This window comes from Lyngbya sp. CCAP 1446/10 (assembly GCF_026130175.1).
Lineage (GTDB): Bacteria > Cyanobacteriota > Cyanobacteriia > Cyanobacteriales > Microcoleaceae > Microcoleus.
Genome location: NZ_JAIGNI010000028.1, coordinates 1 through 57,671 on the forward strand (window position 1 = coordinate 1; position 57,671 = coordinate 57,671).

Below are 57,671 nucleotides of genomic sequence, written 5' to 3' on the forward strand. Positions count from 1 at the left end.
CGCCGCTCTTTCTTTTTCCATATCTTTCTGTGGCATTTGTAAGTTATTCATTTTTTTATTGTCACAATCAATTATTGCATATAATTATATCATAATAAGTGTAGATAATGATTTAGGATTGCTATATTTCACGTTCGGATTAGTCATAATTAAAGCAAGGAAAATTGCCTGGAATGAGCTTAGGTTCAAAATGAAAACGCTTCGGTGGGCTACAAAGTCAACCGGTGCGCAGTGCACACCCTACAAACTAATGACTAATGACTAATGACTAATGACTACTTCTGATTCTTAATAATATCCTCCAACTTTTTACCAGCAGGAAGTTCAGTAAAAACCCGATCGCCCGCCTTAGCACCTTCCAAAATCTGAATCTTGTTACCAATAGTCGAACCCACAGTCACAGGCTTAAACTTCGGTTGCTGCTTCTCATCGGGAACTAGCACACCTGTTTGACCTTTATTCGTCACAATTGCCACCGTCGGGACAACCAAAGCATTGCTGAGCTTTTGACCGATAAATCTCAAATCAACATTCATTCCCGACTGTAAGAAATCCTTACCAGAGTCAATAATGGCGACGCGCACTTGAAACAAGGTCACATCTCGTTCCTTAACAGCTTCCGGCGCAATCAATTTAACGCGGCCTTTAAACACTTTATCGGGATAAGCATCAGCCACAATTTCAACTATTTGACCCGGTTTAATTTGACTGATATCTGCTTCCGGCACTTTCGCCAAAACTTCCACATCTCTAGCCAAAGCGACAATCGATGTCGAAGTTGCCGAAGTCGCTTCCGATGCCGAAGTTGCCGGAGTTACAAAAGCTCCTTCAATCGCGTATCTTTGGGTGATAATTCCCGCAAAAGGAGCGCGAACTTTTGTATCTTCTAACTGCACTTCTTGAAAGCGGACTTGAGCCTGAGCTTCTGCTAAATCAGCTTTAGCGGAAGCTATTTCTTCCGGGCGAGCCCCATTTTCTTGGACAGCTAATTGGCTTTTTGCTTCAGCAACTGCTGCTTGGGCTTTAGCAATTTCTTCGGGACGATTGCCGTTTTCAACTTGTGCTAATTTGCTTTTTGCTTCGGCAACTTCTGCCTCACCTTTAGCAATTCCTTCCGATCGCGTACCGTTTTGTAACTGCTTCAATGCTTGCTGCTCGACTTGCGCCGCAGCTTGCAATTGCTGAATTTGCGATTTCCGACTTTCTTGCAGTTGTTGGAGGCGTTTTTGGGATTCAGTTACTTTAGCTTGAGCAGTGCGATTTTCTTTGATTAATTCATCCAGTTTATCTTGAGCAAGAGCACCTTCTTGCACTAACGGGCGGTTACGTTCTACCCGCTTAGCTGTTAGTTCAGCTTGGGCTTGACTCGATACAATTTGCGTTTGTGCTTGGGCAATTTCTTGTTTGACACTGCCAGTTTGAGCATCTGCTAAACGGGCTTGAGCTTGGGCTAAACGAGCTCGCCCTTGGTTTACTTCTTCCACGCGGTTGCCGGCTCGGAGTTGCTGCAAGCCAGCTTGAGTTTGCTGTAAACGAGCTCTGGCTCCTGCAACTTCTTCCACGCGGCTGCCGGCTTGGAGTTGAGCGAGAGAGGCTTCGGCTTGATCTAAGCGCGCTCTGGCGCTGGCGATGTCTTCCGATCGATTCCCGGCTTCGATTTTGGCAAGTTTGGCTCGCACGCTGGCCTCGCGGGCTTTAGCTTGAGCCAGTTGAGCTTCTACATCGCGGCTTTCCATGCGGGCCACGATTTGTCCTGCTTGAACTTTATCGCCCTGTTCGACAAATAATTCTGCGATGCGGCCGGAGCCTTTGGGGCTGAGATTCACGCGCTGTACTGGCTGCACCGTGCCGCTAGAGGTGATCCGCACCGTGAGGTTTTGCGCTTCCACCGGCACTGTCATCGCCGCGATCGCATCTACTTTCGGTTGCGATTTACTATTTACTAAATATATGGTAGTCGGTACAGCTAGCAACCCGGCTGCAACCAACCCGATCGCCCACCGCTTCGACTTCGGCGCGGGCTTCTTCGGAGACAGACTTTGGGCGGGTTTTTTATCTGCAATTTTAGTCTCTGCTGTCTTGGTGTCTGCTTTCTGAGTATCATCCACCTTGACCTGAGCAGTGTCCTTTTTAGGGCTAACGATCATACCGACTCACCTAATTTAAATCTCAGGATTAACTTAAAAGTAAAATTTTTTCTGATGCTTGGCATCGTCTTTGAGACTCATCCGATCGGGTGATTTAAAAAAAGTTCCCCAACCAGCACCTATCAACAATTATAGCTAATCGTTGCAACTTATTAAAAAATGTTAAGTTTTTTCAGTCTAAAGATGTGGGCCCAAACTTTCGATCGCGCGAAACTCACTCTCTACGGAGGCTTTCTTCGGGCGGCGAAACCTACTAAAATAGGTTGTGAGTTGTTTGGGCGATCGCACTGTACGCGCCTAGAACCACACAATATTAAGACGCTGACTCTCATAAACCCGGTTTGTCGATCGCAAGGTGGTCAAATCCTGAATACATATCCGCCCTGTACCCACAACAGGTTAGAATATTTTTCAAATCCGTTAAAAATGGAAAATAAAAACAATGAATCGTCCTCAAAGCGTTACAGTTCTGGCAATCTTGCAGCTAATTAGCGGCATATTCAGTCTGCTTGACGGCTTGTTTATCTTACTTTTTGCAGGCATTTTTGGCGGTCTTGGTGCGGCTGTCGGCGGCGCAAAAGTTGGCACGGTCATCGGCGGTTTCATTGCAATCTTTGCTGCTATCGCTCTAATTATCGGAATTATTTCCTTAATCTTAACCTGGGGTTTGTTTCAACTGAAAAAATGGGCTTGGACTGGAACATTAATTATCCATGTCATCGCCGTCGTCACGCAAATTGCCAAAATGTTTGGTAGCGCAGGTGCAGCAGTCAATTTTCTATCTCTGGGTTTTGCCGTCGCTAGCATTTACTACCTGCTAAAGCCGGATGTTAAACAAGCATTTTCTGTTGAACTCCCCTTTTAATTAACGGTACTGAATTCTCGGATCAAAAAAAGCATAGGAAATATCAACCGCCAGATTAATTAGTACAAAAGTCACAGCAACAAAAATTACTCCACCTTGAACAATTGGGTAATCCCGCGCCAGAATACCGCTGTAAATCCAAGAACCAATTCCCGGCCAGGAGAAAATCGTTTCAGTCAGAATCGCGCCGCTTAAAAGCGTCCCAAACTGCAAACCAATAGTTGTGACGATCGGCAAAAACGCATTTTTTAAAGCGTGTCTCAAAATCACCCAAAATTCCGGCAAACCCTTAGCCCGCGCCGTGCGGATATAATCTTGCTGCATCACTTCCAGCATCGCCGAACGGGTGATGCGAGCTATAATAGCCAGCGGAATAGTCCCTAAAGTCAAGGCTGGGAGGATAAGATGGGCGATCGCATCCCGAAAAGCCGCCAAATCCCACCTCAGCAAAGAATCCAAAACATAAACACCAGTAATCGACTTAAAATTAAATCCCAAATCTACACTAATTCGCCCGCTAGGAGGCAGCCATTTCAGATAAACAGCAAACAAATAGATCGCCATCAATCCCAACCAATAGACGGGCAAAGATACGCCTATTAAGGAACCGCTCATCGTTAGATTATCGAGCCAGCTATTTTTGCGAACAGCAGCCAAAATTCCCGCCGGAATTCCGATAAAAACTGCCACCAACATCGCCGCCACCGACAGTTCAAAAGTAGCAGGCCAGCGAATTTTAATTTCATCAACTATCGGAATTCCGCTAATAATGCTATTTCCCAAGTCAAAGCGGAGCAAACTCCCTAAAAAAGCCAAATATTGCAAAGGTAAAGGCTGATTTAAACCCAACCTAGCTCTCAAAATTTCTACTTGTTCGGGAGTTCCCCGTTCTCCCAAAAGTACAGTCGCCGGGTCTCCCGGTATCAAATGCAAAAAAGCAAATACCAGCAGCGTGATTCCGAACAAAACTGGCAATATTCCCAGCAAACGTTTAAGAATATATTTAGCCATTTTTATAAGTAGTAATTCGCAACTGATGATATCGTATTTTGTCGCATTTTCATCTCCATTATTGTCTTCAACCCGCGCACCATCCGGGTTTTGTCTGTGTAGGCGCGGTTTCAACCGCCGTCTTATCTATGCAGGAATTCTCAAGACTTACTAACATCCTCAAAAGACTCAGATCCCAAAGGACTCGGAATCCAACCTTGAATATTCTTGCGTTTCCCTAAAAGTGGCTGCGAATGTACGATCGGCAAACGCACAGCTTCCCCATGCAAAATCTCGCTAACTTCTGCATAAATTTTCGCCCTAGCTGCTTTATCCCCACTCGCCCTCCCCCGATCCAAAAGTTCCAAAACTTTGGGATTTTTCCAATTTCCTAAATCCGCTGTGGAACCAGGCCCGAAGTGAGGATAATAAAAATTGTCTGGATCGCCATAATCTCCAGTCCAACCCATCATAAAAGCTTGAAATCCTGGAGGTTTTAGTCGATCGGCTAAATAAGCAGACCAATCCTTTGTTAGCAACTTTACCCGAATCCCGATCGCGCTCAAATCCGCCGCCAAAGCCTCAGCAATCGGCTTCGGCGTGGGAAAATAGGGACGGCTGACCGGCATATACCACAAATCCAAATCAAAACCGTTCGGATAACCGGCTTTCGCCAGGATTGCTTTAGCTTGCTGCGGGTTAAATTCGTAATCTTTAACTTTGTCAGACTGCGCCAAATTCACCGCCGGCGGAACAAATTGCGAGTCATATTTGCCAAGTTCTCCCCAGAAAGCCTTGACGATGGCTTGTTTGTTGATTGTTTGGGCGATCGCCCGCCGCACCTCCGGTTTCGACAAAGGCGCGTAACTCGGATTTAACGCTAAATAACCCACATTAAAAGAAGGTCGCAAAACAGTTTCTAAATTAGCATCCGCCTGCACTTCTTTCAATTGATCCGGCGTTAAATCCACAGTAAAATCAAGTTGACCGGCCCGCAATTGAGCCAGTCTCGCCGCCGGATCGTCAACAAAACGAAGTACCAACTGATTTACTTTCGGTGTTCCTGCTTTCCAATAATTGGGATTTTTTTCTAAAATAATGCGATCGCCCGATCGCCATTCCTTAAACACAAAAGGCCCCGTACCCACCGCCAGCGACCCCGGAGTACCGTATTTAGCACCCGCTTTTTTCACCGCCACCGGACTCGCAATCCCAAAATAACCCGACCCAATCGCTGAAGGAAAGGCAGCAAAAGGCCGATTTAACACAAACTTAATCGTAGACTTATCCACAACGGTAACATCCTTTACCAGGGAATCTTTATCGCCCTTAAATCCAGCAAAAAATTCTTTCCAAATTTGATAAGTTTTCCCCGAATCTCGATAACCTTGAGGATTTTTGGCATCCCACCAGCGATCGACATTAAACTTAACAGCATCCGCGTCAAAATCCGTGCCATCGTGAAACTTGACACCCGATCGCAATTTAAAAGTCCAAGTTTTGCCATCCGTCGAACTCGACCATTCAGTCGCCAGACTCGGTGCGAGTTCCACCGTTCCCGGTTTAAAATCAGTTAAGCGATTGTAGATTTGGTCGATCGCAATCACCGAATTACCATCAGTAATATTTCCCGGTTCCAGATTCACAGGCGGCCCGCCCGCACCGTAAACTAAAGCGCCCGGTGGAACCGCGGCGGGAGTTGTCGAAGTTGCAGAATTATTGCTAACCGTGTTTGAATTAGTGCTGCAATTCGAGAGAATTACAGCCATCCCAAAAACTAGAGCTAATAAAACTAAACGCCAAGATTTTAACAACCTCATTTCAATAGCTCCTGTTTAATAAAAAATTGTACTCATCTAAATAAATTTCTAATTTCCTCTTGCTCTATCCTCTGCGTCCTCTGCGTTCTCTGCGGTTCAATTAGTAAATTATATATTCAAATCAAATTTAATTAACAAAATATAACACACTGATTACCAATTACCCTTTACCATTACCAGAAAGAATTGGTTTAAAGCCGGAATCCTGATCGAGGAGAAATTAAAATCCGACTATTCATTACTCCAATCCTCGGACTTCCAGGTAGAGGTGGCTGTCAACTGAAAAGCTGTCAACTGTCAACTGAAAAGCTGTCAACTGAAAAAACAGACCTGATTATTGATCGCACCACCAGCCTACAACTCATAACTTTCTTCACCCATATTCCCCAATTCTCGCCTACCCATAAACTCTTCATCCTCTGCTTCCTCAACCGCCAAATCAAAACTTTCAACAACAAATGGCAAACCAGCAGCCATCAAACCGCGCTGAATGCGATCGGACGTTTCGTCAAACAAAACAAATAGCGGATGAACAGCCTCAGCTTCATCGCTGAAAATATGCTTATAGCGGTACGGCATCACCCACTCGTAACTTTTATCCAGCCAAACCTGGCACTGTCGCCAGCGGCCCAACAAATCAGAAAAATCTTCACCAGGGCGGTGAATAAAAACCAAAATTTCCACCCCAATTTTAACTTTCCACTCTGGATCGCACATCAAAATCACCAAATCGCAGGGCAAACAAACTGCCTGTCCGGGCGATATGCTAGTCCCCCCGCTTCCAGCATAGGAGACCCCCTCCCGCAAGCGCGCAATGGGCAATGGAATGGTAATTAAACTTTCGTTAGCGCGGCGAATACTCGGAATCATCTCCATGTACAGCCGATATTTTTTCAGCAGGGCGATCGCTGCCGAAAATTCGCTGTACTGGGCTAGTAAAGCCTCGTAATGTAATTGTTTGACAGACATTTTAAATCAATTAATAATTAATTAGTCAGTTGACAGTTGTTAGTTGACAGTTGACGGTTGACAGTTGATAGTTGTAATTGGCAACTTGTAATTGGCAACTTGTAATTGGCAATTAGTCATTAGTTGGAAACAATTGGTCATTGATTATTATTGAAAAATTAGCCAAAACCATATCACTGACTGAACATTATGAACAACTCAAACAAAGCCAATGACAACTGACAACTGACAACTGTCAACTGTCAACTAACAACTGTCAACTGACAACTGTCAACTGACAACTGTCAACTGACAACTGTCAACTGACAACTGTCAACTGTCAACTGACAACTGTCAACTGACAACTGATTTCTTACAGCTTCTGAAACACTGCGAACATCGGCAGATACATCGACAACAAAATCGAACCTACGATACCACCGACGACAACAATCATCAGAGGTTCTAGCATACTGGTAAGCCCTTTGACTGCTTCTTCAACTTCCGTTTCATAGAAAGCGCCAACTTTCATCAGCATCTTGTCAAGTTCCCCAGTCTCCTCACCAATTGCCATCATTTGAATTGCCAAAGACGGGAAAACTTGCTGTTCTTGCAAAGCAATACTGATCATGCCGCCACTTTGAATTTCCTGTCTGGCATATTCGATCGCATTCGATATCGCCTGATTCCCCGCCACATCTCGCACAATTTCCAAAGAATTGAGAATCGGCACGCCCGATCGCGTTAGCGACCCAAATATCACGCAAAACCGAGCCACAGCAGATTTTTCGATCAAATCCCCAAAAATCGGCAACTTCATCGCAATCCGATCAATTTGTAGGTGGCCCATTGGAGTTTTGTAGTACATATCAAAGGCAAATTTGAGCGCTATAATCACCCCAATAACAGTTATTTGTTGAATGGGAGGCCAAGCCGTACAAAATGCACTAATTCCCAACATAATCAGCGTAAAAGTTGGCAAATCTGCACCAATATCCTTAAATATTTTAGCAAAAGTTGGTAGCAAGAATATGGTCATTGCGAAAAAGATCACGATCGCGATAGAGAACACAGTCTTCGGATAAGACATCGCCGAATTAATTTCAGCCTCGGTCTTGTGATTTTTTTCCATCATCGACGCCAGACGATCTAGGGTTTCATCTAGCACACCGCCGACCTCTCCCGCCGCCACCATACTGATAAACAGTTGGTCAAAAACATCAGGAAACTTAGCCATCGCCTCTGCCAAGTTTATCCCCTCCTGCACGTCAGCATTCATGCTCCTGAGCGCTCGTTTCAACTTAGCATTAGAACACTGCTCGTGCAGCACGGAAAGGCATCTCACGATCGCCACCCCGGCATTAAACATAGCCGCAAACTGACGAGCAAAAATAGCCATATCCTTAACCGTAAGACTGGTAAGGTTATACTCAATTTGCTCCTGAATCGCACTGAAATCAAAACTACCTTTCGGTTTTTGACGGACAACGTTGGTAGCCATATATTGCCTCTGAAAATTTATTAAAAGTTAGTTGTCATCAGTCATCAATCATCAGTCATGAACTATTTTTGCGGACTCATGACTAATGACTGCTGACCGAATTAATGAGCCCCTCCCTTACCGCCACCACCAACAGGTGCCGGGCCGATCAAGCGTTCGAGTTCATCAGGCTTAGAAGCCTTGCCCATTCCCGATTCCCAAGTGATTTTACCGGTCTTGTAAAGTTCAGCTAGAGCCATTTCCATCGTCCTCATACCCAACTTCGCTCCCATTTGGATTTGGGAGTAAATCATTGGAGTTTTGCCCTCCCGGATCAAGTTAGCCATAGCTGGAGTATTCAGCATGATTTCCATAGCGCAGCAGCGGCCACCCCCAATTTTCATGACCAAATTTTGGCTGGCAATTCCCACCAAAGAGTTCGACACCTGGGCGCGAACCTGGGGTTGTTGAATGGGCGGGAACACGTCCAAAATCCGATCGACCGTTGCACCCGCAGAATTCGTGTGCAGCGTTCCCATGACCATGTGACCCGTTTCCGCAGCCGAAATTGCCAGACCGATCGTTTCCAAGTCGCGCATTTCCCCCACTAGAATCACGTCAGGATCTTCCCGTAGAGCAGCTCTCAGCGCATTAGAAAAGCTCTTAGTATCTTCGCCCTTTTGACGCTGGTGAAACAAACTCTTGATATTCGGAAACACATATTCGATCGGGTCTTCAACTGTCAGAATATGTTCTGACCGCGTCCGGTTGACCAGATCCAACAAAGCCGCCATCGTAGTAGTTTTCCCGGAACCCGTTTGTCCCGTCACCAACAGCATACCTCTGGGTCTCTCCGTCAGATCCCGCAAAACCTGCGGCACACCTAAAGCATCTGCGTTAGGAATCTTAGAAGCCAGAGCCCGCATACAAGCCGCCCAGCAACCCCGCTCCCGGTAGACATTCACCCGGAACCGAGCCAATCCCTTCACCCCGTAAGCGCAGTCGAGTTCCCACTCCATTTCCAAGTGCTTGCGCTGCATATTGTTGAGCATTTGGAAAATTAGGATCTGCACTTCCTCGGCAGCCAGAATGTCGCCGTATTGCGGCTGAGGAGTTAGTTTCCCGCTGACGCGGAAGAAGATAGGCGCGCCCGCCTGGATGTGTATGTCCGAACCCCCTTGCTCTACCAGGGACTCCAGTACGTCTTCAATCATCAGACCCATAGATACCTCTTCTTGATCGAGTTGATAGTTATTGACCAATCTAACTCAGATACATTTAACAGTTAGCAGTCAACCGTCAACTGTCAACCGTCAACTGTCAACTGTCAACTGTCAACTGTCAACTGCTCAATCAATCCAAAAAGCGCGGTGTCAAGCAATACGGACAATCCAGCATCTCCGGCTTCAATTCCGCCCGACAAGTTTTGCAGGTAAGTCCCTGCTTGCGTTTGGCTTTCAGTTCCGCCTCCAGCCCGGAGTCAGTAAACGTCACCCGCTCGACTTCTTCAAAGGTAGTCGCGCCTTCCCGCACCAACTGCAAGCTGTAAGCCAACAACGTTTTCATCCCTTCTTCTACTGCTGCTTCCTTAAGTTGCTCTGTGGGAGCCCCTTGAGTGATCAGAGTTTGAAGCCGCTCAGTATTTTTCAGGAACTCGTAAACCCCTACCCGTCCTTTGTAGCCTAAGCCGCCGCACTTGCGACAAAGTTGCTCGCGTTCTGCTAGTTCCTTCCTTTCCTCCACCGGTATGGTGTTGGCTTTGTTAACAGTCAGATCAATTTCTTGAGAAGCCGACAGACCATAGCGACCGAGTTCTTGAGCGGTAGGCTGGTAAGGAATGCAGCATTGGTCGCAAACGCGTCGCATCAGACGCTGAGCTAACACACCCAACAAAGCGGCCGACACCATGAATGGTTCTACGCCCATTTCGTCCAAACGGGCGATCGCCCCAGCCGCGTCATTCGTGTGCAGCGTAGTCAGCACTAAGTGTCCTGTCAAGGCAGCTTCCAGAGCTGTTTTGGCCGTTTCCCTGTCCCGGGTTTCTCCCACCAGAATCACGTCAGGATCTTGCCGCAAAAACGCCCGCAGCAGGTTGGAAAAACTCAAGTCTTTTTCCCGAATTACTTGACATTGGGTAATTCCTGGCAAAGCATATTCGATCGGGTCTTCCGCCGTACTGATATTAACTCCCGGATCATTCCGTTCCGCCAGAATCGAGTACAGAGAAGTTGACTTACCAGAACCCGTCGGCCCCGTCACCAAAATCAGTCCAAACGGACGGCTAGCAGTCTCTCGCACCAAAGCCAGAGTTTCTTGATCCGAGATCAACAAACCCAAACCCAACTGAGTGCTGGAACTGTCCAAAATCCGCAGCACGATTTTTTCTCCGTACCGCGAAGGCAAGCTGTTCACCCGGAAATCCACCGTGCGTCCCTCAAACATCCGGCGGATGCGACCATCTTGAGCTTGTCGGCGTTCGGCAATGTCTAGGTTGGCAATAATCTTGAAACGAGCCGTAATCGCTTGCACTACCTGCTTGGGAAACCGGAAATACTCTTGCAGCACCCCATCCTTCCGCATCCGTATCCGCATAAACTCTTCTTGAGGTTCTACGTGGATGTCAGACACCTTTTCCGACAAAGCTTTAGCCAAAATGATGTTGACAGCCTTAATTACCGGAGCCGCCCCAGCATCGTCTATGGTGTTCGCTAAGTCTTCTTGGTCGGAACTCACCTCTTCCAGCGAGAGTTCGCCAAAATCTCCGTCCCCTAACTCCAGCTTTCTCTGCTTTTCGGCTTCTGCTATTTTGGCTGCTACCTTAACTTGATCGTCTTGATAGGTCGAAGTTATGTCCTGATAGTCGTCTGGCGTAATCACCCGTCGCTGCAAAGCCAAGCCGTGAGGCTGTAAAATCCGCCGCAAATCTTCTATGGCGTTGAGGTTGTCGGGGTCTACCATTGCCACTAAAACCGCTGGAGGCTCAGTTTCAGTCTTCGCTACGGGTAAAAAACGACCTTGGTGACAAATGTCGATCGAAATTTTCAGCCCATCGAGCATAATTCCGAGTTGCTCGTTCGACATTTCGCTCATTTCTGGGTCATACGCTTCCACCCCGTAGACTATCTTCCGTTCAAACATCTGCTGCTTCTTGTAAAGCCGCAGCAATTCTGGGGGCAACTGCTGGCCGGTAAGTGCTTCTAATACCTCCGTCAACCGCTTGCCCGACTTCCGGCTTTCAATTTGAGCTTGATTCAGTTGGTCTCCGTTGACGTAACCCGACTGAATCATCTTGTTGAGAGCCGGAGTAAATTTGCTTACAGCAACTAGCGATGTGCTGGAGCGAAACCCCTGGGGTGTGTTAGTCATAAAAACACTCAATAGGTGGGAACTGAGAGGAAAACTAACGCGGGCTTTTAACCCCCGTCTTCTTTGCTTATGGATGAGCTATCATGTTCTGGCTCGATCCCTATATGTCAAGTGTAAGCTCGTAGTCTCCTCTAATTTTCGTCTACAAATTGACGAGACGTTGGAGGGAGTTGCGGATGCTTGAAATCAGATCTTCTTCGTTGAGTGCGATCGTTGCCTACTTAGCCGATCGACCTGCGAGATACTCTCGTTATAGCCTCATGGCACATCACTTGGGGATTTGCACCGTAGGGGTGTGTCGCCTTTCCACGATCGTTCTATATTCGCAAATTGTTTGGTCAAATTACAGTGCCCCTGCTGGCGCGGTGCATCACTAGGTTAAAGATCCGCTATGCGATCTTTGATGATCATAGCTTTGACTAAAGCGTCGATCGGTCTTTTGAGATATATTTTGATTAATTATGTGCGATCGCGCACAGCCCGATCGTCCAGCCGGAGTCCGAGCGCGCAGATTTTGAGCAGCTCTACTTTTGAGTCTGGAAATATTAATATAATTCTACGCTGGTGTCCTAACTGATTAGTAAGTCCGCAAGACCCGCTAATTTGTCTGATTTGAATTACCCAAAATCAAGACTTCAAGCGACTTTAGTATGAATTAAATCCTTGACGCTTGCATCAGAATCAGAGAGCATCTCAGTTTGATAAAAAGCATTTTTTAGAAGTGCGAGCCGGAAAGCTCTGCCGATATATTTAATCCCCAACAAGCAGCCAACCAAAGCTTTTTGCTGGCTCATACTATCGGTATAGATATAAACGACCATTTTAATATTTTATTGAAAGCTTTGAGGCATTCCTCCACAAAGGCAGGAAATATCCTCTGAATGAGATAGTGCCATAAACAGTAAATTCTAGTTTTCTAGATTTACCCGGTTAACTGTATCTGCTAGAATTGATAGGGTTCTGTCGCGCAGCTTTTATGATTGACGAGGAAAAACAGCAAGATCTAGATCCTAACTCAACTGGGGAAACCCCAGAGGGTTCGCCAATGGCAAGCGAAACTCCGCCGGCACCAGCAAACTCGAACGGATCTGCCGATTGGGAGCTCGAACTTGCTCAAGCTTATCAAAGCGCTCAGCCCGATCGCAAGAGAGCAAACGCATCCGGGGATACTGTTACAGGCAGTTCCACCAACAGCCCGACAGCAGACGCGGCTGAGTCGTGGCAGAGGGAACTAGCCTCTGTAACCGATGAAAAAGAGGCTTTAAAAACTCAGTTGCAAGCCACATCCGCTCAACTAGAAGACCTGAAAAATCAAAATCTCCGCCTAGCAGCAGATTTTGACAACTTCCGCAGGCGCACCCAAAAGGAAAAAGAAGAGTTAGATTTACAGGCAAGGTGTATCACGATCAAAGCCCTGTTGCCGGTGATCGACAATTTCGAGCGCGCTCGATCGCACATCAAGCCACAAAACGACGGTGAGATGAACATTCACAAAAGCTACCAAAGCGTTTACAAGCAAATGGTAGATGGCCTCAAACAAATCGGGGTTTCTCCGATGCGCCCCGAAGGTGAACAGTTTGATCCCAACCTCCACGAAGCTCTCCTCAGCGAGCCCACAGACGAACATGAGGAAGGCACAATCATCCAAGAACTAGAACGCGGGTACATTCTGGGCGATCGCGTCTTGCGGCACGCCAAAGTGAAAGTTGCAGCGCCTGGGATATCTGTGGTAGCCTCAGATGAAAATCCCGATAGTTCGGAAAGTTAATCGGGATACAAGCTACTGCATTCTGAGAAGTCACTGACCCCCGAAGAGAATTCGGGGGCCCCAAGGTGGCAGACTGACCAACTTCTTAATTCAGGACTAAAAGCAGGTCATTCAGTTGACAGTTGACAGTTGACCTGGGACAGCGACCTTTACCTAGAAGGAAGAGGATTGGAGTAATGAATAGTCTGATTTTAATTTCTCCCGATCAGGGTTCCGGCTTTAAACCAATTCTTTCTGGTCAGCGCTTTCTCAACAAATTCTGAAAAATGCTTTAACCCGTCCAAAAATGGGTACAAACCCCCGACTTAAGTCGTGGATGCTCCCAAAATTTTAGACCAAAGTTTAAGATCCCAGATTCATCTTTGGGAGTCAATCTAAAATCTAAAATCTAAAATCGACTTGCCCGTCTTTGATATTGGATTAAGATATCAAGTTGGTTTCCTAAAAATCTAGTCAGGTGATGCTTGTTAAAACAAGCTGAGTCGTTTTTGATCCCCCAATTTGTAGTTGGAAGTTTCCAAACATCCCACAAAGTTTTATGAGGCGCTATGGGAAAAATTATTGGAATTGACTTAGGCACGACCAACAGTTGTGTAGCTGTATTGGAGGGCGGTAAACCAGTCGTGATCGCCAATTCTGAGGGCGGCCGCACAACTCCGAGCATTGTAGGATTTGGCAAGGGGGGCGATCGCTTAGTCGGTCAACTAGCCAAGCGGCAAGCTGTAACTAATGCTGTAAATACTGTTTACAGTATCAAACGATTTATCGGGCGCAGGTGGGACGACACGGAAGAAGAACGATCCCGCACTCCCTATACCTGCATCAAAGGCAAAGACGACACCGTTAACGTCCAAATTCGGAACAAGGTTCACACCCCTCAAGAAATCTCGGCAATGGTACTCCAAAAGCTCAAGCAAGATGCTGAAGCTTATTTGGGACAAGCTGTTACCCAAGCCGTAATTACAGTGCCGGCATACTTCACAGATGCTCAGCGCCAAGCTACTAAAGACGCCGGTACGATCGCAGGTTTAGAAGTCCTGCGGATTGTCAATGAACCGACGGCGGCCGCCCTTTCCTACGGGCTGGACAAGCAAAATATCGAACAAAAAATCTTGGTCTTTGACCTCGGCGGTGGTACTTTCGACGTTTCGATCCTGCAACTGGGAGACGGAATTTTTGAAGTCAACGCCACCGCAGGTAACAACCATCTCGGAGGAGATGACTTTGACGACTGCATAGTTCAGTGGCTGGTAGAAGCTTTCCGAACTCAAGAAGGCAGTGACCTCTCAATAGACAAAATGGCCTTGCAGCGCCTCCGAGAAGCTGCGGAAAAGGCGAAAATTGAACTCTCTCTCTCGCAATCCACATCCATTAATTTGCCCTTCATCTCTTCTGATGAAAAAGGGCCGAAGCACTTGGAAATGGATCTCTCCAAGGCTCAGTTTGAAAAACTTGTCGGTCATTTGGTGCAGGCGACGATCGATCCGGTGACTCAAGCCCTCAAAGACGCAAGTCTTACCCCTAAAGATATAGACAGGATTATTTTAGTCGGAGGCTCAACCCGAATTCCGGCAGTTCAAGAGGCAATTAGCAAGTATTTTGGCGGCGCTTCTCCCGATAAATCGGTGAATCCCGACGAAGCTGTAGCCGTAGGCGCGGCAATTCAAGCCGGAGTGTTGGGCGGCGAAGTCAAAGATTTGCTGCTGCTAGACGTGACGCCACTTTCCCTGGGACTCGAAACCTTGGGCGGTGTGTTCACCAAAGTGATCGATCGCAATACAACTATCCCCACCAGTCGATCGCAAATGTACAGCACCGCCGCAGACGGACAAACCTCCGTAGAAATTCACGTCCTCCAAGGCGAGCGCGCATTAGTTAAAGACAACAAAAGTCTCGGCAAATTCCTGCTCAAAGGCATTCCCGCAGCCCCCCGTGGTGTACCTCAAATCGAAGTTACCTTTGAAATCGATGCCAACGGCATTCTCAAAGTTGCCGCAGAAGACAAGGGAACCGGCAAAGAACAAAGCATCCAAATCTCCAATACAGGAGGATTGACCGAAACCGAAGTCGAGCGAATGCGGCAAGAAGCCGAACTTTATGCCGACGAGGACATCAAGCGCGCTCAAGTCGTCGAACTCAAAAATCAAGCCGACACCCTGGTCTATAATTGTGGTGTCACTTTGAAAACCAACGCGCAATTGCTGGGCGACGACCTCAAAGCCGAAGCCGAAACAGCAACAGCAGCCTTGAAGGCGGCGATGGCTAACCCTGACATTACAGGCGAGGAACTCACGCCCGCAATCGAAGCTTTCAAGCAACTGCTATACTCCCTCGGGACAGCAGTCTACGAGCAAGCCCGCAGCGGGGTAGCCCCCTCTTCGGCAGAGCTTGAAAGCGAGATGATGTCAGAAATAGAAGAGGTTGCAGCTACCGAAGACAGCATTTTGCTGACAGAAGAGCTGCTGGTGGCGATCAAACCTCCACCACCAGCTCCATCACCAGCTCCATCACCAGCTCCGTCACCAGCGCAACCAAAGGCGCAAGTAAAGCGGGAACCAAAACCGGAACCAAAACCGGAACCAAAACCGGAACCAAAGTCAAAGCGACAGCCAAATCCACAGTCAGAACCAAAACCGAAGGTTCCAGAACCTGAAGTTGATGATATGAATCCTTTCCTTTAGATCTGAAAAGATAAAAATTAAAAGTTAAAAATGATTATTTTTGATTTTTAATTTGGTAACTTCAGGAAAGGTCGCCCGTTTCTTTTTCGTACACTTTTTGTTATTTACCTCCAGGCAAGCAGCTTTATGGCCGGTGATTACTATGAAATATTAGGCGTTTCTCGCAGTGCAGACAAAGAGGAAATTAAGCGTGCTTACCGTCGTCTAGCTCGCAAGTTCCATCCAGATGTCAACAAAGAACCAAGTGCCGAGGAGCGGTTTAAAGAAATTAACCGCGCTTACGAGGTACTCTCAGAACCAGAAACCCGCGCCCGTTTCGATCGTTTTGGCGAAGCAGGCGTGAGCGGTGCAGCAGCGCCGGGGTTCCAAGACTTCGGCGACAGCTTTGCCGATATTTTTGAAAGCTTCTTCCAGGGTTTTCAAGGAGGAGCGGGCGGCCAACAACAACAAGGTCGCAGACGCAGCGGCCCAGTGCGCGGAGACGATTTGCGGCTCGACTTGCGGCTGGAGTTTCGCGAAGCAGTGTTTGGTGGAGAAAAAGAACTTCGCATTAAGCACCTAGAAACCTGCGAAACTTGCAGCGGAACTGGTGCCAAGCCGGGAACTAGACCCCAAACTTGCTCGACTTGTACCGGCAGCGGCCAAGTCCGCCGTGCTACCCGCACTCCTTTCGGCAGCTTTACTCAAGTTTCAGTTTGCCCTACCTGTAACGGCACTGGGCAAGTGATTGAGGACAAGTGCGAAACTTGTGGCGGCCGGGGCCAGAAAGAAGTGATGAAAAAGCTGAAAATCACTATTCCGGCTGGGGTTGACAATGGTACTCGTTTGCGGGTTTCCAATGAAGGGGATGCTGGCAAACTGGGCGGGCCGCCTGGTGATCTTTACGTGTTCTTGGCTGTGAATGAAGACCCGCTATTTAAGCGGGACGGCATTAACGTTAATTCGGAAGTGAAGATTAGTTATTTGCAAGCAATTTTGGGCTGCCGGTTGGAAGTGGAAACGGTAGACGGGCCGACGGAATTGTTGATTCCTACGGGAACTCAGGCGAATACTGTTCTGACTCTGGAGAAAAAAGGTGTGCCTAAGTTGGGAAATCCTGTCAGTCGCGGCGACCATTTGATTGCGGTGTCTATTGATATTCCGACTAAGGTGACGGCTGAGGAACGTGAGTTGCTGATGCAGCTTGCTAAGCTGAAGGGCGATCGTACTGGTAAAGGTGGCTTGGAAGGATTTCTGGGCAATTTGTTTCAGAAATAAGCAAATATTTGACACTCAATGGGTGTCAAATTTTCCTGTTTCATAATTCGCCAGCGTTTTATTTAATTCTCTCTCAAAAAAATGAGCGCAATTGCGCTCATTTTGCCAGTGAAGAATAATCATGGGGCAATTGGTGGGAGTAGTCCTCAAAAAAAATGAGACCAATTGGTCTCAAAAATCGGCGGTAAAATAATTCGCTGACAATTGGTTTAATTCTCTCTCTAAATTTTGTGTCCAATTGGACACAATTTGTCCAAGAAGAATAATCATGGGGCAATTGGTGGGAGTAGTCCTCAAAAAAATGAGACCAATTGGTCTCAAAAATCGGCGGTAAAATAATTCGCCGACAATTGGTTTAATTCTCTCTCAAAAAAATGAGCGCAATTGCGCTCATTTTGCCAGTGAAGAATAATCATGGGGCAATTGGTGGGAGTAGTCCTCAAAAAAATGAGACCAATTGGTCTCAAAAATCGGCGGTAGAATAATTCGCCGACAACTGGTTTAATTCTCTCTCAAAAAAATGAGCGCAATTGCGCTCATTTTGTACAGGTAGAATAATTACTCGGCAATGGGTTCACGAAAAAATAAGGGTTTCAGGAATTGAGATGGGAAATTTGAGAATCAAAAACGCATTATGAATTCAACATCCACAATTGAACATCCCAAATCCCCAGATGCCAAAATCGATCTGCGGGGGACTCCGTGTCCTTTGAATTTTGTCCGCACTAAACTGCGCTTGGAGCAAATGCCACCGGGTGCTGTTTTGGAGGTGTGGCTGGACGCTGGGGAGCCGATCGAACAAGTACCTGATAGTCTGAAAATGGAAGGCTACCAGATTCTCGAAACGCAATTTATTGCGGATGAGTCGGATTCCGGCTTTTTTGCGATGAAAGTGCAGCGCCCAGAACAAAAGGCAGCAGAATGAGCTTGAATTCGTCCTTGCTAGTCGGTACTGTGGTGGCTGTTCAGGCTAACTTTTACCGAGTCAGGTTAGATCCAGCAGTCGGCATTCATGAGCATATATCCTTGGTGGATGCTCCAACTCTCCTATGCACTCGCCGCACTCGACTGAAAAAAATTGGTCAACAGGTGATGGTGGGCGATCGCGTGGTGGTAGACGAACCGGACTGGACTGACCGCCGCGGTGCAATTTCTGAAGTCTTCGGGCGCCGCACAGAACTCAATCGCCCGCCTGTAGCTAATGCCGATCGCATTCTCCTGGTTTTTGCCCTCGCCGAACCGGATTTAGACCCCGCCTCATTAACTCGGTTTTTAGTTAAGGCAGAATCTACAGGTTTAGAGGTGAGTTTGTGTTTGAACAAATGCGATTTGGTCACGCCGCAGGAGTTGGAACAGTGGCGCGATCGGCTTTCAGGCTGGGGCTACGAACCAATGTTTATTAGTGTTCGCAGCGGCTTAGGAGTCCAGGAAGCGCTGGCTAATTTTAAAAATAAAAGTTCTGTCAAAAAAGTTGCTTTTAACCACCTATGGGACAAAATAGATGGTTCTATGTTGCCATCTGAAGATAACTCCATAGTTGCAAATTCGGTATATCCGTTAGATCTGTTAAATTCCGTACAAAATCCTTTGCCGAACTTCGTTGATGGCCACATCTCAGACCAAATAACAATAATTTGTGGCCCTTCTGGGGTAGGGAAGTCTAGCCTAATCAATCAACTGATTCCGGCGCTGAAGCTGCGAGTGAACGCTGTTTCTGGCAAACTCGGCCGCGGGCGGCACACGACTCGCCACGTCGAACTATTTGAACTCCCCGACGGCGGACTTTTGGCAGATACTCCGGGCTTTAATCAGCCGGCTCTGGAATCCGATCCGTCCGAGTTAGCTGAATATTTCCCAGAAGCGCGCCAGAGGCTGGCTTTGGGTAGCTGCCAGTTTAGCGACTGTTCGCACCGAGAGGAGCCGAATTGTGTGGTGCGGGGCGATTGGGAGCGCTACCAGTATTACTTGAATTTTATGGAAGAGGCGATCGTCCGCCAACAAGCTCTGCAAAACTCCAGCAGTGCCGAATCGAGTTTGAAGCAGCAAACCAAGTCGGATGGTACGCAGCAGTACGAACCGAAGCTGCTAACTAAAAAATATCGCCGCTCTTCCCGCCGCCTGCAACACCAGTCGCTGCAAGATATGTGTCAAGAAGACTTAGAGGAATTCTGAGGAAGTCGCCCCCTGATCGCCCGCCAGGAGGCTGAAAATATTACCAAGACTTACCCAGCAACCGGATTAGATGGAGTAAGATACTTCTTTGCAGCCCGATGCCTCGGTAGCAAGAACCGGTTTCTTTAGTTACGAGTGCGTCTAGGACTGAGTACATTAATCGCTAAAATTAAATGGCCGATAATTTGTTAAAAAAAGTAGAACAGAAGCAAAAGTTAGCGGGTAGTGCAGGAGCAACAATATTGTGAATATTCAAGAACTGTTTCAAAAAGGCGGCCCCGCCATGTGGCCCCTGTTGGTGTTATCGATTCTATCTGTAAGTACAATTATCGAGCGCTTGTGGTTCTGGGCGAGCCTCTTGAGCAAAGAAAAGCAGATAGTTAATCGCATTCTCGAAGCGGCCCGCAGCGATTGGGGGGCGGCTAGCGACATTGCCAGACAAGCCAACCGTCAGCCGATCGGGCGATTTCTTTCTGCACCCCTGCGGTTGTACAATCCTGAACCTGATTTATTTCGACTCGCACTCGAAGCTTCTGCTGATGAAGAGTTGGCTTCTATGCGCCGCGGCGACAAAATCTTAGAAGCTACGATCGCTCTTGCCCCTTTGCTGGGCTTGCTGGGAACAGTTTTGGGCTTGATGAACTCGATCAATTCGATCGGCGGCGACATCAGCACGCAGGCAATGAAGGGGGTGACTGACGGGATCAGCACCTCGCTAATCACTACCGCTACTGGGATGATAGTAGCAATTTTTACATTGGCATTTTATCGGATATTTCAAGCTTTTTTGTTCAATCAGGCAAAAATATTTCGCAAAGCTGGAAACGAACTGGAATTGCTTTATAGGCAATACTGGCCTGCGGCTAATGCTAAAGGTGGATCGTCCGGTGCAGAACACAGTAATTCTTCCTTTGGTTCCGATGGTTTGAACAGACGTTCTCTCAATTCTCAAGAATCGGGAGAACGGAACCGGGAGCCGAAATTGAAAGGTTCCGATCCTGATGTTGATTCAACTTCTAATAATTAGAACAAAGGAGAACTGATGAAGATTCACTTAGATACTCCTGCTGAAGAGGCTCGGATTGAACTGCTTCCTTTAATTGACGTGATATTTTGCATTCTGACATTTTTTCTGCTGGCGGCTTTGCAAGTAACTGGCCAGCAAGCAATTAGTGTCGATTTGCCCAAGGCGAAGACGGGACAAAGGCAGGTGCGAGAGATGCTGATTGTCAGCATTGACGATTTCGGACAAACTTATATAGACCAATTGCCTGTTAATTACCAACAGCTCGATCGAGTTTTAAAGAGTTTCCAGAAGACAAATCCTGCCGGGTTAACGGTGTTGTACGCTCCTCAAAATGCTAAATACGCCAAAGTTGTGGAGGTTTTAGACAAATTACGAGAGGTAGGGGGCGATCGAGTATCCCTGGCAACACTACCTAGTTCGGCTTCCTCTGGGCAGCCAAATCCGTCGCTTCCCAATTCTGGCATTCCTGCGGCACCTTCGGGCAATATCGGTCAACCGCTGCCCTCTCCTGTGGCTCCAGGACAGCAGCAGTTCAATCCCAATCAGTTTCAATCCCCTCTCCCGGCTCCGGGGCAGCAGCAGTTCAATCCCAATCAGTTTCAATCTCCTCTCCCGGCTCCGGGGCAGCCTAGCAACTCTGGGGCAAATCTGGGCATTCCTCCGGTTTCGCCTGCACCCACAACTCCCAATTTGAGACCCGGAGTGGCAACTCCACCGCAGAATGTCGGGCCCTCCAATTAGCTAAAAGCAAGTTCGGCAACGAGCAGTGTACGGGAGTCAATGGATGGATGTTGAGGGAATAAGGGAGAAGGGAGATTTTTCCCACTCTCCCCATCTCCCACTCTCCCCATCTCCTACTCCCGGAGAGAATCTCTGCCAGACTTGGTATAAATGGCTTCAATTATTTTGGTTCATACTGAGCCTTTTTTCTTTTAACAAGTAGATATAGTTGGTATATGGCTGCGGAAGGAACTTTTGCAGAAATTTCGCCATCTCTATCCTTAAGTTATTTCCTTGGACAGATGGTAACTTTGTCAAATAATTGTTACCTTTTGTAATATACTAAAGTGATATGGGCTGGCTGGGCATCCTGAAACCAACAGCCGATCGCTGAAACAATTTACAAATCTGGTTAATCCAGGTTTTCACTGTCAAGTCACCTTTACTTACAGAGGAGTCTTCCGTCATGAGCCAACCAGCAGAATTGTCTTTGGAGCAGCAATTTAGCCTGTGTTCCTTCAAAACCCAGGTAAGTGACATGAGCCGCGAACAAGCTCAGGAGTTTTTGGTAAAGCTTTACGAGCAAATGATGTTGCGCGAAACTATGTACCGCCATTTTCTCAAACACCACTGGGGTTTAGAACCCAATCCAGGTCTTGAGTAGCTTAGAGTCGCAGTCGGCGACCTCCGTCTCTTACTCTCTTCCCTCAGATGGAAATGAGTTGGGGGTGATGGGGCGTCACTCTTTGGACACAAGGCTTCAGAAGGCTTCAGAAGGAAGAAGGAAGAGGGAAGAGGGAAGAGGGAAGAGGGAAGAGGGAATGCGCAATAAAATCAGAGGTTTCAGCAGTTAAGACCGTTACGAAGTTCTTGGCGCGGTTGCTATAGAAGACTTAGGCAGAAAGTATCTGCACAGACTCATCATTTAGCGGGAAAATTTGACCGTTTCTTTCTTAATGTAAGTCAATTTCGGGAGTCGATATGAGCAATTAGTCGATCGACAGTGTGACAGATCGCAGAAATAATTGATCTGGGATAGACTCAAAACCTGGATAATTTTTGAGAATAAGTTTTAAGTTTTTAATCATATAAATATATTTGTCTTAAGTTGCAGCGGATGAGGTTTGAAAAGAATGGCGTTAGTCGGACATCTGAGCGCGACCTCCGACTAGCAAGACCTTCAATTTTGATATCAAACCCCAGAACTCGCAACTTGTAACCCTAGAAAGAGTTATTCCGCCTGACGTTCTAGAGTTGCCTCCATCGTACTCGTCAAGTAATGACCAGACATGATGCCGCTAGATTGGTAGTAGCGGTTGTCATCAACGCGGTGGAGGGTATCAAAACCCGTCCGTCGTTGGCGTTCATCTCCGAGTACCCAGTAACGTTGGACGATCGACTGAGGAGCAATCCAACCTTCGCCCTCGACGCGGCCGAGTTCGCTGTGTTGGAGTACAAAAGTATACTGCCGTTCATCGCTGTCGAGGTGTCCTCGGTACTGCAAAATAATTTCTTCCCGATCGCCCCCAGGAAACACGAGCTTCGTCACCATATTGAACCAATCTGTTCGGTTCCAACTGACTAAAGTTTTACCTTTAACCGTAATTGGCACGCCATTGCGCTCAATCCAACTTCCTTCGAGCGTCCATTGGCCTGATTCCATTAAAAACGTGTGAGCCACAGTGCTGTTCCTATGCTTTTCCTGCTGGCTAAAATGCTGGTGCAACAACGCACAGCCGTTGTCCCTCAGACTCTATGCTATCATGCCCAACTGTGCCAACAAGAGTTAATTTCTCCTAACAGAACCGGTGCGCAAGCACCAGTAACTTGAGGCAGATTGCCGGGAATACCCCGAACCCGCCAGGCGGCTAAAACCGCGAAAGTGATCGCCTCTTTAAAATCTACACTCAAGCCGGCCTCAGAAGTAGTCAACACTTGCACTGGATGCAATTGTGCTTGCAATCGGCGTTTCAAGTAGAGATTGTGGCTGCCGCCCCCACACAGTAAAACTCGATCGGGCATTTGTGGCAAAAAAGTTTGGTAACTGTGAACGATCGAAGCAACAGTCAGTTCTGTCAGAGTAGCCAGCACATCAGCAGGACTGAGGTTGTAACCTTGAGCCTCGACCAAACAACGGTTAAAATAGTCTACACCAAATAACTCTCGCCCTGTAGATTTGGGAGGTGCTTGGAGGAAAAATGCTTGCTGGAGCCAATTTTCTACTAAAGCTTGACAGGGAGTCCCGCTGGCGGCCCAAGCTCCACCTTGATCACAAGTTTTAGCACCGTCTGAGAAGTGTTCCACTGCCAAGTCTAAAAGCGAATTTGCCGGCCCCGTATCCCAGCCCAAGATACCATCGCCTAGATGCGAAACCACAGACTTGTCCGCCAATTCCTCATCTCTCCTAGCAGGAAGATAAGTAAAATTTCCAATTCCACCGAGATTTTGGATGCAGAGGCTGCGGTTGGGTTCGGCTAGCAGGCAGGCATCAACTATTGGGACTAAGGGTGCTCCTTGACCCCCTGCGGCAATGTCTGCCGATCGAAAATTGCTCACAGTAGTAATGCCTGTCAATTGCGCAATGAGTGCGCCCCGGCCGAGTTGCAAGCTGTAACCCATATCTGAGCCGGGCGTGTGTGCAGCAGAAACACTGCTCTTTTCGGCATTCCCTGGCGGTCGGTGGTAGACGGTTTGACCGTGAGAGCCAATTAATTCTGCTTTATCATATTCTGCTTGAATTGTCAAGGCTGCCGCGGCAAATTCTTGGGCGATGGCATCATCTAATTCGGCGAATTCAACCATTGACAAAGCTGAGCCGCTGCAAACCGAGAGAATTTGCGATCGCAAAGTAGCAGGATAAGGGAAAGTCTTGCCGGCCACCAAATTCACTTTTAAGTCTGTTTGGGAACCGACCACATCCACCAAAGCAGCATCAATGCCATCCACCGAGGTGCCGCTGATCAAACCGATAACGCGAACCATTCGATTTTAGATTTTAGGTTGGGAGATTGAGAGATTTTGAGATTTTGAGGTGCGCGAGGGCGCGAGAATATTATTTTAAATCCATCGTCACGATCACCACAGTAATATTATCCCGTCCCCCTTTATCCTTAGCTGCTTCAATCAAGGCAATTGCAGCACCCTCGCCAGCGCGAATCGACTTCAGAGGCGAAGCAATCAAAGGATCGGAAAGTTCCTCAGTCAAGCCGTCACTGCACAGCAGCAAGCGATCCCCAGGCTTTACGTCCACCGGCAAAATATCTATTTCCCGCAAATCATCGCGGCCCAAACATTGGGACAAAACGTGACGCCAAGGATGACTGCGAGCCTGATCCGGAGTCAGGGCCTTTCTTTTCACAGCCTGAGCCACCCAAGTCTGGTCTTCAGTAATCTGCTCCAAGCGAGCTCCGTGCAGCCGGTACAAACGAGAGTCCCCGATATTAGCGCACCAAGGTCTGCCCTCATCCCTAAAGATCAGAACCACAGCCGTAGTACCCATATCAGCGCGCTCAGGATGGTCAAGCTGATCCGTCAAAATTGCTTGATTGGCAATTAAAAAAGCCTTTTCCAACAACTGTGGAGAATCTTCAGGCCCTTCCCAATGTTCGATCAAATAAGATTGAATCGCCCCAGTCGCAATCCGGCTGGCTTCTTGACCTCCGGCGTGTCCTCCCATGCCGTCAGCCACTATGAAAAATCGCCCGTCAGGGTCTATGTAGTACGAATCCTGATTTACGGAACGAACTAGCCCTGTGTCTGTCTTACCTGCGAAAGAGCGTTTCATAGATTGGGTGATTGGACTCATCGAACTTGAAATCTTGATTTAACTGGTGCAATTTTTGATAACAAAACTTAAATCCCGAACGAGACTTGAAATTTCTGCCGATCGCTAGTCTTGGAAAAATTGTACTTCATTAGCCTTACATTGTAGATCGTCTGATGCTCATTCCGTCTGCAAATTTCCGTAAATCAAGCCGCCTGAACCAGCGGCTGCCCCAAAAAACTGGATTTCTACCAAAAATTAGAGGTTTGGCTGGCTAAAAATCAAGAAAGCCAAGTTTTGAGCATCAAAGTAAGTGCTGTGAATTTTATAAATCCGTTGTCAGCCAGCCAAAACTTAACATTCACTCGTCAAATTTTGGCTGGTGAGAAATCTCAAGCCGGAAATTTTTGATCCCAAATTACCTGCATTATGACATTCTGTCTAATCGATCGATCCGTCGGAACAAACGCAGCAGAGCTAATCCCGCACCAGCAGCTAGCAACCCCACAGCGACAGCCGCCCAGACTTGATTGCTGACAAACAAAATTGTCGCAGACAAAGTAAAAGCACTCATCATCAAAGTATAATTCGTGCCCATTTGAACACTGGTCATGCGACGCATCAACCGCTCAGCTTCGGCAGAACGGACGCGAATCCGCAAATCTCCCTGTTCGAGTTTATCAATAGTCTCCTCAATCCGGCGGGGCAAACCCAAAGCAGTCGAACTCACCTGAGCCGCTTGGCGGCCGAGTTCGTTAAAAATGCTGCTAGTTGCATCAGGTCCATTTCCATTACTCATAAGCTGCATGGCAAAAGGTTGTGCCACCTCCATAAAGTTAAACTCGGGATCTAAACCCCGACCGACCCCTTCAATTGTTGAAAAAGCTCGCATTACAAAAGTAAAGGTAGCTGGGAAGCGAAAAGGTTGGTCGTAGGCAATATCGTAAAGGTCGTCGGTAATCGCGCTCACCGACTGCTCTTCAAAAGGCTTGTCCATGAAGTTATCCAGCATATACTGGATCGATCGGCGCACTGGACTCATATCACCTGTCGGAACCAAAGCGCCCAGATTGATGAGAGAATCCATAATCCGCTGTCCATCCTTAGAAGCAACGCCGTAGAGAGTCTCCATCAGTCCTTCGCGGACGTTGGACTGAATTTGCCCCATCATGCCGAAATCATAGAAAATCAGAGATCCCTGGGCACTAACAGCGATATTACCGGGGTGTGGGTCAGCGTGGAAAAAACCATCGTTGAGCAACTGCCGCAAATAGGCTTTGGCGCCTAACTGAGCGATTAATTTGCGATCGATCCCGGCAGCTTCGAGAGCTTCGTAGTGACTGATTTTAATCCCTGGTAAGTATTCCAAAGTCAGCACTCGCGGAGCCGCGTACCGCCAATAAACTCGCGGCACTTGCACCCAGTCGCAGTTGCTAAAATTGCGGCGAAAAGTATCAGCATTGCGGCCTTCATGGAGATAGTCAATTTCCAGCCATAGAATGCGACAACATTCCTCATAAATCCCCATCCAATCTCGGCCGCGGCCCCACTTAGGATGGTTTTGAAAGTAACGAGCAATTCCCTTAAGAATTTGCAAATCTATTTCAAACAGCTTCCGCAGTCCAGGGCGTTGCACTTTGACTACGACTTCTGGGCCCGAATGCAGTTGAGCTTTGTGTACCTGACCGAGACTAGCAGCGGCCAAGGGCACCGGGTCAAAGCTGCGGTAGAGTTCCTGAACTGTCTTGCCCAAATCTTGCTCGACAATTATTTCTAACTGTTCGTAGCTGAAAGCAGGCACTTTATCTTGCAGCTTAGAAAGTTCCTCGACAAACTCTGCGGGGAACAAATCGGCACGGGTGGAAAATAATTGTCCAACTTTAATGAAAGTCGGGCCTAAATCCAAGAGTGTTTCTCGAACCCAGATAGCTTGAAAGCGGCGTCTGGAAACTTTCTTTTCTTCAGTTACGCCTCCCCAGTAGCTCCAATTTTTGCTGTCGAGCCACAGCGAAGCCAGCCAGAGCAGGACAAAGGCCCAAATGTCGAAGAAGCGCCGCTTCCGGGAGTATTTTTCGCGATTCCAGCGATAAGCTTTACTTTTGTAGGATTTACCAGCAGTTTTTAGCTCATCGGCTTCGCTAGTGCGCTTGGGGGAGCGCTGGCGATTAACAGAGTCATCAAGGAGAGCAGACACTTGGGTTCCCAAATTGCTTATTTTATGTTGTAGCTTTGATTGCAGGTAGGAAGGTGGGTACAAATAAACATTAGGGAGGATGAGGGCGGGTTTTGCCTTGATAAACTCGCTTGTATCTCGTGATTCTTAGCTAAACCCGCCCCTACCAGATACTATTGTTTTTTTGCAATGACCTACTTAGGAGCGCAGGAGCGCATTGCTTTGCGCTCACGTAGTCGTAAATAATAGTTGTTGCGGTCGGATCGCCCTTTTTTAAGGCAAACTGCTGCGGTAGCGCTGTAATTCCGATCGCACCAGGGCGACTTCGGCGCGCAGTTCGTCAATGGTGACTTGCAAGTCGGCGGGATGGATGTCTTGAATGGTAGTGGTGCTGGTTGCAGTGCCTCTGGTCTGCATTGCTTCATCCGCAGATCGATTTGCGCGTTCTACAACTCGATCGGTGAACTGGCGCAGGCGTTCTCTTTGTTCGGCATCAAATTTGCCGAGTTCGGAGAAAGCGTTGGTTGCTGCGCTTTCTAATTGCTCGTATAGTGCTTCGGCAACTGCTCTGCCTACAAAAAAAGCATGAACTGGTGGTTTACTCATAAAAAAATCTCTGTGCGCTTCCGCAACAAATTATAACTTGATTCTCCCCGATGGTGCTTGTTCCCAAAGAAAGGAAGTTTGCCGGAAATGATCTACTGCCCGGAGCGTAGCCGGGAAACAAACAATTTTTTTCATGGTTCGCGATCGCACATAGGGCCCCACCACGGTAAATCGGTGCATTCTCAGCTCTGGTGTTACTAAAGGCTTTCTCAAGCTTAGTAGGGTTGGCAGAACTAATGCGCGATATCACACAACGCAGGCCATCGTGCTTCAATATTAACATAATTTATAACTAAATATCAAATATTTATACGTTTTATTTTGCCTGGGATTCGGAGTGCTTAGGGAATAGGAAATATTCGATAAATTCCGGCATAGGCTGTTGCTATTTTATGAGCTGATCGCAGGTTGTGCGAGATGATCCGTGGTACGGAATGGCGTTATTTTATCCACAATCGATTGATATTTACTCACTCCTCAAAGCAAGTATTAGTCCGCCCTTTTAACCAACAAAAAGAATACTAATTTGTCGCCGGTTCAGGAAACGGCACTGTTGGTTCTACAACAGGGGGCGGGGAGTAAGGTGCGATCGAAGTATCGGAATTGCTGCCGCTTTGGCTTGGTATTGGCGGTTCGGCCGATCCTACAACCGGTGATGGTATTGTTGGCGCGGATTCTTCCTGTGGAAAAGCTTCAGAACTCTTGGGAGCAGACGGGGCTGGTGCGGGTACGGGAGAAGAGTATCTGCGGGGTTCGGGCGGCAGAGGCGGAACTTCTGGTACTGGTGCGGATGCTGCTTCGGGTGCTGGCTGGATTTCAGTTTTAGGTTCTGGAATGGGGTACTCAGAGATCTGCGCTTGGGGATCGGGCGTTGGGGATGCTGAAGGTTCCGCTTGGGGCTCTGGGGCGGGAGTTTGCGGATTCGGGAGCGCAGAAGGTTGGGAGATGGCTGTTGAGGAGTCGATCGGTTCGGGTGTGCTGCTGTCTAATGTAGGCTTGGGGCCCTTGTTGAGTTGGAGCGGAACGAGAGGGCTGCTTTCGACAGACGGCTGCCTGAACATCGGCCCTGACAAATCGCGGGATTTGAGCAAATCTTCGAGAGATGGGAAGGCTTGAGTTGTCGATCCGTTGCTGCTGACACTCGTGCTGTTGTAGCGCCATGCCAGGTCAAAACCCATCCAGCCGGCAATTGCAGCCGTTACGACAAACGCTAGGAAAGTCAATTGCGGCGGGGGAGGTGCGGGCAATCGCAGACTTTGCTTGCCTGTTCTCTCTGCTGATACTCGCTCTGTTTCTTGCAGCATGGTAAGCCAATTTTCCACTGTCTGGGGGCGGTTGTCGGGGTCGGTTTCGAGTCCTTGAAGGATTGCTCGCTCGATTCGGGGGCTGAGGTTGGGCTGAAATTGCCGCAAACAAGCCAGGGGAATGCGATCGCGCAGGGGTGCTGCTACGGGCGGTACGCCGGAGAGCAAGTAGTAGAGGGTGGCTGCGATCGCATAGACATCTGTGGCCGGTGTACATTTACCGTCATAGAGGTATTGTTCGATCGGCGCGTAGCCCGGAGAAAGCAAGTTAGTGTGAGTTTGTTTGGTGCCGGCGGTAAAGTCGCGCGCAATACCGAAGTCTATCAACATTACTAGATGAGAATCATCTCGCCGGATCATATTTTCTGGGTTGATGTCTCCGTGTAGCAATCCGCTGTGGTGAACTGTACTTACGGCTGAGGCTATTTGCCGAATGTAGTGCAGAGCCTGGGCGAATGGCAGCGGCTGATCGGTTTCGACTATTTGGGCGAGGGTTTTGCCGGGAATGTAGTCCATCGCAATAAAAGACTGTCCGGCTTCTTCAAAAAAGTCAATTATCCTAACGATGTTGGAATGCTGACACCGCGACAGGCGTTGGGCTTCGGCAATAAACTGCTGCTGAAACTGGGCTGATGCTGGGTGTTGGCGCAGACTTTCGTTGAGGGTTTTGAGTACGACGGTTTGGTTTAATTGGGTGTGGGTAGCTCGGTAAGTGATGCCGAACCCTCCTCTGCCTAAAGTCGCGTTAATTTGGTATTTGCCCTGTTGCAGGACTGTTGCTGGCGCTGAGTTCATCTTTTGTTGATGGCCGGTTCCCAAACTATGCTACCGCCTTTGGGTTATTTCGCTTTCTTTAGGACTAATATTCGATCGACCTGCGCCCTACTTTTGGCTTGATCTCTGCCATATCAATTTATCTGTAGCAGTTGTCTTAAAACTTAACACAATATTTGCCCAATAAAAATCCCGCTCTTGTGGAACGGGAAAGCCATCAGGGTGCATCTATATAACTTGACTATAACGCCTGGGGGGTATAACCCCTCTTTGCTTTATTAAATCTTTACAATCAGGCAATTTTTGTAAAGATTTAGGTTCTTATTTAAATTGTGAGCAACATTATGATCAGCAAGATTGCCGAATCGCGATCGTGAGCTTAAAAAAATAAAAAAGGATCGACTCAGTGAAGTTGGACACAAAGACATCAGAATCTGATATGATGTCACCCATGATTCCAGCTTAATCGGGAAAACATCTGAATTCAACTTGGTTAATGGAATAAAGCAGGGATTGTGAGATCGATGGTTTGTCAGAAACTCGTTAAGTTAGCAGTTAGTCCACCTTAAGAGCGGTTTAAGTTGATGGTGTCTGTGGTGAACCCACGCAGTAGAGGCGTTTGGCATCTGATAGGCATTTTTCAGAAAGTATTTCAACACAATCCAATATTTGCTAGTAGGTAACGTTCATAGGCAGTGAGCGTGGATCTACTTTTGCAGTCGATCGCTAATTAAGGAGGAACTTTTGAATATTCAAGCCCTGAAACGGGAATGGTTCTCAAATGTGAGAGCTGATATTTTGGCAGGAGCAGTGGTCGCTTTGGCACTGATTCCAGAGGCGATCGCCTTTTCAATTATTGCTGGCGTCGATCCCAAAATTGGACTGTATGCCTCATTTATCATTGCCATGACGACGGCAATCTTCGGTGGACGACCGGGCTTAATTTCAGCAGCCACAGGTTCAATGGCATTGTTAATGATCAACTTGGTGAAGGAGCACGGCTTGGAGTATTTGTTCGCCGCTACTCTTTTGACTGGAGTGTTGCAAATTCTGTTTGGGGTACTGAAATTGGGGCGACAGATGAAGTACGTGCCCCGTGCAGTAATGGTTGGATTTGTCAATGCCCTAGCGATTTTGATTTTCATGGCGCAGTTGCCGCAATTAACTAATGTACCTGTGACGGTATATGTGATTACAGCACTCTCCCTGGCAATTATCTATATCCTGCCTCGCTTTACAAAAGTAGTGCCTTCGCCATTGGTGGCAATTGTGGTGATGACTGTTGCTGCGATCGCCCTTAAACTCAATGTTCCCACCGTGGGCGACATGGGGGAATTGCCCAGTGCTTTGCCATTTTTTGCTCTACCAAAAGTACCATTAAATCTGGAAACCTTAGAGATTATCTTTCCCTACGCCTTGACACTGGCGATCGTCGGTTTGTTGGAATCATTGCTGACAGCTTCACTGCTGGATGAACTCACCGACACACCCAGCGATAAAAACCAGGAAGCTAAGGGTCAAGGCATTGCCAATATCATAACTGGGTTCTTTGGCGGGATGGCAGGGTGTGCCATGATTGGGCAATCGGTGATTAATATTCAGTCTGGTGGACGGGGAAGACTCTCAACCTTTGTTGCGGGTGTTTTTCTGCTATTTTTCATTCTTGTCTTGGGAACTTGGGTCAAGCAAATGCCGATGGCGGCCTTGGTTGCTGTGATGATTATGGTGTCGATCGGGACATTTAGCTGGGCATCGATTAAGAATATTTCCCGCACGCCTCGGAGTGAAACCGCCGTGATGATTACGACTGTTTTGATCACGGTTTTAACTCATAACTTAGCCATTGGCGTAATCGCGGGAATTGTGATGAGTACGGTGTTCTTTTCTCGCAAGATTGCCAAGTTGGTGTTTGTGGATAAAACGCTCAGTGCTGATGGCAGCCATCGCACCTATAACGTCGCTGGGCAAATTTTCTTTGTGTCAGTACATGATTTTTTAGAGGCGTTTGATTTCCAAGAAGTGGTCGATCGCGTCTCGATCGATCTTACCCATGCTCACCTATGGGATCAAGGGGCAGTTGCGGCGATCGATCGAGTAGTGATTAAATTCCGCCGTAATGGTGCAGAGGTTGATCTGATTGGGTTGAATGAAGCAAGTGCCACATTGATCGATCGATTGGCCATACACAACAGCCCCGATGCGGTGAAAGAAATGTCAGGACATTAAAACCAATGGCTTAAATAGGTCGGCGCTGTAAAACGCAACTATGTAAACGATCGTCAAGTATAAAAATGCCAAGAAAGCAGGACTAGGAGACGCTATTTATATACAGTTACATAGTTCAGTTTAATCCCGCCGACCTACTTATGTAACAGAGCAAGACATCAGCCTACTATTGAAGATGCTGGCATCGCATCCAGGGAGTGTCTTCTCAATTAACTCAACTTTAATAGGCTTGAATTGCCTAAATATGCGATCGAACTGTTAACCGCAGATTTCAAGCGAATAAACACTGATAAACGCAAATAATTCAATAATTAAAATTGAGTGGAACTCAAGTTTAATATTTCTTGCCGTGCTTCGGCAAATGGTGCAGCAAATACCATAACACGGCTATATTTGCCATAAGTACGACTAACTTAAGTACGGTGACACCCTGAAATAACTCATATATTTCTGGCGGAATACTGATTCCTACTAGCACTAATACTAAAATTGTTGCCCAGCCTTTTTCGCACCACAAGCCAACAGCTTCAACAGCAGTCAAACCTGCATACACTGCGGCAGCAAGTCCGCTAAATAGTAAAGTTTTAGTTTTGAGCATGAGAATTTTGTCTAACAAAAATTCAACAATTTGAAGTTTTGATTCTAAGAAGAAAGATTCTGAAAAATCTTCCAAGGCTTGATGATTTTTTAGTGCTAAAAGCAAAGCGATTGAAGTTACTGTTAAGAGGGCAGCGACAAAACTTTTGTAAAGGACAATTGCGATCAAAGCTGGAGGACGCTGTTTTTTCACGTAAATTCTAGAAATATTAATAATTTGCGATCGGTTTGTGAAGGAAGAAGGAAGAAGGAAGAAGGAAGAAGGAAGAAGGAAGAAGGAAGAAGGAAGAAGGAAGAAGGAATTAAGAATGTCCTAAGCTGTTGCACATTTAAATTGTATATTCGGGGCAGCGTCGAAGCCCACCCCACAGGAGTTTGACTATTTTTCGACATACGATTTAAATGCAAAACAGCTTAACCGAAAGCACAGGGGATTTAAACCCCCACTTTTAGGTGGATTGTTTTTAGGCACGGGCTTAAATCCCCTGCCTAAAAACTTCACTGTCAACTGTCAACTGTCAACTGTCAACTGTTAAGCACACCATGCTAAGATTGAGGATAATGTTGTACTAAGAAAGAGATGGCAGTAGCCCGATCGCCCAAATGACCATCCAACGCAGCAGCCAACAAATCATCCAACATCCGTTTAAACCCAGGCCCCGGCTTGTAACCCAATGCCTTCAAGTCGTTGCCGTTTAAAGGCGACTCAACATTTACCCACAGAGTGAGATATTCCCAAATCTGGCGACGGATACTTCGGGGGCTTTGTAGGGCGATCGCAATTAACAGCGGCAACTCATAATTCCTCAACAGAAACACCAATTGACTCGGTAACTTACACTTCGGCAAATTCTCTGCTAATTCCTGATTTCCAGCTTCCAAAACTTCCAGCCGTTTAATACTGTCAGCAGGTAACTGAACATTTCCCGCTACCTTAACCCGATATTCCGGTGCTAAATAAGCGATCAAAACTTCCAGCCGCATCAGCCAATCAGGAATATTGATAACTGGGAATTGGGAATTTGTAATTGGGAATTGGGAATTGGCAATAGTTGCTTCTTTCAACATCAATCCGTTAAATCCCGTACTTTGCTCGTTGCCGAACTTCCGGCCATTCAAACATCGATCGAGCAAACGCAACCTGCGCCACAATTCGCGATCCAAATCCAAAGTAGGATGAATACAGCGCAAAGCCTGCAAATCTCCCAGCATTTGCAAAGCAGCCTGCCAATAAGGAGCTTGCAAAATGTACTTTAACTCACTTTTCAGCCGAGTTTCTAAAGCCGGAACTCTGCCATTTTCTCCCTGAATCCGGTAATAAATCCCACTTTCCAAAGCGTTGCGGATGTATCCTTCAGTCTGCGACTCAATGGAAAATCCCAGCCGCACCGCAAACCGCACAGCCCGATAAATTCGCGTCGGATCTTCGATAAAACTATTGGCGTGCAAAACTCGAATTTGGCGCGCTTCCAAGTCTAGCAAACCGCCAAAAAAATCTAACAATTCGCCACTGCGAGGCACACCCAACCGCACAGCCAGCGCATTAATTGTAAAATCTCGGCGGTACAAATCTTGGCGAATCGAACTCGCTTCAACTTCAGGATTTGCAGCCGGATAAGGGTAAAATTCAGTACGAGCCGTAGCGATATCCAGCCACAGCGAGCCGAAAGCCGAGTCTTTGTGCCATAAAAGCGCGGCGGTTTGAAATTGACCGTGAACGTCTAAACGCGAGTCTGGGTAAAGCTTTTGCAGCGCTGAGGCTAACTCTACTCCTGCACCAGAATCGTCGGTGCCGCAGTTGCCATCGACTACCAAATCAATATCAGTGAGTGCCAGTTTATCATCCGTGGCTAACAGTAAATCCCGGACTGCTCCACCGACAATATAAAGTTGCCAGCCGCGTTCTTGGGCAATATTGGCTGCGATCGACAATAATTGCCATAATTCGCTACTAATGCCCGATCGCAACAACTGCTCAACCGATTCGGGCATGGGACAATTAGACAACTCAGTATTACTGCCGCTATCTCGCGCCTTTTGCTGGTGCAACTCCCGCAATACATCAGTGCGAGTCACAATTCCCACCAGTTGGCCGTTTTCCAATACTGGCAAACGCCCGATATCGTATGTCACCATTAAAGCTTCAATTTCTGGCAGCAAGGTATCCGGGGCGATGGTTTTGAGCTGCGGAGTCATGTAACCCTTAACTGGGGCGTGACTGAAACCGTGGTGCAAGGCAATGTCAATGTCGCGGCGCGAGATAATCCCGGTAAGCCGATCGCCCGAATCGACCACGGAAAGCCCCGAATGTCCGTAGCGTAGGAGGATACGGTGAGCCTCTCCGACGGAAGTTTCCGGGCGAATGCTCCGCACTGGAGATGACATTAATTCGCGGGCGGTTGGAGGATGGGGGATTTGAGCTTTGAGTTGGTCGGCTAATTGATTCAAAGTCAGCAGCGGATCAACATCCCGTGTAGCGAGGGATGCGGCGCGGGCGTGGCCTCCGCCGCCGAGGGGTTTGAATAATTCGCTGAGGTTTGTGCCTTCGATGCGCGATCGACCGATAATAGCTAAGCGGTTGGAAACTGGCGATTCAGCAATGTTGCGGTTGTCATTTTCGCTAAAGTTATAAACATTACCTAAAAGTAGAGCATCGGTTTCAGTCAAATCCAGCAAGCGAGAAGCCAGCGCCGAAAGTCCGGGAACATAAGATTCAGTAGATAGTAATACTGAAGCTACTGTATAACCATGCAAGGTTTGCGATCGCAAATTCTCCAACGCTTCTCTCAGCAAATCCTGCAATTGGGGAGACAAACCGGGTTCTACATATTCCGCGATTACCCGCAAACTCGCTCCTTGTTCCATTAACCACGCTAAAGCCATTGCATCTCGCGCGGTTGCGCCCTCAAAGGTGAGGGAACCTGTATCGACGTGGATACCGAGGGCCATGACTGTGGCTTCCGAAGGTAAAAGCTGGGACACTGTATCGCCATTTTCGGCTGCATTTTTGAGCTTTTCCCGCAGTTGTTCGACAATTAATGTGGTGGTTGCGCCAACTGCTTCAATCTGTGTAACCGTGGCGGGGATGTCCAAATCAGCTTGTAAATGATGATCGAAAACGGCTATTTCGTTGAGGTGTGGCAAGTCTAGCCATTCGGCGGCTTTTCCTAGTCGATCACGCTGTGAGGCATCCACTATACTAATAGATCGAATTTGTTGCGGATTGACCGATCGACGTTCAATCAGCGGATACTCGTCGCGGTGTAGCGCCAAAAAATCTCGCACCGTCGGGTGACAACCGCCAGTCAGCACGATTCTGCTACCGGGGCGCAGCACGCAAAGTCCCACCGCCGCGCCCAAGCTGTCAAAATCTGCTGTTGTGTGGCACAAAACTAAGTCCATAGCCGAAAATCCCGCATCTCTCACTCCCACACTAGCAATTTCTGGTGCTCGGATACCGGATCGGGCGATCGGGCTTTAACAGGACTTACACATGGGCTAGAAACCGGGTTTCTACGAAAAATTGGCGACAAGTCACGAGAAATCACGAAAGAAACCCGGTTTCTGAGGTTGCAAGTGCGTCCTGGACTGTTTAATATAAGCTTCAGCCAGTATCGAATCCAGTTTTCTGTGCAGTAGCGAACAATGATAAAATTGATAAAAATCTCAAGAGCTACTAAGGCCTGTTCGCGCCATGCTCGAATTTGCACAGTCTCTTTCGTATCAATCAACCGACAATTTCTCGATCGACCATCTGGAAATTGTCAAAAACTATAATCTGGAATGTTTTGCCAGGTTATGACAAACTATTTCTCGTCCACGCACGGTTATATCAAAAGGAGAAAAAATGTTATCAATTCTGTTTCAAGTGGTTTTACTAGGTCTCGTGCTACTGTCTTTTGTGATGGTTGTTGGCGTGCCAGTTGCCTATGCCTCTCCCCAAAACTGGAATCAGTCTAAAACGCTGATTTATGCTGGTTCTGGTCTCTGGTTCTTACTGGTTATTGCAGTGGGTGTCTTAAACTTTTTGGTAGTTTAATTTCGTCTAAGACTATCGAGAAAAGAAGGTAAAAGATAGAAAATTGAAGGCATTAACCAGTAATTTAAAGTCATTCCGCATTCGGCAGAAGCTAGGAATTCTACAGCCAGCACGACGAACCTGTATATTTTTGCACTTGAAATTAAGATGAGATGTTTCAGCTTTCTAACTTTTGCCTTCTCACCAACAAAAAACTAAAATCTAAAACCTAAAATCTAAACTAGAAACACTATGACTGTTTTCGAGGGAACTTTTACTCAAACAGAATCTTTGCGATTTGCGATTGTCATCGGTCGTTTTAATGATTTGATTGTCAACAAACTTTTGGAAGGATGTCAAGATTGTTTGAAACGCCACGGGGTTGATATTAATCCTGATGGGAATCAAGTTGATTTTTATTGGGTTCCGGGATGTTTTGAGATTCCTTTGGTGGCGCGCAAAGCTGCTCTTTCTGGCCGCTACGATGCGGTAATCTGTCTGGGTGCGGTAATTCGCGGCCAAACTCCGCATTTCGATTTTGTAGCTGGTGAGGTTTCTAAGGGAATTGCTGCGGCTGCTTTTCAAACTGGTGTGCCGGTGATTTTTGGGGTGGTGACGACTGACACGATGCAGCAAGCTTTGGAAAGGGCGGGAATTAAGAGCAATTTGGGCTGGAATTATGGGATGAGTGCTTTGGAAATGGGCAGTTTGATGCGTCAAGTTAATGGTTTGGGTGCAAACTCTTACGATAAATTGCCTGTGTCTGCTGCTGTTGAGGTGCTGTCGGGCGATCGGGCTTGATGTATTATTGAAAAACCTTTTATGGGCAGGCAGGATGCCCAACCCATACTCCCTACAAGAAATACAATCTTTGTGGAACAGGCCGGAAAGCCTGTTCTTGAAACAAATTAAATCTTTGTGCAACAGGCATCTTGCCTGTTCTTGAAAGGGTATAAATTTGATTGAATTGCGTACTTTTAGCACCTGTAGGTAACAAAAGCGATGACTGTTGTAACTGCTAAACGATTCTCGATCGAAGAATATCACCGTTTGGGAGAACTGGGATTTTTCGGCCCCGATGACCGAGTAGAATTGATTCGCGGAGAAATTATAAATATGGCTGCTAAAGGTAGGCTTCACTCTGTTTGTAACAGTCTTTTACTTCGGGAATTAGTCATTTTACTCGGAAGACTTGCTCATTTGCGCGTACAAGAGCCGATTATTTTATTTACTACTGATAGCGAACCAGAACCTGATGTTGTTATCGGCCGAAATCGATCTGATAATTATTTATCTTCTCACCCGGAGCCTGCGGATATATTGTTGGTAATTGAGGTTTCTGATTCTACTTTAAAGTATGACCAGAGAACTAAGTTATCTCTCTATGCGGAAGCTGGGATTTCTAATTATTGGATATTTAATTTGGTTGATAATCAACTGGAAATGTACAGCGAACCTTATCAAAAAAGACAAGGAGATTTCAATTATCGATCGCAACGAGTTGTTCTGCCCGATGAGGCTGTTTCCATCCCTGGTTTTCCCGAATTGTCTCTGGATTTATCTTTGGTATTTCCAGCCTAATTTAAAAATACGATACAATCGCTCACAACGATCGATCGCGTAGATACTGATTTCTGATTCAGTCGATCGGTGCGATCGGTCTTTTGAAATTCTGGATATGCTAAAATAGCAGACTTCACTTCCTATGTCAAGCTTTAGCAGCATCGATGCTGCCAAGCCTTGTGTAATATTTGAGCTTTCCGCATACTAATCACCAGACAGAGGAAACCACAACATGATCCAAACCATATCCAAAACAATCACGTTTGATGAGTTCGTTGCTTGGTATCCAGAGAACTCTGTCCATAAGTACGAACTACACAATGGAGTAATTGTTGAAATGCCTTTAGGAACAAGCCACCATTCCCGTGTTATAGGTTTTACGCGGGACGAAATTAGCGCAGAAATCAGGCGACTGAAATTGCCTTGCTTTATTCCTGGTGTTTACCTGCTTAAACCCACTCGCGATGAGGCAGGCTATCAGCCCGATGTAATTGTCTTGGACGAAGTTGCTCTCGCAAACGAACCACGCTGGGAGAGGGAATCCATCATCACGATGGGCGCTTCTGTACGGCTAGCTGTAGAGGTCGTTAGCACCAATTGGCAAAATGATTACCTAGTTAAAGTAGCTGATTATGAAAGATTAGGTATCCCGGAATATTGGGTTGTGGATTATGCTGCTTTGGGCGGCAGACGCTTCATTGGCAATCCGAAAAAACCTACTATTTCGGTTTACCAGTTGGTTGACGGGGAATATCAAATCAAGCAGTTTCAGGGAGATGACACAGTTGAGTCGCTGGCGTTTCCAGAGTTGAGGTTGACTGTCGAGCAGATTTTTAGAGCCGGTTTGCCTGCAATTGAGCCGACTTAGAACGAATAGGGCGATCGGATATAGCCTTTTTCAGAAAGATGAGGTATGCCGAGGTATCCTGTAACCCTTACAGTGTAATGCTTTTTATGGCAAAATTTGTACCTCACCTTTTAGAGAAAGGCTATATCACAAGGATATCAAATGGGGCGGGAAAGAACACCAATTCAAGGAAAATGTGTCTTCAATACGAGCTATAATAGTTGGGTAACGTTGGGGTAAGTAAAAAAACTAACATGAATCAAACTTCTACAGTTACGATCGGCGATACATTTTATCAAATCCTCGCAGAACTCTCTGCAAGCTCTGGAAAATCAATCCAAGCAGTTCTCGAACAAGCAATCGAACAATACCGAAGACAACAGTTTTTAGAAGCAGCCAACCAAGCTTATCTTGATCTACGCAATAACTCCGAAGCTTGGCAAGAAGAACTTGAAGAACGATCGGTCTGGGATATCACTTTAGTTGACAGTTGACAGTAGTAAAAACCCGGTTTGTTTGGTTGTGATGCGTAATTCCCGGATCAAATTCACGCAACCTTGCAATTTTTGAAATTGTGTGATATCATAAAACGTTCTTAGAAATATCGCAACAGCAAATATTACTTCATGGCAACGAAGCCAACGATCGCATTTACGCACCTCGGCTGCGAAAAAAATCGCATCGATACCGAACACATGATTGGCTTGCTGGCTCAAGCGGGCTATCAAGTAGATTCTAATGAAGAATTAGCCGATTATGTTGTAGTCAATACTTGCAGTTTTATCCAAGCTGCGCGAGAAGAGTCAGTCCGCACTTTGGTCGAATTGGCAGAAGCTAATAAAAAAGTAGTCATCACTGGCTGCATGGCACAGCATTTTCAGCAGCAATTGCTCGACGAATTGCCGGAAGCAGTCGCAATTGTCGGCACTGGCGATTATCATAAAATAGTCGATGTGATGGAACAGGTGGAAAAGGGCGATCGAGTTTCCCTCGTCTCTAACGAACCTACTTACATCGCTGACGAAACGACTCCCCGCTATCGCACGACATCGGAAGGTGTCGCCTATCTGCGGATAGCAGAAGGCTGTGACTACCGCTGTGCATTTTGCATTATCCCGCACTTGCGCGGAAATCAACGATCGCGCACGATCGAATCTATTGTCGCCGAAGCTAAGCAATTAGCATCGGAAGGTGTCAAAGAAATTATCTTAATTTCTCAAATTACCACCAACTACGGCAAAGATATCTATGGTGAACCGAAGCTAGCCGAACTGCTGCGCGCTTTGGGTGAAGTAGATGTACCCTGGATTCGGATGCACTACGCCTATCCTACAGGTTTGACTCCGCAAGTTGTGGCGGCAATCTGCGAAACGCCCAACGTTTTGCCATATTTGGATTTACCTCTGCAACACTCGCACCCGGAAATTCTGCGGGCGATGAACAGACCTTTTCAAGCTGGGATTAATGATGCTATAGTCGATCGGCTCAAAGCAGCAATTCCCAACGCCGTGATGCGAACAACTTTTATTGTTGGCTTCCCCGGCGAAACCGACGAACACGCAGCACACTTGCTGGAATTTGTCAAGCGCCACGAATTCGATCACGTCGGAGTATTCACATTTTCCGCCGAAGAAGGTACTCCAGCCTTCAGCTTGCCAAATCAACTGCCAGCAGAAAAAATGGAAATTTGGCGCGATTCGGTAATGGCGGCACAACAACCTATATCATTGAAGAAGAATCAAGAATCTGTCGGTCAGGTAGTTGATGTCCTGATAGAACAAGAACAGCCAGAGACAGGTGAGTTGATTGGTAGATCCGCCAGATTTTCCCCAGAAGTAGATGGACTCGTCTATGTGACAGGAGAAGCACGGCTGGGATCGATCGTACCTGTGAAAATTACGAGTTCAGATGTCTACGACCTCTACGGTCAAGTAGAAGTATAGCTCGAACTGTCCCGCCCGCCAAAGCAGCATCAGCCCCGCGCTAAGAGTGTAGCCTCGCGTCGGGATGAGTGCCAGTGAGTTGACGATTCCACTCCCGCGAGTCGAATTCCAAGCCGTGCTGTGGAACAGCGACGGGGTGGATGAGGAAACGAGCAATTCTTCTGATAAAATTGGTACATCTTGACAACCAATGCCGTAAGCGAAAACCAAGCTCATAGGTACGTGTTGCCAGAAAAAGTATGGGTCTTGGGAACCAGGACTCCTGCCCTTGGAGGCAATGTAAGACCAATAGAATTACGGAGTTCTGGCGGCTGTTGCCAATGAATTGGGAAGCCCGTGCTGTACCGCAGGTCACCGTCGGGTAGTTCACTGTTTTGTTTCTGAATGTAAAGAGTTATGCTAATATAAAGTCAGAAACCAGCGGGGATGATTTGAGATTGCTTCGCCGTCCGCCCTACACCACAACGGTATCCCGAAAGAGTGTTGAGATGGATAGGCGGTAACGGTCGCTGCATCCCCTGTTGAATCCCGCAGGCGACGGATTGCGGGATAGCGCCTGAACTAACAAACCTGTAACTACTAATATGTAGTGCAGTTCAGTGGGGCTGGTCATCATCCTCACTATAAAATGCCCTAGAGAGAAAGCTTGCAAGTACCTCAAAGGAAGTCCAATGTACTATTTTAAGAATGTTGGAAGTCGATAACCCGATCGCTGGCGGTTGGTATCGGTGATGTCACAAAATCAAAGACGGCTGTCGAATCGGTAAATTTAGTCACCATCGACGGAGCTGCCCTATACTCGATTGCTATTTAAAAAGGTGCGCGCAGGCGCAGCACCGTACAGAACTCATAATGAGTTCCTGCCTTATAGCAGAAATCCGCATCCGAGTTGGGCAACTTAGAAGGCTAAGGACTCGTTATTAGGAGCATTAATGAATTTATTGTTTGAAGGCTTGGGTCTTTCGGAAGAACTCGTTCTCCATCTGGAAACACTCGGCTTTACAGAACCTACTCCCATCCAAGTACAAGCCATTCCACACCTGTTAGCAGGTCGCGATGTTGTGGGTCAAGCCCAAACAGGAACTGGCAAAACGGCAGCATTTTCGTTGCCCATCTTGGAGCGGATTGATTTAGATGTAACTGCGGTGCAAGCATTGGTGCTGACACCGACTCGCGAATTGGCGATGCAGGTAACTGAAGCCATCCGCGATTTGAGCGGTATCAGCAGCGACGGCCCGGTAAAAGTCGGTCGCTCTCTGCAAGTTCTGACGGTGTACGGTGGTCAATCGATCGATCGCCAAATGCAGCGTTTGAAGCGCGGCGTTCACATCGTTGTCGGTACACCCGGACGCATACTAGATATGCTGAGCCGCGGCAGCCTGAAACTAGACAAGGTAAAATGGCTGGTTTTGGATGAAGCTGACGAAATGCTGAGCATGGGCTTTATCCAAGATGTGGAAAAAATCTTGGATGCTGCACCAAAAGATCGTCAAACGGCATTTTTCTCGGCGACGATGGAAGCTTCCATTCGGAAATTGGTAACGCGCCATTTGCGCAACCCAGTCAACGTCACCGTAGAACAGCCAAAAGCAACGCCGAAGCGGATTAGCCAAGGCGTGTACATGATTCCTCGCGGCTGGTCTAAGGCAAGAGCTCTACAGCCAATCCTAGAAATGGAAGACCCAGAATCTGCACTGATTTTTGTGCGGACGCGGCAGTCGGCGGCAGAACTTACTAGCCAACTGCAAGCAGCAGGTCACAGCGTTGACGAGTATCACGGTAATTTGAACCAAGCACAGCGGGAACGTTTGCTGCATCGGTTCCGCCAATGTCAGGTGCGCTGGGTAGTGGCGACTGATATTGCGGCGCGGGGTTTGGACGTGGATCACTTGACTCACGTGATTAACTATGACTTGCCCGATAGCGTAGAAAGCTACGTTCACCGGATCGGACGTACCGGCCGGGCTGGTCGCGAAGGAACTGCGATCACGTTGATTCAACCTGTTGATCGCCGCAAATTACGCTTGATTGAACGCCACGTGCGATCGAGCTTAACGGTGAGAAACATTCCGACACGCGCCCAAATTGAAGCGCGTCAGTTGGAAAAGATGCAGGGTAAAGTTCGCGAAGCTTTGGCTGGCGAACGGATGGCATCTTTCTTACCTCTGGTGTCTCAGTTGTCCGAAGAGTACGACGCCCACGCGATCGCCGCTGCTGCTTTGCAAATGGCCTTCGATCAAAGCCGTCCTGCTTGGATGGGTGCTGATTACGCTCAACAAGAAGATCCCCCTATTGGTGGAGAAAACAGCGTCAAGCCAATCTTGATCAAGAAGCGGGCTAAGACTGGTGCGTCGAGTAATTCTGTGGGTTCGAGCGTTCCTTCTCCCGTTCCCCAGAACAGCTAATTAGTAGGGTGCGCTGAGGCGCACTTTACTTTAAAATATGTGTAGAGATGCGATATCGCGTCTCTACATTGTTTTGTTGATCTCTCTCTTCTATTCCTCTGTGTCCTCTGCGCTCTCTGCGGTTAAATCATCCAAAAACAACCGTAAACGATGTAAATCAATATGGAAGTTAGGAATCGGACAATTTCTGTAACTAATTCTACGCTGAGCACGTTAATTGAAGAACTGGGTACTGAGTGTCAAAATGTTATTACTTTAATCCATCAGCTTCAGTTACCTGATTTGAGCGATCGACAAAAAGCTGAAATTATAGCATAGTTCATGAGTGCTGCAATTCACCTGAACCTGCACTGTGGAGAGGATTTTCAGACACTAATTGCTGAGGAAATGGCAAAATTGTCGGATGTTGATGAAGAGGATTAAGGAGATTTGGGCGATCGCGCTTCAGGAAAAAGCCACTCTATAAACTCACCGAAGTAAGGTGTATCGTGTGCATTGCGTACCTTATTTTTTAATATGTTTCGTACTAGCCTTTACCTGATGCTGAATACTCATAAAGTGGCACTGAACGTGCAGGTTTTATTTTTGTTTTGAGTAACTCTTCAATTTGTCGAACAGTCTTCGGTTTCAGGAGGATATCGCCGCAGAATATACAAACCTCTGCGGGAACTTTATCGATTACGACGATTTCACCTTGGTATCGAACAGCGTGAATGATTTCCCGCTCCTCATAAGTACCTGGACATCCTTGAATACTGCATTTCATTCTAATTGCCTCCTAGTGGTGGGAGTTATCCATTTGGGCAGTTTTGGCTCATAAACCGTGATAATAATCAGTAACGGTTGGACAGTAGTACAGACAATGTGCAAGGGACGACTATCTTGAGAAAAACCGCCGAATAAACAGCAAGCACCGCGCTGATGTTGAGGATAGTTTTCTAACAGTTGACCTCTAACTAATGCTTGAATTACTTGATCTAGTGTAATGTTTTCCTCAAGCATCTCTTGCTGTGCGTGGAGAGTCAAGCGAAGGTTATCTGCCCCGGCTTGAAAGCGTATTCGCTCCTGTACTGCCTCTAAATTAGTCGGCTCAAACTCACTCACGAAAGACAGAGATTAAAAACACTAATATTATACTATTTGATTGGGGGCGATCGCCCGGAGGCTGAACTAAGCCCGATCGCGCATCAAGAAAAAGCCCTCCAGTCAACTCACCGAAAGGCTGAAAATTCTCATAAATAAGCAGGGCTGAAGTCCGAACGATCGAACCTGTACGCGGGATTTTGGGACTATTGTGTAATATTTTAGTTGAGCTGCGTGCCGATAATAATCTTTTGCACGCGATCGCCCTTAAGTTCCAAAACCAAATTAGAAGCCTTTTGATCGTTGCTGTAAGTCAACCGAGTCACTTCACCCTGCACAGATTGCGACCCATAACTGTAAGTTTTAACAATTTTTTTGCTGTTATCTCCTACCTTAATCCCATCAATTGTCACGAACTTGGGATTGGTAGTAGAAATTAAATAAACTTTGCCATCCCAGGCTGCTACTGTCAATTTTGAGTAGGTTAGCGTGCGAATCTTGCCACCGATCGCCTTACCGCCCGGTTTAGTTTCGTCGCGCTGCGGTTTTCCCAACTTACGTTTTGCCTCATCTACAGACATCCCCAACCGCACGCCGCCAATCCCCAAGCGCGAATAGTCGATCGCCGCCGGCGTTTGTGTCGCGCCCAACATTCTTTCTAAAGCGACAACAGTTTGATTCATCGCGGGAATCGGGCGAACTAAAGCAGCAAATCCTAAGCTAGAAATTGCCAGATTAATCATGATGCCAACGACGGCTGTTGTCACAAACAATTTTACCATTTTTTTATACCTTTATTTGGCAGTAGATTCCTGCAATATCCTGTTATATCCGGATAAATATAATGATTGCGGGCGAATACAATTCGCTCTTACACAGCCCAAGCCCGCCTGCGAGGACTAAAACAGTAACAATATTCATCCCCAAAAATATAACATAGAGAAACCAGGTTTCTGTAGGGGGCGTACCCCCGTGTCCGCCTTGATTCGGTGTTTCTGAATACCAAACAAAGTTTTAGGTTTAATTAGCGCGACTACTGAATCGCCGGAATTGGTGTGATATCCTAACAAAAGGCGTTTCTCCATAAAATCCGCAATTTAGATGACCGCAACAGATTCTACTAAACACCAAAAATCTAAAGCCCTCAAACCCGGAAGCCGCCGCCCTGCTAAAGAGCTTTGCAGCGAATGCGGTTTGTGCGATACATATTATATCCATTATGTCAAGGAAGCTTGCGCTTTCTTAACTCAGCATATCTCAGAACTGGAAGAGGAGATTCACGGGCGATCGCGCAATCTCGACAATCCCGACGATTGGTATTTCGGCGTCAGTCAAAATATGATAGCGGCTAAGAAAAAAGAACCAATCGAGGGCGCTCAGTGGACGGGAATTGTCAGCTCAATCGCCATTGAAATGCTAGAAAAAGGCATTGTTGAAGGCGTTGTCTGCGTCCAAAACACCAAAGAAGACCGCTTTCAACCGATGCCAATAATTGCTAGGAATCGCGAAGAAATTCTCGCAGCAAAAGTCAACAAGCCAACTCTATCTCCCAACCTTTCAGTATTGGAACAAATCGAGAAGTCAGGGATGAAGCGGCTGTTAGTAATTGGCGTCGGCTGTCAAATTCAAGCTTTGCGAACAGTCGAGAAAAAACTCGGTTTAGAAAAGCTCTACGTTTTGGGAACTCCCTGTGTCGATAATGTCAGCCGCGCGGGCTTGCAGAAATTTCTAGATACGACTAGCCGCTCTCCTGAAACCGTGGTCTCTTACGAGTTTATGCAAGACTTTAACGTTCACTTCAAACACGAAGATGGTTCTACCGAAAAAGTGCCATTTTTCGGGCTGAATACTAAAGAATTGAAAGATGTTTTTGCTCCTTCTTGTTTGAGCTGTTTTGACTATGTGAATTCTTTAGCAGATTTAGTTGTCGGCTACATGGGCGCACCCTTTGGCTGGCAGTGGATTGTGGTGCGAAATGACACCGGGCAAGAAATGTTAGATTTGGTAACGGATCAGCTAAACACTCAGCCAGTGATGTCTCAAGGAAATAGAAAAGAAGCGGTTCAGCAAAGTATTCCCGCTTACGAAAAAGGTGTGACTTTACCGATGTGGGCGGCGAAGTTGATGGGTGTTTTTATTGAGAGAATTGGGCCGAAGGGTTTGGAATATGCTCGGTTTTCAATTGATTCTCATTTCACTCGCAATTATCTGTATGTGAAGCGGAATTACCCGGAGAAATTGGAGGCTCATGTGCCAGAATATGCTAAGCGGATTGTGGGGCAGTATAAGTTACCAGAGTGAGGCGGATAGACAGAGTTTTTAATAGCTGTTTTGCAGGGACACGGTATTACCGTGTCTTTGTTGTATACAGTTCAGAAAATTAGAGGTACAAGATTATGACACTTATATTTGCAAACAAACATAAGAATTTACCAAAGTCGATCGCAGTTGCTTTTTGTACGCTCTGTCTAGCATCATGTGGAAATAGACCTTCTGAGTTAGCCGGAGATCCGCAATCTGGAAACAATAGATCTTCGGTGTTAGTCTCTGAACCGCAACCGAAAAAAAGAGGACGAACATTTACTGATTGGTGTCGCAAAAAAGGTTCTTTAAGTCCTGAAGTGAAACATACAGTTGAAGTGCTGTTGAAGACAGCAGGGACTACAGAGTGCGGTGTGGCAGATCGGAAACTTTCTATTCTCACGGATCTTTTCCTCGAAAACCATAAAATAAGTGACATCAAACCGCTAGAATCCTTAATTCACCTGACTCGGCTCTCCCTCGTTGGCAATCAAATCTATGACATTAAACCGCTAGAATCCTTGACTAAACTGAAGGAGCTCGTCCTCAGCAACAATCAAATCAACGACATCAAACCGCTAGAATCTTTGACTAACCTGACTGTGATCGGTCTCAATAATAATCAAATCAGCGATATCAAACCCTTGCAATCTTTGACTAACCTGAGCATTCTCAACCTCTGGAACAATCAAATCAGCGATATCAAACCCTTGCAATCTTTGACTAAACTGACTAGGCTAGAATTAACATTCAATAAAATCAACGACATCAAACCGCTAAAATCCTTGACTAAGCTGGCTAGTCTCAACCTCGGCGGCAATAAAATTAGCGACATCAAACCGCTAGAATCCTTAACTAAGCTAGCTAGTATCAACCTCGGCGGCAATAAAATTAGCGACATCAAACCGCTAAAATCCTTGACTAAGCTAACTTGGCTCGTTCTCAACCAAAATCCAATCAACGACATCAAACCGCTAGAATCTTTGACTAAGCTAGCTAGTCTCAACCTCGGCGGCAATCAAATTAGCGACATCAAACCGCTAAAATCCTTGACTAAGCTGACTTGGCTCTACCTCGGATTCAATCAAATTAGCGACATCAAACCACTAAAATCCTTGACTAACCTAACTGAGATATCCCTCAGCCAAAATCAAATTAGTGACATCAAACCGCTAGAATCCTTGACTAACCTAACTGAGATATCCCTCAGCCAAAATCAAATCAGCGACATTAAACCATTGCAATCTTTGACTAACCTGACTGTGCTCTACCTCAGCAACAATCAAATCAGCGATATCAAACCCTTGCAATTTTTGACTAAACTGATTGGACTCAACCTCGACAACAATCAAATCAGCGATATCAAACCCTTGCAATCTTTGACTAAACTGATTGGACTCGGCCTCGATAAAAATAAAATCAGTGACATTAAACCATTGCAATCTTTGACTAAACTGATTTCGCTCCGCCTCGATAAAAATAAAATCAGCGACATTAAACCATTGCAATCTTTGACTAAACTGATTTTGCTCGACCTCAGCGGAAATCCGATCGCCCCTAAAACCTGCCCTCTAAAGCCAGAGTCTATCTGTAAGTGGGAACCACCAACTCAACCATAAAACTTTACAATGACGCCCGATCGCCCTTAAATATTCAGTCGCGAAGGATAAATTGGGTATTTATCAGAAAAACCCGATCGCCCTTATGGACTAAAAGCGATCGCACAGCAACATCCTCCTACAAATCAGCAGCGTGTTCCTTCAATTCGTCCAAAGAAACGTATTCCAAAGTTAAAACGTGAGTCGCTGACAAAACCACGCGCGGCGCACATCCAGCATCCATTGCTTCCTTCCAACGAGAAGCGCACAAACACCAACAATCTCCAGGCTTCAAACCTGGGAAATTAAATGCGGGTACGGGAGTGCTCAAATCATTTCCGTTGGATTTGGTGAATTGCAAAAAGTCTTCTGTCAGTTGAGCACAAACGGTGTGAGTTCCAAAATCACCGCCACCAGTATTGCATTTGCCGTCCCGATAATAGCCTGTCATCGGCGACGTGCAGCAAGTTTCTAATTTTCCGCCCAGAACATTTGTAGCTTCCGTCACCATCGCAACTCCTCCGTAAAACTCTTCGATCTAATTTTACACAAATCGTTGTTTATATATTTTTTTCCATTGGAAAGTTGATGAATTTTTGTCCTCTCCGTTCTACTTCTTGTTTTCTAATCACCATAAATCCCTGGCTTTCAAAAAAAGGTCTAGCTGTAATGCTGGCTTCGGTAAATAACTTGTTAATTCCTAAATCTTTGGCTTTGGACTCAATTTGTTTTAAAATTAGCCTACCAACTCCTTGTCTTTGAAAATCTTTGTGAGAGTAAAAGCGATCGATATGGCCGCTTACTTCTAATTCTCCAAAACCTGCGATTGTATCGCCTTCTTCTGCTACAAAAGTAAATTTACTGCTTAAGCTTTGCATCCAAATTTCAATGTCGGTGTCTGCCGGTGCCCAAGCATTTACTTGGGCTGTTGTGTAATCGCGGATATTGACTTCGTGCACTGTGTCGTAAAAGAGTTTGGCAATTTTTTCGGTGTCGCCAATTTCATAGTTTCGGATTTTCACGTGTAGGTGCAGATTAGTAGGATTGGCGGGTTTTTTAGGAATATTGATTGCGGTGTTTGGGATTGTGTACTCAATCCGCCCCGACAAATCGACTCTAAAAATAATTTTACTGCACCCCTTGACAAGCTCCGCTAGTCTGTGCAAGATTAATTATAACAACTGTTCGATATACCTTATTTTTCCAAGCTCAGCCACCAAGAGCCTGTTTTGTATTCGGTTATACTATATCGGATGTTCGATATAGGAATATTTAGTCGATCGCCCTTAAATCTCCGATCACCTAGGATCTGGAATCAAACATCAGAAGATAGATCGACCTATGCCAAAGATTGTTGACCACGAATTGTACCGCAAAGAACTACTTAACAAAAGTTTTGAGCTCTTTGCCGAAAAAGGCTATTCATCAGTCACAATGCGCGAAATTGCCTTAGCAATCGGAGTTTCTACAGGTACGCTTTACCACTATTTTTCTAGCAAAGAAACTCTGTTCGAGCAGTTAATTGAATACTTGAGCTATGAAGATACCAAAGAAGAAGCGCTGGCAGAATTGGGAAATCCGCCAACCCTAGGAGAAAGGATTCAAGAAATCATGGATTATATTGGGGAAAATGAAGATTACCTTACTAAAAATTTTTTGATTACATTTGATTTTTGTCAACACAAAACGCGCCAAGAAATTGAGAATAATCAGGCACTCCAGCAAGCGGGAAAGCGTTATGAAGAGGCAGTTTGTTGCTACTTGGGTATTTCCGATCCAGCAATTGCTATATTTATTATCAACTATGTTGACGGATTACTGGCAAGAAGATTTTATCAAGGCGAAAGGATATCTTTTGCCGAACAAGCGAATTTATTAAAAGAAATGATGCTGGCTTATTTAGAAAAAAAACAACCGCAAATATAGGAGGAATATGAATTTTCAATATTTCATCAAGCCTAAAAATAAATTGGTAATGGGATTAGTAATTGCTGGCGCTGCTATTAGTGTTGGTACAAGTATTTACGGCATTTCTCAGTTTGGATTTTTAGCTAAAAATGCTGAACCTTTATCCGTAGAAACGCCGCCGCCCAGGAAAATCACGGCATTAGGAAGATTGGAACCGCTGGGGGAAGTGATTCGCTTGGGAGTGTCGCAGACGTTGGATGGCGATCGCATTGCGAAGCTTTTAGTCAAAGAGGGCGATCGCGTGAAAGCAGGGCAGTTGATCGCGATTTTGGATGCGGGCGATCGGCTAAAATCTGCTTTAGACGAAGCCAAAGAAAAAGTCAAAGTTGCTGAAGCCAGTTTAGCCAAGGTAAAAGCAGGCGCCAAGTCGGGAGAACTTGCAGCACAATCTGCCACAATTGGCAAGCTAAAAGCGGAATTGCAAGGAAATCAAGCGGCGCAACAAGCAACAGTCGATCGCATCCAAGCGCAATCGCGAGGTGAAAGAACCGCACAACAAGCAACTATCAGCAGAATCACCGCACAATGGCAAGGAGAAAGGAAAGCACAAACAGCAACAATTAGCAGAATAACTGCACAGTGGCAAGGAGAAAAAACAGCACAAACAGCCGCAATTAACAAATTAAAAGCCGAGTCTAATAATGCAGAAACCGAATATCTGCGGCACAAACAACTCGTTGACGAAGGCGCAATTTCTAAATCCGTAATTGACACCAAACGGCTGACGTTAGAAACAAGTCGCCAGCAAGTTAAAGAAGCCGAAGCAAATCTCAGCCGCATCAACAATACGGCAAAACAACAGCTTGAAGAAGCCGAAGCAAATCTTGCCAGAATTAACAGTACAGGAATTCAGCAACTTAATGAAGCCGAAGCAAATCTTGCCAGAATTAACAGTACAGGAATTCAGCAACTTAACGAAGCCGAAGCAAATCTCGATCGCATTAAAAATAGTGGTAGCGAACAAGGGAAAGAAGCCCAAGCAACTCTCGAAAGAATAGGCGAAGTTCGGCCCGTAGATATCCAAGTAGCGCAAACCGAAATCAACAGCGCCATCGCCCAAGTCAAGCGCGCCCAAACCGAATTAAATCAAGCTTACATCCGCACTCCAAACCCCGGCAAAATCCTGAAAATTCACACTCGCCCAGGGGAAAAAATCAGCGATAACGGGATTGCAGACGTGGGAGAAACTGAGCAAATGGTAGTCGTCGCCGAAGTTTACCAAACGGACATCGGCAAAATTAAGGTTGGACAAAAAGCAGCCGTTACCAGCCAAGCATTTTCAGGAGAATTAGCAGGAACAGTTAAAGAAATTGGGTTGAAAGTTAGTAAGCAAAACGTGTTTAGTAACCAGCCGGGAGAAAACTTAGACAGCCGAGTTGTGGAAGTTAAAATTCACTTAAATCCTAAAGCTAGCAAACAAGTTGCAGAATTGACCAATTTGCAGGTACAAGTAGCAATTCAAAATTAGGGAGATTCTGAAAATGGCAGAATTTGGACCTGATCCAAACCGACCTTATCCGATGGTAGACCAGCGCCGGGTTTGCTTTATCAAAAACTTTGTTAAATCGCCAAATATTATTGTCGGCGATTACTCGTACTACGACGATCCAATAGATCCAGAAAATTTTGAGAGAAACGTACTTTACCATTACGGGAGTGAGAAATTAATTATTGGTAAATTTTGTGCGATCGCCACCAGCGTCAAATTTATCATGAACGGTGCAAATCACAAACTCGACGGCATTTCTACCTATCCATTTCCTGTTTTTGGCAACGGCTGGGAAACGGCGATGAATCTATTAATCGAACTACCAAGTAAAGGCGATACTGTCATCGGCAATGATGTTTGGATCGGTTATGAGTCGGTGATTATGCCGGGAGTCAAAATCGGCGATGGTGCAATTATTGCTGCTAAATCTGTTGTGGTAAAAGATATTCCCGCTTACACGGTTGTTGGTGGAAATCCCGCAGGTTCAATCAAGCAGCGTTTTAGCGATGATGAGGTTGCACAACTGTTACAAATTCGCTGGTGGGATTGGGAGATTGATAAGATTTCACGCAATATTAATTTAATTATGCAATCTGATATTCCAGCGCTGATTAAGGCTGATCAGACTTAGGCACTCGCCCACAAAGAAACCAGGTTTTTCACCGATATTAAAGGCTGCGATGCAATATTTTCGTAAAAAACCGGGTTTCTGCCGACCGGATTATCCCAATTACTAATTCCCAAAATTTATGTTTCGCAAAACACCCCTTGCTTGGTTGCAAGTAACCAGAGAAAAAACTCGTCTTGCGGTTGCTATCGCCGGAATTGCCTTTGCAGATATTCTGATTTTTGTGCAATTAGGATTTCAAGATGCACTCTTCGATTCTGCTGTTAAGCCGCACGAAAGTTTACAGACAGATTTAGTTTTAATTAATCCTCAATTTGAAACTTTTGCTGCGGTAAAACAGTTCAACAGAGAGCGACTTTATCAAGCACAAGGAGTTGCAGGAGTCAAGTCCGTAAGTTCATTATATATTGGAATGGGACAGTGGCGAAATCCCACAAACCGCACTACGCGAGGGATTTTGATTTTTGGGATTGATCCGGGAAGCACTACATTTAATTTGCCGGATGTCAATCAAAAGCTAGCTAAAATTCAAATGTTCAATCATGTGTTGTTTGACCAAGCTTCTCGACCTGAATATGGCGAAATTGCCAATATTTTCAACAAAGAATCTACCCTCGAAACCGAACTAAACAAACGCAATATTCAAGTAGGAGGAGTCTTTACTCTTGGTACTTCTTTCGTGGCTGACGGTAATGTGATTGCTAGCGATTCTACATTCATGAATTTATTTCCCGATCGCAAACCGGATGAAATTGATGTGGGTTTAATTCAGTTGCAGCCTGGGGCTGATATTGTCAAAGTTCAGTCAATGTTGAAAGCTATATTGCCGGATGATGTCAAAGTTCTGACTTTAGCAGAATTTGCGGAAATTGAAAAGGCTTACTGGGGAAACGCCACCCCGATCGGCTTTATTTTCGGATTCGGTACAATCATCGGATTCATTGTTGGTCTGATTATTGTTTACCAAATTCTTTATTCGGATGTTTCGGATCACTTGGCTGAGTACGCGACTTTAAAAGCTATGGGATATAGCGATCGCTATTTAGTCGGAGTTTTAGTTCAGGAAGCTTTGTTATTAGCTGTTTTGGGCTTTATACCGGGAATTGTTTTGGCTAACGGATTGTATTCTTTGGCTCAATCTGCTACATTGCTACCGATTTCGATGACTGCAAATCGAGCGACTGTTGTGTTGGGTTTGACGATTGTGATGTGTACTGGTTCTGGGGCGCTGGCTTTGCGAAAATTGCAATCAGCCGATCCGGCAGATATTTTCTAGAACAAAACTCGGCGGTTGAAACCGATCCTACACAAACAAAGTCTGCCTCCGCCGACTGAAGAATAAGCGGTAAAATAAATCACCAAAAATCACTATGCAAGCCCTAAATTCTCCCGCAAATTTCGATAAAAATATCATAAATAAACCAGTAATTTCAGTCAAAAATCTCAACCATTGTTTCGGTCAAAGTTCCCTCAAAAAACAAGCTTTATTTGACATTAATCTCGATATTAACCCCGGTGAAATAGTAATTATGACGGGGCCCTCTGGTTCGGGGAAAACGACTTTATTGACGATGCTAGGCGGTCTGCGTTCGGCTCAAGAAGGGAGTCTCAATATTCTGGGGGAAGAAATACGCGGCGCTAGTAAGAATCAGTTAACTAAGTTGAGAAAGCAAATTGGTTATATTTTTCAAGCGCATAACTTGATGACGTTTTTGACGGCTAAGCAAAATGTGCGGATGTCTTTGGAATTACATAAGGAAATGCTGAATCAGAATATGGATGCTTTGTCAATATCAATGTTAAAAGCTGTGGGTTTGACCGATCGCGTTAATTATTACCCTGAAAATTTGTCGGGAGGACAAAAACAAAGGGTGGCGATCGCCCGCGCGTTAGTCAGTCGCCCTAAAATAGTTTTAGCGGATGAACCTACGGCGGCTTTAGATAAACAATCCGGGCGAGATGTGGTGGAGATCATGCAGACACTAGCAAAGGAACAAGGCTGCACGATTTTGCTAGTGACGCACGACAACCGTATTCTCGATATTGCCGATCGAATTATCTACATGGAAGACGGTCGATTAGTCACAAATTTAGCCGATCGACCTTAATCACATCTTCACTTAGCAGGCCCTACAGCCTCGATCGCAGCTTCGAGGGCGATCGACACATGAGTCCAATGAGTTCCCCCTTGACAAAAAGCCACGTAAGGTTCCCGCAGAGGCCCATCAGCCGAAAACTCCGAGGTACTCCCATCAATAAAAGTACCTCCAGCCATCACCAATTGACTCTCGTACCCCGGCATCGGCGCCGGCACCGGATCTAAATACGAGCCGACTGGAGAATTTTGCTGAACCGCCCTACAAAAAGCAATTAACTTATCAGCAGAACCGAATTCGATCGCCTGAATCACATCTCTGCGCCTCGCCAAAGGAATCGGATTCACCCGATAACCCAACTTATAAAAAACATAAGCCGTCAAATGATTGCCCTTGATCGCCTCTCCTACGAAGCCAGGGGCCATGAACAAACCCTGAAACAGCAAGCGATTCAAATCAAAAGTTGCGCCCCCGCTGCTGCCGATTCCCGGCGCTGTCAAGCGACAAGTTGCCGCTTCTACCAAATCGGCGCGGCCGGCGACGTAACCACCCGCAGGGACGATCGTACCCCCCGGATTTTTGATCAAAGAACCAGCCATCAGATCCGCACCCACAGCAGTAGGTTCGCAATCCTCAACAAACTCCCCGTAACAATTATCAACAAAGCAAATTGTGTTAGGATTTTGATGTTTGACTAGATCGACGATTTTTTTAATTTCAGAAATAGACAAACTTGATCGCCAAGAATAACCGCAAGAGCGCTGGATAAAAACTAGGCGAGTTTTTGCTGAAATAGCAGAGCTCAGTGCCTGCCAATCCAAAGTTCCTTCGCGAGTTAGAGGCAACTCACGGTAACTAATGCCAAATTCAATTAGTGAACCTTGACCTTGCCCCCGCAAGCCGATCACTTCTTCTAAAGTATCGTAGGGAGAACCAGCAACTGCCAACATTTCGTCACCAGGACGTAGGATTCCAAACAGAGCACAGGCGATCGCGTGAGTACCCGAAACAAACTGTACCCGCACCGCCGCCGCCTCGGCCCCTACCACTTCGGCAAACACCCCGTCCAAAGTTTCCCGCCCTAAATCATCGTGGCCGTAACCCGTAACACCTGCAAAATGGTGGACTCCAACCCGGTGGCTGCGAAAAGCTTTTAAGACTCGTTGCAGATTTTGCTTGACTGTCGCGTCAATACCAGAAAAAATCTGAAAGAGTGCCTGTTCTGCTTCCTGTAGCCGTGAAACGCTATTCATCTATACCTCGCTCACCATTTGCGTGCGCGCTGCTGATTATCGCGTAAATGCGGCCCCTAGTTTGTAAACATAATATCTTCATGACGATTGCAACTTCCAAAAAAACTTCTCCTGATTGGCCTGTGGTAGGCTTTATGGCCTTTCTGCACATCGGCGCTCTATTTGCTCTGCTGCCGGGTAATTTTAGCTGGTCTGCTGTCGGCTTAGCAGTATTCCTGCACTGGGTAACAGGTGGTTTAGGGATCACCCTCGGATTTCACCGTCTTGTTACCCACCGTAGTTTTCAAACACCGAAATGGCTCGAATACTTCCTAGTGATTTGCGGTACTCTTTCCTGCGAAGGCGGCCCCATTGACTGGGTAGGAATGCACCGGTTACACCACATACATTCCGACACCGAAGAAGATCCCCACGATTCCAATCAAGGCTTCTGGTGGAGCCACATGGGTTGGATGATCTCAGATCTGCCGATGAGAGTTCAAATCCCCCGCTTTACAAAAGACATTGGCGACGACCCAGTATACAAGTTTCTCCAAGCATATTTTATCCCCATCCAAGTTGTCTTCGGTGTGCTGCTTTATTTATTAGGCGGCTGGTCTTTCGTGGTTTGGGGCGTATTTATGCGGATCGTGGTGGTGTTCCACTGCACCTGGCTGGTTAACAGCGCTACCCACAAATTCGGCTACCGCACCTACGAGTCGGGCGATCAATCGACCAACTGCTGGTGGGTTGCTGTACTCACCTACGGCGAAGGCTGGCACAACAACCACCACGCCTTCCAATACTCCGCTCGTCACGGTCTCCAATGGTGGGAAATCGACATCACCTGGATGACAATTCAACTGCTGGAATCACTGGGTTTGGCAACCAAAGTGAAATTACCAGCAGAATAGCTCGGCAATTAGTCATTGGTTGTCGGTCGTCAGTTTTGGACTAATGGCTCGTAACCAATGCCTAATGCTGTTTTGGCGATCGGGTTTTGGTTGGGTTCAACTGAGATTGAATCGTCTGGTGCGATCGACCCAACCAACACCATAATCAGTTATAATTGGTTTGGGAACAAAAATTTTTGTTTCGCAGCTAAAACTTTTAATTTCAAAATAAAACCTTCATTGAGTTGACAGTTGACACTTGACAGTTGACAGCACTTGACAAAAGAAGGAAGAGGATTGGAGTAATGAATAGTTTGATTTTAATTTCTCCCTACAAGGGTGGAGGCTTTAAACCAATTCTTTCTGGTAATTGTTTTTCAATCCTCATCCAAAATCTATCATTCATTCTTTATCAGTTTGGGCAAGTGTACAGCAAAACAGTTCACAACTCAATCCAAACTCTTATGCGTGAATCCCGGTCTGCATCTCATCAGAAATCAAAAACAGCATGACTTTAGCAACACAAGAAAAACTCCAATACAATTGGAAGCACGTTATTAGTTTAGCAGGACTTCACATCGGCGCTTTGTTCGCATTGCTTCCGAGTAACTTTAACTGGACAGCAGTTGGTTTAACAGTATTTATGCACTGGATAACCGGCGGTTTGGGAATAACTCTCGGATGGCACCGCCTGCTCACGCACCGCAGTTTTCAGACACCAAAATTCGTAGAATACTTTCTAGCATTTTGCGGTGCCCTTGCCTGTCAAGGAGGAATAATTGATTGGGTTGGGTTACACCGTTTACACCATACCCACTCTGACCAAAATGCGATCGACCCTCACAACGCCCAGAATGGTTTTTGGTGGAGCCACATCGGCTGGATGCTGTATAAAGGCCCCGCTCACGCTGAAATTTCCCGCT

54 protein-coding genes (1 of these 54 running past the window's edge) are annotated in these 57,671 nt (G+C 46.4%); 30 read left to right on the forward strand and 24 right to left on the reverse strand.

All coding sequences use genetic code 11. The features are described 5' to 3' along the window. Window positions 1-275: 275 nt before the first annotated feature. Window positions 276-2,147, reverse strand: a complete 1,872-nt coding sequence (locus K4039_RS13190; protein ID WP_265235644.1) for an efflux RND transporter periplasmic adaptor subunit — start codon at window positions 2,145-2,147, stop codon at window positions 276-278. Window positions 2,148-2,589: 442 nt separating this feature from the next. Between K4039_RS13190 and K4039_RS13195 the strand changes: the two genes are divergently transcribed. Further along, the gene (locus K4039_RS13195; RefSeq protein WP_265235645.1) at window positions 2,590-3,012 is read left to right on the forward strand and encodes a hypothetical protein; all 423 of its coding nucleotides are present in this window, start codon (window positions 2,590-2,592) and stop codon (window positions 3,010-3,012) included. Here K4039_RS13195 and K4039_RS13200 read toward each other — a convergent pair whose 3' ends face one another. The 6 genes from K4039_RS13200 to K4039_RS13225 form a co-directional block, all read right to left on the reverse strand. After that, window positions 3,013-4,023: an ABC transporter permease gene (locus K4039_RS13200; RefSeq protein ID WP_332973689.1), complete on the reverse strand. Its 1,011-nt coding sequence runs from the start codon at window positions 4,021-4,023 to the stop codon at window positions 3,013-3,015. It lies immediately after the preceding gene. A gap of 140 nt (window positions 4,024-4,163) precedes the next feature. Then, entirely contained in the window at window positions 4,164-5,822 is a 1,659-nt protein-coding gene (locus tag K4039_RS13205; RefSeq protein ID WP_265235647.1) for an ABC transporter substrate-binding protein, read from the reverse strand. 354 nt (window positions 5,823-6,176) lie between these two features. Continuing rightward, on the reverse strand, window positions 6,177-6,791 hold the full coding sequence (locus K4039_RS13210) for a hypothetical protein (protein ID WP_265235648.1): 615 nt from the start codon (window positions 6,789-6,791) through the stop codon (window positions 6,177-6,179). Window positions 6,792-7,143: 352 nt separating this feature from the next. After that, a complete protein-coding gene (locus K4039_RS13215; RefSeq protein ID WP_265235649.1) occupies window positions 7,144-8,271 on the reverse strand; it encodes a type II secretion system F family protein in 1,128 nt (375 codons plus the stop codon). A gap of 101 nt (window positions 8,272-8,372) precedes the next feature. Beyond that, window positions 8,373-9,473 (reverse strand): type IV pilus twitching motility protein PilT, encoded by a 1,101-nt coding sequence (locus tag K4039_RS13220; RefSeq protein WP_265235650.1) that lies wholly within the window; start codon window positions 9,471-9,473, stop codon window positions 8,373-8,375. Window positions 9,474-9,603: 130 nt separating this feature from the next. Beyond that, window positions 9,604-11,616 carry a GspE/PulE family protein gene (locus tag K4039_RS13225; RefSeq protein ID WP_265235651.1) on the reverse strand — a complete coding sequence of 671 codons (2,013 nt, stop codon included), beginning with the start codon at window positions 11,614-11,616 and terminating at the stop codon, window positions 9,604-9,606. A 176-nt stretch (window positions 11,617-11,792) separates the two neighbouring features. On the opposite strand from K4039_RS13225, the gene K4039_RS13230 reads away from it, so the two are divergent. Next, on the forward strand, window positions 11,793-11,993 hold the full coding sequence (locus K4039_RS13230) for a hypothetical protein (RefSeq protein WP_265235652.1): 201 nt from the start codon (window positions 11,793-11,795) through the stop codon (window positions 11,991-11,993). 258 nt (window positions 11,994-12,251) lie between these two features. Here K4039_RS13230 and K4039_RS13235 read toward each other — a convergent pair whose 3' ends face one another. Beyond that, window positions 12,252-12,437, reverse strand: coding sequence for a hypothetical protein (locus K4039_RS13235; RefSeq protein ID WP_265235653.1), 186 nt, complete (start codon window positions 12,435-12,437; stop codon window positions 12,252-12,254). A 155-nt stretch (window positions 12,438-12,592) separates the two neighbouring features. Here K4039_RS13235 and grpE point away from each other — a divergent pair, with 155 nt between their 5' ends. The 9 genes from grpE (at window position 12,593) to K4039_RS13280 (ending at window position 22,095) form a co-directional block, all read left to right on the forward strand. Continuing rightward, window positions 12,593-13,384 (forward strand): nucleotide exchange factor GrpE, encoded by a 792-nt coding sequence (gene grpE, locus K4039_RS13240; RefSeq protein WP_265235654.1) that lies wholly within the window; start codon window positions 12,593-12,595, stop codon window positions 13,382-13,384. A 548-nt stretch (window positions 13,385-13,932) separates the two neighbouring features. Continuing rightward, the gene (gene dnaK / locus K4039_RS13245; protein ID WP_265235655.1) at window positions 13,933-16,065 is read left to right on the forward strand and encodes a molecular chaperone DnaK; all 2,133 of its coding nucleotides are present in this window, start codon (window positions 13,933-13,935) and stop codon (window positions 16,063-16,065) included. 126 nt (window positions 16,066-16,191) lie between these two features. Further along, window positions 16,192-17,322: a molecular chaperone DnaJ gene (gene dnaJ, locus K4039_RS13250; protein WP_265235656.1), complete on the forward strand. Its 1,131-nt coding sequence runs from the start codon at window positions 16,192-16,194 to the stop codon at window positions 17,320-17,322. Window positions 17,323-17,956: 634 nt separating this feature from the next. Further along, a complete protein-coding gene (locus K4039_RS13255) occupies window positions 17,957-18,247 on the forward strand; it encodes a sulfurtransferase TusA family protein (RefSeq protein WP_265235657.1) in 291 nt (96 codons plus the stop codon). Further along, the gene (gene rsgA, locus K4039_RS13260; protein WP_265235658.1) at window positions 18,244-19,494 is read left to right on the forward strand and encodes a ribosome small subunit-dependent GTPase A; all 1,251 of its coding nucleotides are present in this window, start codon (window positions 18,244-18,246) and stop codon (window positions 19,492-19,494) included. Before K4039_RS13255 ends, rsgA begins: the two co-directional genes overlap by 4 nt. A 244-nt stretch (window positions 19,495-19,738) precedes the next feature. Further along, window positions 19,739-20,521 (forward strand): MotA/TolQ/ExbB proton channel family protein, encoded by a 783-nt coding sequence (locus tag K4039_RS13265; RefSeq protein ID WP_265235659.1) that lies wholly within the window; start codon window positions 19,739-19,741, stop codon window positions 20,519-20,521. A gap of 15 nt (window positions 20,522-20,536) precedes the next feature. Then, entirely contained in the window at window positions 20,537-21,262 is a 726-nt protein-coding gene (locus K4039_RS13270; RefSeq protein WP_265235660.1) for a biopolymer transporter ExbD, read from the forward strand. Between the two features lie 445 nt (window positions 21,263-21,707). Beyond that, entirely contained in the window at window positions 21,708-21,905 is a 198-nt protein-coding gene (locus K4039_RS13275) for an NblA/ycf18 family protein (protein ID WP_106150106.1), read from the forward strand. Further along, window positions 21,898-22,095 (forward strand): hypothetical protein, encoded by a 198-nt coding sequence (locus tag K4039_RS13280; protein ID WP_265235661.1) that lies wholly within the window; start codon window positions 21,898-21,900, stop codon window positions 22,093-22,095. Before K4039_RS13275 ends, K4039_RS13280 begins: the two co-directional genes overlap by 8 nt. A gap of 377 nt (window positions 22,096-22,472) precedes the next feature. Here K4039_RS13280 and K4039_RS13285 read toward each other — a convergent pair whose 3' ends face one another. The 6 genes from K4039_RS13285 to K4039_RS13310 all read right to left on the reverse strand — a co-directional run bounded on the left by K4039_RS13285 (window position 22,473) and on the right by K4039_RS13310 (window position 29,882). Then, entirely contained in the window at window positions 22,473-22,922 is a 450-nt protein-coding gene (locus tag K4039_RS13285) for a hypothetical protein (RefSeq protein WP_321161605.1), read from the reverse strand. Window positions 22,923-23,002: 80 nt separating this feature from the next. Beyond that, window positions 23,003-24,223 (reverse strand): anhydro-N-acetylmuramic acid kinase, encoded by a 1,221-nt coding sequence (locus tag K4039_RS13290; RefSeq protein WP_265235663.1) that lies wholly within the window; start codon window positions 24,221-24,223, stop codon window positions 23,003-23,005. Between the two features lie 70 nt (window positions 24,224-24,293). Next, on the reverse strand, window positions 24,294-25,025 hold the full coding sequence (locus tag K4039_RS13295; protein WP_265235664.1) for a PP2C family serine/threonine-protein phosphatase: 732 nt from the start codon (window positions 25,023-25,025) through the stop codon (window positions 24,294-24,296). Between the two features lie 406 nt (window positions 25,026-25,431). Continuing rightward, window positions 25,432-27,198, reverse strand: a complete 1,767-nt coding sequence (locus tag K4039_RS13300; RefSeq protein ID WP_265235665.1) for an AarF/ABC1/UbiB kinase family protein — start codon at window positions 27,196-27,198, stop codon at window positions 25,432-25,434. A gap of 252 nt (window positions 27,199-27,450) precedes the next feature. Further along, on the reverse strand, window positions 27,451-27,783 hold the full coding sequence (locus K4039_RS13305) for a DUF6825 family protein (protein WP_265235666.1): 333 nt from the start codon (window positions 27,781-27,783) through the stop codon (window positions 27,451-27,453). 521 nt (window positions 27,784-28,304) lie between these two features. Further along, window positions 28,305-29,882, reverse strand: a complete 1,578-nt coding sequence (locus K4039_RS13310) for a serine/threonine-protein kinase (protein WP_265235667.1) — start codon at window positions 29,880-29,882, stop codon at window positions 28,305-28,307. Window positions 29,883-30,611: 729 nt separating this feature from the next. Between K4039_RS13310 and K4039_RS13315 the strand changes: the two genes are divergently transcribed. Continuing rightward, window positions 30,612-32,087 carry a SulP family inorganic anion transporter gene (locus tag K4039_RS13315; protein ID WP_375339803.1) on the forward strand — a complete coding sequence of 492 codons (1,476 nt, stop codon included), beginning with the start codon at window positions 30,612-30,614 and terminating at the stop codon, window positions 32,085-32,087. Between the two features lie 334 nt (window positions 32,088-32,421). On the opposite strand, the gene K4039_RS13320 is transcribed toward K4039_RS13315, so the two are convergent. Continuing rightward, window positions 32,422-32,877 (reverse strand): DUF2127 domain-containing protein, encoded by a 456-nt coding sequence (locus tag K4039_RS13320; RefSeq protein WP_265235669.1) that lies wholly within the window; start codon window positions 32,875-32,877, stop codon window positions 32,422-32,424. 24 nt (window positions 32,878-32,901) lie between these two features. Here K4039_RS13320 and K4039_RS13325 point away from each other — a divergent pair, with 24 nt between their 5' ends. Further along, window positions 32,902-33,063, forward strand: a complete 162-nt coding sequence (locus tag K4039_RS13325) for a hypothetical protein (RefSeq protein WP_265235670.1) — start codon at window positions 32,902-32,904, stop codon at window positions 33,061-33,063. Between the two features lie 167 nt (window positions 33,064-33,230). Here the strand turns inward: K4039_RS13325 and K4039_RS13330 are convergent, their stop codons facing one another. Further along, window positions 33,231-36,086 (reverse strand): CBS domain-containing protein, encoded by a 2,856-nt coding sequence (locus tag K4039_RS13330; RefSeq protein ID WP_265235671.1) that lies wholly within the window; start codon window positions 36,084-36,086, stop codon window positions 33,231-33,233. Between the two features lie 445 nt (window positions 36,087-36,531). Between K4039_RS13330 and psbZ the strand changes: the two genes are divergently transcribed. The 3 genes from psbZ (at window position 36,532) to K4039_RS13345 (ending at window position 38,283) form a co-directional block, all read left to right on the forward strand. Next, on the forward strand, window positions 36,532-36,723 hold the full coding sequence (psbZ, locus tag K4039_RS13335; protein ID WP_106148334.1) for a photosystem II reaction center protein PsbZ: 192 nt from the start codon (window positions 36,532-36,534) through the stop codon (window positions 36,721-36,723). A 231-nt stretch (window positions 36,724-36,954) separates the two neighbouring features. Further along, window positions 36,955-37,503, forward strand: a complete 549-nt coding sequence (gene ribH / locus K4039_RS13340) for a 6,7-dimethyl-8-ribityllumazine synthase (RefSeq protein ID WP_265235672.1) — start codon at window positions 36,955-36,957, stop codon at window positions 37,501-37,503. Between the two features lie 201 nt (window positions 37,504-37,704). Next, complete coding sequence (locus K4039_RS13345) at window positions 37,705-38,283, forward strand: Uma2 family endonuclease (protein WP_265235673.1); 579 nt, start codon at window positions 37,705-37,707, stop codon at window positions 38,281-38,283. On the opposite strand, the gene K4039_RS13350 is transcribed toward K4039_RS13345, so the two are convergent. After that, on the reverse strand, window positions 38,280-38,402 hold the full coding sequence (locus tag K4039_RS13350) for a hypothetical protein (RefSeq protein ID WP_265235674.1): 123 nt from the start codon (window positions 38,400-38,402) through the stop codon (window positions 38,280-38,282). The genes K4039_RS13345 and K4039_RS13350 overlap by 4 nt on opposite strands. 95 nt (window positions 38,403-38,497) lie before the next feature. Here K4039_RS13350 and K4039_RS13355 point away from each other — a divergent pair, with 95 nt between their 5' ends. The 3 genes from K4039_RS13355 (at window position 38,498) to rimO (ending at window position 41,055) form a co-directional block, all read left to right on the forward strand. Beyond that, a complete protein-coding gene (locus K4039_RS13355) occupies window positions 38,498-39,133 on the forward strand; it encodes a Uma2 family endonuclease (RefSeq protein WP_265235675.1) in 636 nt (211 codons plus the stop codon). A gap of 233 nt (window positions 39,134-39,366) precedes the next feature. Beyond that, window positions 39,367-39,606: a hypothetical protein gene (locus tag K4039_RS13360; RefSeq protein WP_265235676.1), complete on the forward strand. Its 240-nt coding sequence runs from the start codon at window positions 39,367-39,369 to the stop codon at window positions 39,604-39,606. Between the two features lie 132 nt (window positions 39,607-39,738). Further along, the gene (rimO, locus tag K4039_RS13365; protein WP_265235677.1) at window positions 39,739-41,055 is read left to right on the forward strand and encodes a 30S ribosomal protein S12 methylthiotransferase RimO; all 1,317 of its coding nucleotides are present in this window, start codon (window positions 39,739-39,741) and stop codon (window positions 41,053-41,055) included. Here the strand turns inward: rimO and K4039_RS13370 are convergent. Further along, window positions 41,017-41,271, reverse strand: coding sequence for a hypothetical protein (locus K4039_RS13370; protein WP_265235678.1), 255 nt, complete (start codon window positions 41,269-41,271; stop codon window positions 41,017-41,019). The two genes, rimO and K4039_RS13370, sit on opposite strands and share 39 nt — an antisense overlap. Window positions 41,272-41,987: 716 nt before the next feature. Here K4039_RS13370 and K4039_RS13375 point away from each other — a divergent pair. Beyond that, window positions 41,988-43,460, forward strand: a complete 1,473-nt coding sequence (locus K4039_RS13375) for a DEAD/DEAH box helicase (RefSeq protein WP_265235679.1) — start codon at window positions 41,988-41,990, stop codon at window positions 43,458-43,460. Window positions 43,461-43,622: 162 nt separating this feature from the next. Then, a complete protein-coding gene (locus K4039_RS13380; protein WP_265235680.1) occupies window positions 43,623-43,778 on the forward strand; it encodes a hypothetical protein in 156 nt (51 codons plus the stop codon). Between the two features lie 208 nt (window positions 43,779-43,986). Here K4039_RS13380 and K4039_RS13385 read toward each other — a convergent pair whose 3' ends face one another. From K4039_RS13385 to K4039_RS13395, 3 genes are all read right to left on the reverse strand, one after another. Beyond that, a complete protein-coding gene (locus K4039_RS13385) occupies window positions 43,987-44,226 on the reverse strand; it encodes a YgiT-type zinc finger protein (protein ID WP_265235681.1) in 240 nt (79 codons plus the stop codon). Then, complete coding sequence (locus K4039_RS13390) at window positions 44,223-44,564, reverse strand: DUF4258 domain-containing protein (protein ID WP_265235682.1); 342 nt, start codon at window positions 44,562-44,564, stop codon at window positions 44,223-44,225. The genes K4039_RS13385 and K4039_RS13390 overlap by 4 nt, the downstream gene beginning before the upstream one ends. A 200-nt stretch (window positions 44,565-44,764) precedes the next feature. After that, window positions 44,765-45,310, reverse strand: coding sequence for a hypothetical protein (locus K4039_RS13395; RefSeq protein WP_265235683.1), 546 nt, complete (start codon window positions 45,308-45,310; stop codon window positions 44,765-44,767). 334 nt (window positions 45,311-45,644) lie between these two features. Between K4039_RS13395 and K4039_RS13400 the strand changes: the two genes are divergently transcribed. Beyond that, a complete protein-coding gene (locus tag K4039_RS13400; protein WP_265235684.1) occupies window positions 45,645-46,844 on the forward strand; it encodes a Coenzyme F420 hydrogenase/dehydrogenase, beta subunit C-terminal domain in 1,200 nt (399 codons plus the stop codon). A gap of 95 nt (window positions 46,845-46,939) precedes the next feature. Beyond that, a complete protein-coding gene (locus K4039_RS13405; protein ID WP_265235685.1) occupies window positions 46,940-48,463 on the forward strand; it encodes a leucine-rich repeat domain-containing protein in 1,524 nt (507 codons plus the stop codon). Window positions 48,464-48,581: 118 nt separating this feature from the next. Here K4039_RS13405 and K4039_RS13410 read toward each other — a convergent pair whose 3' ends face one another. Together K4039_RS13410 and K4039_RS13415 are read right to left on the reverse strand one after the other, a co-directional pair. Further along, entirely contained in the window at window positions 48,582-48,953 is a 372-nt protein-coding gene (locus tag K4039_RS13410; protein ID WP_265235686.1) for a DUF2237 family protein, read from the reverse strand. 49 nt (window positions 48,954-49,002) lie between these two features. Then, the gene (locus K4039_RS13415) at window positions 49,003-49,464 is read right to left on the reverse strand and encodes a GNAT family N-acetyltransferase (RefSeq protein ID WP_265235687.1); all 462 of its coding nucleotides are present in this window, start codon (window positions 49,462-49,464) and stop codon (window positions 49,003-49,005) included. 319 nt (window positions 49,465-49,783) lie between these two features. Between K4039_RS13415 and K4039_RS13420 the strand changes: the two genes are divergently transcribed. The 5 genes from K4039_RS13420 (at window position 49,784) to K4039_RS13440 (ending at window position 54,635) form a co-directional block, all read left to right on the forward strand. Beyond that, window positions 49,784-50,368 carry a TetR/AcrR family transcriptional regulator gene (locus K4039_RS13420; RefSeq protein WP_265235688.1) on the forward strand — a complete coding sequence of 195 codons (585 nt, stop codon included), beginning with the start codon at window positions 49,784-49,786 and terminating at the stop codon, window positions 50,366-50,368. Between the two features lie 7 nt (window positions 50,369-50,375). Further along, window positions 50,376-51,878 (forward strand): efflux RND transporter periplasmic adaptor subunit, encoded by a 1,503-nt coding sequence (locus K4039_RS13425; protein WP_265235689.1) that lies wholly within the window; start codon window positions 50,376-50,378, stop codon window positions 51,876-51,878. A gap of 13 nt (window positions 51,879-51,891) precedes the next feature. Beyond that, window positions 51,892-52,530, forward strand: coding sequence for a Vat family streptogramin A O-acetyltransferase (locus K4039_RS13430; RefSeq protein WP_265235690.1), 639 nt, complete (start codon window positions 51,892-51,894; stop codon window positions 52,528-52,530). 118 nt (window positions 52,531-52,648) lie between these two features. Next, a complete protein-coding gene (gene devC, locus K4039_RS13435; protein ID WP_265235691.1) occupies window positions 52,649-53,803 on the forward strand; it encodes an ABC transporter permease DevC in 1,155 nt (384 codons plus the stop codon). 94 nt (window positions 53,804-53,897) lie between these two features. Beyond that, window positions 53,898-54,635, forward strand: a complete 738-nt coding sequence (locus K4039_RS13440; protein WP_265235692.1) for a DevA family ABC transporter ATP-binding protein — start codon at window positions 53,898-53,900, stop codon at window positions 54,633-54,635. Between the two features lie 8 nt (window positions 54,636-54,643). Here the strand turns inward: K4039_RS13440 and K4039_RS13445 are convergent, their stop codons facing one another. Next, window positions 54,644-55,876 (reverse strand): methionine gamma-lyase family protein, encoded by a 1,233-nt coding sequence (locus K4039_RS13445; RefSeq protein ID WP_265235693.1) that lies wholly within the window; start codon window positions 55,874-55,876, stop codon window positions 54,644-54,646. Between the two features lie 80 nt (window positions 55,877-55,956). On the opposite strand from K4039_RS13445, the gene K4039_RS13450 reads away from it, so the two are divergent. Both K4039_RS13450 and K4039_RS13455 read left to right on the forward strand, forming a co-directional pair. Further along, window positions 55,957-56,769: an acyl-CoA desaturase gene (locus tag K4039_RS13450; RefSeq protein WP_265235694.1), complete on the forward strand. Its 813-nt coding sequence runs from the start codon at window positions 55,957-55,959 to the stop codon at window positions 56,767-56,769. Window positions 56,770-57,256: 487 nt separating this feature from the next. Then, window positions 57,257-57,671, forward strand: partial view of a fatty acid desaturase gene (locus K4039_RS13455; protein ID WP_265235695.1) — the 5' portion only. The gene runs 401 nt beyond the window's last position; 415 of the gene's 816 nt are visible here — the first part of the coding sequence; it begins with the start codon at window positions 57,257-57,259; its stop codon lies beyond the right edge, outside the window.

Excerpts from the sequence above, each read along its gene's own strand:
- K4039_RS13210 (WP_265235648.1), bottom strand. The coding sequence starts at position 6,791 with ATGTCTGTCAAACAATTACATTACGAGGCTTTACTAGCCCAGTACAGC.
- psbZ (WP_106148334.1), top strand. The coding sequence starts at position 36,532 with ATGTTATCAATTCTGTTTCAAGTGGTTTTACTAGGTCTCGTGCTACTG.
- K4039_RS13405 (WP_265235685.1), top strand. The coding sequence starts at position 46,940 with ATGACACTTATATTTGCAAACAAACATAAGAATTTACCAAAGTCGATC.
- K4039_RS13420 (WP_265235688.1), top strand. The coding sequence starts at position 49,784 with ATGCCAAAGATTGTTGACCACGAATTGTACCGCAAAGAACTACTTAAC.
- K4039_RS13205 (WP_265235647.1), bottom strand. The coding sequence starts at position 5,822 with ATGAGGTTGTTAAAATCTTGGCGTTTAGTTTTATTAGCTCTAGTTTTT.
- K4039_RS13255 (WP_265235657.1), top strand. The coding sequence starts at position 17,957 with ATGAATTCAACATCCACAATTGAACATCCCAAATCCCCAGATGCCAAA.
- K4039_RS13330 (WP_265235671.1), bottom strand. The coding sequence starts at position 36,086 with ATGGACTTAGTTTTGTGCCACACAACAGCAGATTTTGACAGCTTGGGC.
- K4039_RS13430 (WP_265235690.1), top strand. The coding sequence starts at position 51,892 with ATGGCAGAATTTGGACCTGATCCAAACCGACCTTATCCGATGGTAGAC.
- K4039_RS13440 (WP_265235692.1), top strand. The coding sequence starts at position 53,898 with ATGCAAGCCCTAAATTCTCCCGCAAATTTCGATAAAAATATCATAAAT.
- K4039_RS13200 (WP_332973689.1), bottom strand. The coding sequence starts at position 4,023 with ATGGCTAAATATATTCTTAAACGTTTGCTGGGAATATTGCCAGTTTTG.
- K4039_RS13190 (WP_265235644.1), bottom strand. The coding sequence starts at position 2,147 with ATGATCGTTAGCCCTAAAAAGGACACTGCTCAGGTCAAGGTGGATGAT.
- K4039_RS13295 (WP_265235664.1), bottom strand. The coding sequence starts at position 25,025 with ATGAAACGCTCTTTCGCAGGTAAGACAGACACAGGGCTAGTTCGTTCC.
- K4039_RS13225 (WP_265235651.1), bottom strand. The coding sequence starts at position 11,616 with ATGACTAACACACCCCAGGGGTTTCGCTCCAGCACATCGCTAGTTGCT.
- rsgA (WP_265235658.1), top strand. The coding sequence starts at position 18,244 with ATGAGCTTGAATTCGTCCTTGCTAGTCGGTACTGTGGTGGCTGTTCAG.
- K4039_RS13385 (WP_265235681.1), bottom strand. The coding sequence starts at position 44,226 with ATGAAATGCAGTATTCAAGGATGTCCAGGTACTTATGAGGAGCGGGAA.
- K4039_RS13270 (WP_265235660.1), top strand. The coding sequence starts at position 20,537 with ATGAAGATTCACTTAGATACTCCTGCTGAAGAGGCTCGGATTGAACTG.
- K4039_RS13290 (WP_265235663.1), bottom strand. The coding sequence starts at position 24,223 with ATGGTTCGCGTTATCGGTTTGATCAGCGGCACCTCGGTGGATGGCATT.
- K4039_RS13375 (WP_265235679.1), top strand. The coding sequence starts at position 41,988 with ATGAATTTATTGTTTGAAGGCTTGGGTCTTTCGGAAGAACTCGTTCTC.
- K4039_RS13360 (WP_265235676.1), top strand. The coding sequence starts at position 39,367 with ATGAATCAAACTTCTACAGTTACGATCGGCGATACATTTTATCAAATC.
- grpE (WP_265235654.1), top strand. The coding sequence starts at position 12,593 with ATGATTGACGAGGAAAAACAGCAAGATCTAGATCCTAACTCAACTGGG.
- rimO (WP_265235677.1), top strand. The coding sequence starts at position 39,739 with ATGGCAACGAAGCCAACGATCGCATTTACGCACCTCGGCTGCGAAAAA.
- K4039_RS13275 (WP_106150106.1), top strand. The coding sequence starts at position 21,708 with ATGAGCCAACCAGCAGAATTGTCTTTGGAGCAGCAATTTAGCCTGTGT.
- devC (WP_265235691.1), top strand. The coding sequence starts at position 52,649 with ATGTTTCGCAAAACACCCCTTGCTTGGTTGCAAGTAACCAGAGAAAAA.
- K4039_RS13230 (WP_265235652.1), top strand. The coding sequence starts at position 11,793 with ATGCTTGAAATCAGATCTTCTTCGTTGAGTGCGATCGTTGCCTACTTA.
- K4039_RS13450 (WP_265235694.1), top strand. The coding sequence starts at position 55,957 with ATGACGATTGCAACTTCCAAAAAAACTTCTCCTGATTGGCCTGTGGTA.
- dnaK (WP_265235655.1), top strand. The coding sequence starts at position 13,933 with ATGGGAAAAATTATTGGAATTGACTTAGGCACGACCAACAGTTGTGTA.
- K4039_RS13380 (WP_265235680.1), top strand. The coding sequence starts at position 43,623 with ATGGAAGTTAGGAATCGGACAATTTCTGTAACTAATTCTACGCTGAGC.
- K4039_RS13220 (WP_265235650.1), bottom strand. The coding sequence starts at position 9,473 with ATGGGTCTGATGATTGAAGACGTACTGGAGTCCCTGGTAGAGCAAGGG.
- K4039_RS13370 (WP_265235678.1), bottom strand. The coding sequence starts at position 41,271 with ATGAGCTTGGTTTTCGCTTACGGCATTGGTTGTCAAGATGTACCAATT.
- K4039_RS13425 (WP_265235689.1), top strand. The coding sequence starts at position 50,376 with ATGAATTTTCAATATTTCATCAAGCCTAAAAATAAATTGGTAATGGGA.
- K4039_RS13445 (WP_265235693.1), bottom strand. The coding sequence starts at position 55,876 with ATGAATAGCGTTTCACGGCTACAGGAAGCAGAACAGGCACTCTTTCAG.
- K4039_RS13410 (WP_265235686.1), bottom strand. The coding sequence starts at position 48,953 with ATGGTGACGGAAGCTACAAATGTTCTGGGCGGAAAATTAGAAACTTGC.
- K4039_RS13215 (WP_265235649.1), bottom strand. The coding sequence starts at position 8,271 with ATGGCTACCAACGTTGTCCGTCAAAAACCGAAAGGTAGTTTTGATTTC.
- K4039_RS13305 (WP_265235666.1), bottom strand. The coding sequence starts at position 27,783 with ATGAGTAAACCACCAGTTCATGCTTTTTTTGTAGGCAGAGCAGTTGCC.
- K4039_RS13195 (WP_265235645.1), top strand. The coding sequence starts at position 2,590 with ATGAATCGTCCTCAAAGCGTTACAGTTCTGGCAATCTTGCAGCTAATT.
- K4039_RS13345 (WP_265235673.1), top strand. The coding sequence starts at position 37,705 with ATGACTGTTGTAACTGCTAAACGATTCTCGATCGAAGAATATCACCGT.
- ribH (WP_265235672.1), top strand. The coding sequence starts at position 36,955 with ATGACTGTTTTCGAGGGAACTTTTACTCAAACAGAATCTTTGCGATTT.
- dnaJ (WP_265235656.1), top strand. The coding sequence starts at position 16,192 with ATGGCCGGTGATTACTATGAAATATTAGGCGTTTCTCGCAGTGCAGAC.
- K4039_RS13235 (WP_265235653.1), bottom strand. The coding sequence starts at position 12,437 with ATGGTCGTTTATATCTATACCGATAGTATGAGCCAGCAAAAAGCTTTG.
- K4039_RS13355 (WP_265235675.1), top strand. The coding sequence starts at position 38,498 with ATGATCCAAACCATATCCAAAACAATCACGTTTGATGAGTTCGTTGCT.
- K4039_RS13400 (WP_265235684.1), top strand. The coding sequence starts at position 45,645 with ATGACCGCAACAGATTCTACTAAACACCAAAAATCTAAAGCCCTCAAA.
- K4039_RS13310 (WP_265235667.1), bottom strand. The coding sequence starts at position 29,882 with ATGAACTCAGCGCCAGCAACAGTCCTGCAACAGGGCAAATACCAAATT.